Origin of the sequence: Paucihalobacter sp. (assembly GCF_036825875.1) — a bacterium.
GTDB lineage: Bacteria > Bacteroidota > Bacteroidia > Flavobacteriales > Flavobacteriaceae > Paucihalobacter.
On sequence record NZ_DAISXK010000011.1, the window covers coordinates 1 to 57671 of the forward strand.

Consider the following 57671-nt stretch of genomic DNA (forward strand, 5'->3'; position numbering starts at 1 on the left):
CCTAGTTGTTGGTATAGTTCCAATTCGCGATGGTAAAAAAACGATCCTCCTAAATCCGTGCCTGGTACTATAAAAATGCCTTTGTCTTTCATCATTTTTAAGGTTTCCACAATTTTATCATAGCCTGCACGATAATCCCTATCGTCTTCATGCGAGGCAATTTCGGCCATAGCAACTTTATAACCACGCTGTGTGTTGGGTGGCATATGATTTATAAAATCTTTAGTGCCTTCCCTAACTTCACCGTTCCTTGATGTCATGAGCGCTTCGTGAATGGCCAAAGTTGGATCGATAGCGGTTTTATTCTCTAAAAATAAATCTATAGTTTCCTCTACTTTGGCACTATTCAAATCTATTTGTGGCAATCTTTTTAACGCCGTTAACCTAAGTAATGTTCTGGTGTCTTCTTTTGGTTCTAAAACCCAACCTAGCATGGTTTGATTGATGTGGGTCATTTCGTCAAAACCTGCAAGCAACATAGCATTGGCATTAGAAAATGCAGGTACATGGCCGCAAACAAACATGTTGTATTCCTTAGCTTTTTTAACGATGGTTGGCGCCCAATCCCCATTCATAGAATTGTAGAGTTTCACACCGTAAAAGCCTTGATCGCGATAAGTATCTACCGCTGCTAAGGCTTCTGCTTCACTAGCTACAACAATGCCGCCATTAGCACTGTATTCACTTTTGCCTTCTATAAAACCCAAACGGTGAATACGTGGTCCAGCCAAAACACCCGAATTGATTTTTGCAATTAATTCATCCAACACCTCATTATTGTTACCCATATCGCGAAACGAAGTCACGCCTGCTAAAACATTTAACAAGGCATCTTCATCTCCAGTATGGGCATGCATTTCGTACATACCGGCTACTAAGGTGCCACCTGTGCCGTCAATTATTACCTCATCTTCACCTACCACGTCGGGTGCACTAATTCCTATAATACGATCACCTTCTACCAGTACTGACGATAGTTCTGTAAGTGACAACGTATTGGGATCAAATATTTTTACGTTGGCAATACGGACTTTTTTACCGTAGTTGTGGGCATATTCCTTTTGAAGGGCTTCAAATCGTTGGGTTGAATATTTTTCGGCATAAGCACGGAGTTCCTTTTCTTTAGACTCAAAACCTTTCCTAACCGTCACTGACGATGGACTAATAAAGGCAAACAGGCGTTGATCGCTATCCGCTATAAAATAACTAGGATTTAAATCGGCACCAGAAATCGCATAAGTAGTAAGATTTACGGTAGTTGAATCGACTGTAATGCTGGTTTTTTCCATTTCGGTTAATTTTAGTGTTCCCGCTGGAAGTACAGCTGCCGAATTATCGACTGCTTTTAACAGACTACGCGCCGTGAGAATAGCCGAATATGGACTCCCCGACTGGTTTACATACCACAATGGCACTTCTACACTGGTGCTGTCGCTGCCAGTCGCATCCGTCCAAGAAGCCATGCTGCCATCAAAGGTGTAATGTTCATCTACAGCATTTCCAAAAGTAGTATTGCCAGTAATGTGCCATTCCACGGGGAAACCAGCAGCGTTTAAAACCAAGGTTTCTTTCATGGTAGGTCCACGACCGTTGTTTTTATAGTCGAAATCTATGTTAATGGTGTCACCGGAGATTTGGGTGTTAAGATGCCCAACAACGGTGCTTCCAAATATAACCGAATAGTTTTCTTCGCCTTGATAATTGATTAATGAGGATACCTCAGCTGTTTCTTGTTTGCATGAATTGAGCAATACTAAAATTATGAATAGATAAAGAAATGGTGTTTTCATAGTGGGTTGGTTTGTAATTATGTCTAAATATAGTAATTTAACGGGTTGGATCCATGCTTATAGGTAAGCCATTTTTAAATGAGTGCTTATTATAATAAATAAATACAAGAATCGGTTTGGGAGTATGGTTGATAAGACCAGTTTAACCACAGTATCTTACAATTGCTACAAATCCACCATAACCTCATCGGCCTTTTTATAAGCCAGATTAACGGAACGTTTCATCAATAAGGACACCACAAAAGCAATTAAAAACATGCCAGAAAACACTCTTAAGGTAATATCTAAAGAACCAGTAGCTTTTAACACCACATCATAAATGGTTGGCCCAACAACTCCAGCCAAAGCCCAACCAGCAAGTACCATACCGTGAATGGCACCCAATTGCTTGGTTCCGAATAAATCGCCCAAAAAGGCTGGTAAAGTGGCAAAGCCGCCGCCATACATGGTAATCACCGTAAATAAAACGATTAAGAATGTTAATTCAACCGTAATTTGAGGAAGAAAATAAAAAGCCAGTATTTGAAAGGCGAAAAATAGCACATAGGTATTAGAACGCCCCAAATAATCGGAAAGACTGGACCAAAACAAACGTCCGAGTCCGTTAAACACCCCAATTAAGCCCACCACCGTGGCCGCCTGCATGGGTGTGTAGTTCAATTTTTCTTGCACCATGGGGCTGGCCGCTGCAATAATGGCAATGCCGCAAGTGATATTGATAAACATCATGATCCAGATATAATAAAAGCGTATGGAACTTAGCGCTTCTTTAGAAGTCATATTAGAAATATCGGCTTTGATGTTGCCCGATGCTTCTTGACTAAAACCAGTTGGACTGTAGCCTACTGGCGGTCGTTCAATATAAAGCGCCGAAACGATTATTAAAACCATATAAATGATGCCTAAAATATAGAAAGCATTTGATATACCCACCGTTTCAAAAAGCGACTGCATCATTGGGCCAAATATTAAAGCTGAAAAACCAAAACCCATGATGGCCATGCCTGTTGCCAGTCCGCGTTTGTCTGGAAACCATTTAACCAAAGTGCTCACTGGTGTGATGTAACCGAGCCCGAGTCCGATACCACCAATAACTCCATAACATAGGTAAAATAAGGCAAGTGATTCTAAATATACCGCCAAACCTGAACCTAATATTCCGATACCGTAAAACAAACCAGCCGTAATCCCGCTTACTCTAGGGCCTACTTTTTCAACCCAAGGTCCTAAAAAGGCCGCTGAAATACCTAAAAATAAAATGGCCAATTTAAACGCCCATTTTATGGTGCTACCTTCCACATCAAAAATGTCTTTTACAGGGTTTGTTATAACCGAATAGGCATACACCGACCCTATAGAAATGTGAATACCAATGGCAGATAAAGCGATTAACCAGCGATTTTTAATGTTAGGATGTATCATACTTTGCGTTTTATCCATAACGGATTTAATTAATACTAATATTTTCAAATGAGGGTTGCAACAGGGCTTTGGCCTCTAAAAGTTCGGTTGCTGTATTTTCGCGGGCATCTTTGAGTTGGTATTCCCAACCCAAGGATTCCCACTTATGCACGCCTAATTTATGATAGGGCAAAATTTCAAGTTTCTCAATTGTGGTAAAGTCCTTAAAATAAGTTCCCAAGGCTTGCAACAGTTCAGGTTTATTGGTTAAACCCGGAACGAGGACGTAACGCAGCCACATAGCTTTACCTGTCTTTTCGCGGTGTTGTGCAAAATTAAAAGTGGTTTGGTGGTTTTTCATACCAGTTAGGTATTGATAGCCTTCCTCAGTCATATGCTTGATATCTAGCAGCACCAAATCGGTATAGTCGTCTAATAATTCTCTTACAAAATGATTCAAGATACGACCGTTGGTGTCTATGGCGGTATGAATGCCTTCAGCCTTCAAAAGTTTAAAAAAGGGTATCAATGCTTTGGCTTGCAGCAATGGTTCGCCACCAGAGACGGTTACACCGCCATACTTTCCGAAGTAAGGTTTGGCCTTCATCACCATATCAAAGAGTGCTTTTATGGTATGAGGTTCACCACCTTCCATTGCTATGGTATCGGGATTGTGACAGTATAAACACTTAAGCTTACACCCTTGCAAAAAAATCACAAACCTAATACCGGGACCGTCGTGGGTGCCAAAGCTTTCGATAGAATGAACGTTTAGTATAGTGTCTGGTAAAATAGTCATAGTCTTACTTTAAAAAAAGCACCTTATTAAATGTAGGCCATTCAAACAGGTGCTTTAAATAGTACATATTACATCGACTCGTGGAATGATCTTGAAATCACTTCCATTTGCTGCTCACGGGTGAGTCGAACAAAATTAACTGCATAACCCGATACCCTGATGGTAAGTTGCGGGTAAGCTTCTGGATGTTCCATGGCATCTAATAAGGTGTCCTTGTCTAACACATTGATATTGATATGTTGGGCCTTGTTAGAAAAATACCCATCTAAAATAGATATCAGATTTTGAACGCGCGTTTCAACATCGGCACCTAATGATTTTGGAACCACCGAAAAGGTATTGGAAATGCCGTCTTGTGCATCTTCATATCTAATTTTTGCAACCGAATTTAGAGAGGCAATAGCGCCCATTTCATCACGACCATGCATAGGATTCGCGCCGGGTGCAAAAGGAACACCCAAAGCTCTGCCATCCGGAGTAGCGCCTGTTTTTTTACCATACACCACGTTAGAGGTAATTGTTAACACCGATAAGGTTGGTGTGGCATTTTTATAGATTATAAACTGCTTCAACTCATTGTTGAAGTCGGATACCGCTTGCACTGCCAAAGCATCTACCCTATCGTCGTCATTACCGTATTTAGGAAACGCACCTTCAATGCTGAAATCTACTATTAAGCCGTCTTCATTTCTTATGGGTTTTACCTTCGCATATTTTATGGCCGACAACGAATCCGCAACGATTGATAGTCCGGCAATACCGTAAGCAATATCAATATGCGGATTGGTATCTATAAGTGCCATCTGTGCTTTTTCGTAATAATACTTATCGTGCATGTAGTGAATAATATTCATGGTATCGCAATACACACGTGCTACTTCTTGCATGGCTACTTTAAAGTTAATCATCACCTTATTAAAATCAAGGTATTCATCTTTATCGATAGGAACACCTTCAAGCACTTGTTCACCCGTTAACTCGCATCTACCGCCATTAATAGCCAATAGTAAGGTTTTGGCAAGATTGGTACGGGCTCCAAAAAACTGAATGGATTTGCCTAAATCCTGGTGCGATACGCAGCAGGCAATACCGTAATCGTCCGAACCTCTACTGTCGCGCATCAGTGCATCGTTTTCAAACTGTAATGAAGAGGTTTCAATCGCTACTTTTGCACAAAATTCTTTAAAGTTTTCGGGTAAATCTTCAGACCAAAGCACGGTCATATTAGGTTCGGGTGAAGCACCCAAATTATAGAGTGTATTTAAAAAACGGAAAGATGTTTTGGTAACTTTTGTGCGACCATCATGAAACATTCCGCCTATAGCTTCGGTAACCCAAGTAGGATCGCCTGCAAAAATTTCGTCGTATGCCTGCATTCGCAAGTGGCGTACCACTCTTAATTTCATGACAAACTGGTCTATGTATTCTTGTGCTTCTGCTTCGGTAATTAAACCTTGCTGCAAATCGTTTTCAATATAGATATCAAGAAAGGTTGATACATTGCCTAGCGACATGGCAGCACCATCTTGCTCTTTTACTGCAGCCAGATAAGCCATGTAAGTCCATTGCACTGCTTCGCGCGCATTTGTAGCGGGTTTTGATAAATCTATTGAATATGAATTACCTAGAGTTTTCATGGCATTTAAAGCCTTGATTTGCTCCGATACTTCTTCTCTCAATCTAATGACATCCTCGGTCATTGGACCAGTAATACTGGCTAAATCCTTGATTTTGGATTCAATTAAAAAATCAATTCCGTAAAGGGCAATACGTCTGTAGTCACCAATAATTCTACCTCTGGCATAATTATCAGGTAAGCCTGTTAAAATACCGAGTGAACGGTAGTTTCTAATCTCGTCGTTGTAGGCATCAAAAACACCATCGTTGTGGGTTTTAACGTATTTTGAAAACAGCTCTGTTAGTTTTTCGTTTGGTACCTTGCCATGTTCGGATAAAGCCTTTTCAACCACTTTAAAACCTCCGAAAGGTTTCATGGCACGCTTTAAAAGTGCATCGGTTTGTAAGCCAACAATAATTTCATTGTCTTTATCTATATAGCCGGGTCCAAAGGCGTCTATAGTTGAAATGGTTTCTGTATCCACACTTCTAACGCCGTTATTAGCGCGTTCTTCGGCCATAGCTTGGGTACAAATATCCCACAGCTTTAGTGTGCGCTTGGTCGGACCTTCTAAAAAAGCACTGGTTCCGTGATAGGGTGTGATATTATTAAACACAAAATCCCGAACGTTTACAGTTTTTGTCCAGGAACCACTAATAAATTTTGTTACTTCCATAATGTGAATCTTATAAGTAATGTTAGGTTTTTACCTAGCACAAAATTAGATTCAAACAGATTGTTTTTTGATGATATTCGTCATGTTTGTATGCTTGGAATCCTTTTAAAATATTGAAATAGTGAACGAAAACGTTTGAAGTTTGGGCATTCGAAATGTGTTAAATTTTAAAACATTTTGGTTTAAAATTAATATAGTGTGAATTGTTGCTGAAGTCTTCAAAAAAATGTTGAGATGTGACAGTTTTTCCATGAATCTGAACTAAATCTTGTAGGTGGTTAAACACCTGTAATAACCCTCACATAAGCCATGAATCCAAGGTATGCCGTGGATTTAAACAAGATCAATAAGGCCTATAATTATCAATTACTATTAAAATGACACTGAGATATTTACAAACATCTTTAAGTTATATGTAAGGAATATGAGTCCCATTTTGGATAGATTTACCAAAAGGTATAAAGCAACTAAAATAATCAAAAACAAACACAGATGGATCTAAAAAACAAAGTAGTAATGATTACAGGTGCCTCCAGCGGCATTGGGAAAGCAACGGCTATGAAATTAGCCAAAGAAGGCGCCTCAGTAGTTTTATGTGCCCGAAGTGAAGACGAACTAAACACCTTAAAAGATAAGATTGTTAAAAATGGTGGAAAGGCGATCGTGGTAAAAACGGATGTAACCAAATCCGCCGACCTAAAAGAAGCAGTGTCGCAGACTATTAAAGAATATGGTAGTGTTGATGTGTTGGTAAATAATGCCGGACTGATGCCACTCTCTCTCATCGAAAAGCTAAAAACCGATGAATGGGAAAAAATGGTAGATGTTAACATCAAAGGCGTACTCAACGGCGTAGCCGCGGTATTACCGACCATGAAAAAAAACAAAAGCGGACATATCATCAACATGTCGTCTTCGGCAGCACACAATTATTTTCCCGGCGGTGCTGTGTATTGCGCCACCAAGGTCGCAGTTAAAATGTTTTCCGAAGGCTTACGAAAAGAGTTAGCGCCTCAATATGGTATCAACATTACCTCTATCGAACCAGGTGCGGTAGACACTAGTCTGTTTGAAACCATTACCGATGCCGATATAAAAGAGAAACTAAAAGACATGAAAGAAATGACCAAACTAGAAGCTGAGGATATAGCCAACGCTATTTTCTATGCCTTAAATCAGCCCACTAGAGTTAATATTAACGACGTCTACATAATGCCAACAGAACAAGGCTAATCAAACTTAAAATAATACCATTATGAGTAAAGAAAAAACAATAGCAACCATCAACCCCACAAACGGTAAAATTCTGAATCGTTATAAATACATAACGGACAAAGCATTACAAGATGCCATTACAAAATGTCATAAAGCTTTTATGATATGGAGAGAAGTAAGTCCTGAAAATCGTGCAAAAGTTATTAAGGCCATCGGAAAAGAATTGATGAAGTCCAAAGAAGAATTGTCACAATTAATGACCGATGAAATGGGAAAAACTTTAGAGCATAGCAGGCAAGAAATAGATTTATGCGCTGCCATTTGTAATTATACCGCTAAAATCGGACCCAAAGAACTAAAAACAGAAGAACGCGATATGCTAAACGGCAACAAAGGACGTGTGTCTTATGCACCGATTGGCGTGGTGTATGGTATCCAGCCTTGGAACTATCCAAGCTATCAAGTAGTGCGCTATTCCATTGCAAGTCTTATGGGCGGCAATGGTGTATTGTTGAAGCACGCCTCAAATGTCACCGGTTCCGGCAAACTGCTGGAGCAAATTTACCAAAGGACCGACATACCAGACGGTTTGTTTACCATATTGATTATAAACCACGATCAATCCGATAGCGTAATAACCAATAAGCTGGTGCGTGGTGTTACCCTTACCGGAAGTCCAGAGGCAGGCAAGAAAATTGGACAGAAAGCTACGGCGGCCTTAAAAAAATCTGTTTTGGAATTGGGCAGCAACGATGCCTATCTGGTTTTTGAAGATGCCGATATAGACCTTGCCGTTAAAGCTTCCGTAACAGGACGTATATATAACAATGGCGAAACTTGCATTGCTGCAAAGCGATTTATTGTAGTAGAAAAGGTTTATGATGAGTTTCGGGAGAAATTTGTAAAAGCCATGAGTAAGGTCAAAACAGGAAATCCTAATATTAAAAGTACCCAATTGGGTCCCATAGCACGTGAAGATCTCCGTGATGAACTGCACGAACAAGTGTTAGCAAGTGTAAAGAAAGGCGCCAAGATAGCCTGTGGAGGAAAAATTCCGAATGGAGAAGGCTTTTTCTATCCCGCTACAGTTTTAGAAAATGTGAAGCCCGGACAGCCAGCCTACGAGGATGAATTTTTTGGACCCGTAGCTTCACTAATCAAAGCCAAGAACAATAAAGATGCCATGCGCATTGCTAACGACAGTCGTTATGGACTTGGCGGTGGAATCTTCTCAAAAAACGAAGCCGCCGCCTTTGAAATAGCCGAGAAATACTTTGACACGGGTATGGTCTTTATCAATTCATTTGGTTTAGCTGATCCGGCCATGCCATTTGGTGGTGTTAAAGAATCGGGTTACGGTCGTGAACACGGTGGCTTTGGACTTAAAGAATTTGTAAATGTTAAAAGTGTAATGAAAAGGTAAAAGATGGATATCAACACAATAGCCTCAATTAAGTTGACAAAAGCTTCTAATACCTTTTTTTTGAGCCATACAACAACACATGAATTCTTGCGCGCAGATGTATTAGATGGTTTTAACTATATTTTACTAATAAAGGGACTTTGATGAAATAGGGCGAGCGTTCATTAGCAGCGTGAAGAGACGCCGCGCTAAAGTTTGAGCGCTTTAATTTAACATAAAAACTTAGATATTAAAAGCCGAAACAACTCATCTTTCAAAATTTATTCTCCAGTTAATCAACGAACATCGCCTAATCGCTGAACACTAAACTATCTGTTCTAACCTCTTACTTGTCTTTGAATGTTAAAGTAATTTTAAATAACCTTGTTTATTCAATAATTAATGGTATAATACAAAGGAAGTCGATTGAATAAAAAATATAACAATTTTTTTAATGCGACAATTATAAATTAATAACACAAATAAACACAAACACATTATGGGAAGAGAAAGTAGTACACTTTTAGGAATTTTAGCAGGAACAGCCATTGGCGCAACTTTAGGAATATTGTTTGCACCAGATAAAGGCTCTAATACAAGACAGCGCATAGCAGACGAAGCGCAAGCTGCTAAAGATAAGATTCAGGAAAGTGCGCTCCATATGAAAGATCGCGTTGTTGAAACCGTATCTCATAAAAAAGAATCTTTAGATGAACAAGTGGAATCTATCGTTTCGGATATGAGTCACAAAACTGAAGATGTCATCACAACACTTGAAAAGAAATTAGCTGAGCTTAAGTCTAAAAACAAGAAATTTCAAAAAGCATAAGCATGAATATTTTTGAATCTGTAAATGATGCAACTGGCAAAATGTCGGATGCAGGGGAAACTTATATTAAAAAAACACAAGAATATTTTACATTAAAAGTTTTTCAGCAATTAACAATTTCAATTAGTCTAGTTGCAAAAGCTATAATTATTGGTGGCATGTTATTCATAGCACTAATTTTCTTAGCTTTTGCGGCCGCTATGGCTATCGGCAATTGGCTACAAGATGGCGCTCTAGGCTTCGTTATAGTGGCTGGCATATTTTTAATAGCGACATCAATCGTTTATTTTAGCCGACATCACATCAACAACAAAATCATTAAAACATTTTCCTCTAAATTCTTCGACTAACAACTATGAAACAATATCAATCTTTTGAAGATATTCAATATAATTTATCACGTCTCAAGCTTGAACGCAGCATTGCATTAGAAAAAATGAAATTAGCTAAAAGCGAATTTACAGACAATCTAAGACCAGCTAATTGGGTAATGACCATAGCTAACGTGGCTAGTAAATATGGATTCTATGTGCTTTTGAAGCGGTTATTTAGATAGACAAGCAAATTTAATTATCTTTTAAGCAACCGCTAACTTCAGAATAGGTTGTACTATTTTGCATCGTTAACTTTAATTAATTAACATCCCAGTATCAGGATATCAATTACTTACAGATAAACAAAGGTTTATTTACTTCAAATATTTTACTCACAAACAATTAGTACCTATTAGCAGGGTACTCCATAGATACTCCCACCTTACTCCATAGCAAAGCCATAGCAAAGCCCACCCTTGGCTTTTTTAGAATGAGTCTCAATAAAAGAAATTGTAGAGCGTTTTAGAATATGGCGCTATCTTTTTTTAAAAAATTTGGTTTCTAACATTCGAATTTATCTAATATGACTCCCCGCATTCACATCAATGGTCGCTCCTGTAGCATGATCCATTAATCCACTACACATTAATCCAACCAAGGGCGCTATATCTTGTGGTGTGGTAAGTTCGTTTAAAGCTATTTCACTTAGGATGCGTTCTTCGCCATAAGTGTCAATAAATGCTTCAGCCATTTGCGTTCGGGTAAATCCCGGTGCAACCACAAAAGCCTTAATATTATCTTTACCGAAGGATCGCGCAACACTGCGCGCCAAAGAAGTTAAACCACCTTTAGAAGCCGCATAGGCTAAATATTCTTGTGTTTCACCTCTTAAAGCAGCACGACTGCCAATATAAATAAAACGGCCTCCAGAGGCTTGAGATTTGAAGTAATCAATTCCCAATTTAGTGAGTAATCCCACCGCATCCAGATTAATAGCCAAGGTGCGTTTCCATACCTCAAACCAATCATCAATATGTTCTGAAATAGGATGCGCTAAAAATACACCAGCATTTAAAACTATGCTGTCCAGCCTTCCAAAAGCTGTGATTATATCTTGAAATAATGTTTTAACAGATTCTTTCTGACTCAAATCCGCTTGAAAGCATCTCGAGCGTGTATTTGGATACTTTGATATCAATTGTCGTGCAGCGTCTTGACCACTATTAAAATGTACGGCTACACAAGCACCTTGCAACATGAGGTAATCAGCAATGGCATATCCAATGCCTTTGGAAGCGCCAGTTACAAGAATGTTATTGTTTATTAAATCTTTATCGGCCACGATTTAAGGCAAAGGATTAGGAAATAAAAATACACATTTTTTTAAAGTAACTGAAGTATTAAAATCTTAAATAAGTTTTTATTCCTAGGGTGTGGGATAGGCAAATCTCAACTTAAGCTATAGCTCAATTATTACGTAATTATCTCAAATTTAATGCTTAAATTTTTTTATACCAAATGTATATTATAGATTTGGAGTCTAAGTTTAAACCAACTAAAATCTTTTATCATGAAAAAAATCTTTATCCTTTTACCAATCGTAACTTTAATCATTTTTACATCTTGCAGTAGCGATGACGATAATGGTGGAAACCAAGCTAGCATAATAGGTGCCTGGGAGTATTCTCAAGAAGGAACCATTATTGGTGGCCAAGAAGTCCTTGAGCCCTACGATCACGAAGCCCCTGAATGTGGCAATGATTTTATAGAGTTTAGTGCTAATGGTACAGCCGTTGAGACCTATTTTTTCTTAAACATGGATAGTCAATGTGAAACCGAAGCTTTTACATTTTCTTATGAAGTAAATGGTCAACAAATAACCATTAATGACGATGATGAGGTTATCACCGCCGAAATCTTGACACTCAGCAACACAACTTTAAAAGTGAGAACCACCGAGGAATTTGGAGGTGAAACTTTTGTTTATATAGTCCTGCTTACAAGAATTTAAATTAAATTCCAAAAAATACTGATTAGAGAGCTATTTAAAAATAGATCTCCCTTTTTTGCATACAATATACTTAGCGCTACTTACAATAAACCTTTTATCCAGCCACCATCAACAGCAAGCGATGTTCCTGTGATATAACTAGCCCTAGCACTCGCTAAAAAGGTAACAGCTGCCGCAAATTCTTCGGGGTCGCCAAAGCGTTTTAGTGGAATCTCATTAACAGCGTTTTTAAAATCGGGATTCGTTTCAATTAAAGTCAAAAGTCTGTTGGTTTTAGTATAACCGGGCATCACGTTGTTAACAGTGATATTATAAACACCCAACTCATTAGCAAGGCTTTTAGTTAATCCCACCACCGAAGCTCGCACTGAATTAGATAAAATTAAATTATCAACTGGCTGCTTTACTGCCTGAGAGGTAATTGAAATAATGCGTCCATAAGGCTGCTGTTTCATACCAGGAAGTACAGCTTGTATCAAAGCTACCGCACTTTCTAATAATAAATTATAGGTCTGTTGCCATTGCTTAAGCGACAAATCTTCAAACTTGCCAGCCGGTGGACCACCAGTGTTAGTTACCAAAATATCAATATGATTAAACTGTTTAAAAATAGTCTGTAATACTTGGTCCCTTTCGGAAGCATTTGATAAATCGCCTGCAACTGCTAGCACTGTAGTGTTGTACTCAGTTTCAATCAGCTGTTGGGTTGCTTTTAAACGGTCTTCATTTCTGCCATTTATAATGACGGTCGCCCCTTCTTTGGCAAGCTCCATTGCGACAGCCTTACCTAATCCCTCACTGGAAGCAGCTATAAACACTACTTTGTCTTTTAATCCTAAATCCACAGCCTACTTTCTTAAATAATCATCGGTGCCATCCAGCCAATCGGCGCGAATGGGCGACCAGGTATCGACTTCTTCAACATCGCCAATCATCAAGGCTTCATGAGGCACATGAGACGGAATCACAACAGAATCACCAGGTCCTAAATCCATGGTTTGCGCCTTATCTGCACCAAACCAAAAACGGATGGTGCCAGAAACTACTTGGGTTACCTGTTCGTTTTCATGCTGGTGAAGCGGCACTAAAAAACCATCCTTAAACTTCATTTTAGCCACCATGACTTTGTCGCCATAAATCATTTGTCGTTGCATTTTATCGTTTACTTGCTCTACTGGTACATCGGCCCAGTTAATTTTCTTTACCATATTACTATTCTTTATCTATTAATTCGTATCCTTGATTAACACCCTTTTCAATAGCAGGCACGCCACTTTCCATCCAAACAGGTTTAGGAGCAGCTTTTAAATAATGGTCGAAAAATTGCGCCATTCTGATATTAAAGTCTTTGCGATTCTGCATTTTTAAAGGCCAATGTGGTTCGCCATTGTAGTTAAGCATCCAGGAAGGTTTACCCAAACGACGCAAACTTGTGAAAAACTCAATGCCTTGGTACCATGGTACATGTCCATCGGCATCGTTATGCATGATGAGCAAAGGTGTGTTAATTTTATCGATATTGAAAATGGGTGAATTCTCCACATAACGCTGTGGATAATCCCAAGGCGTACCTCCTATTCTACTTTGGGTATGTTCGTATTGAAACTGCCTACTCAGGCCTGTTTGCCATCTGATACCGCCGTAGGCACTTATCATGTTAGCAACCGGCGCACCTGATTCGGCTGCTTTAAAAATGTCAGTTTTGGTGACCATGTATGCAATTTGATAACCACCCCAACTATGGCCTTGGGTGCCAATATTGTCTTTATCAACAAAACCTTTTTCTATCAAAGAAGTGATACCAGGCATCACGCAACTAAAAGCACTTTCGCCTGGGTAACCGATGCGGTAATGAATATCAGGATTGAAAATAAGATAACCACGGCTGGCATAAAAACTGTAATTGATAGACGAACGCTCAGCTCTGGGAATACGATGGTTGTGCAATCCGTCGGAACTCCTTTCATAAAAATTAACAAGTAAAGGGTATTTTTTATTAGGGTCGAAGTTTTCTGGTTTGATAAGCATCCCGGTTAACGGAATTCCATCTAAAGATGTCCATTCCACCAATTCCGCAGTGCCCCAATTGTAATTAGCTTGTTGCGGATTGGCATTACTAATTACCGTTGATTTTTTAAAACTTAAATCAGATAATCGAATGTTAGGAAACTCCTGAAACGACTGACGACTAAAAATAACAGCCCCGCTTTCTCTGGCCTTTTGAGGATTTGAATAGCGGTAAGGTCCGTCTAAAAGCTGCTTACCGTTTTTGTTTTTATAATTGAATTCATAGTAACCTGAATTTTTAGTAGTTTCATTAAAAGTAGTTAACAACCATTTATCTGAAGTATCAATATAACGTTGCTCTGGATCTAAATTGACATATCGATAGCTTGTTTTGCTAGGTCGGCCATCGGTTAATTTCGTCGCAACAGCAGTTTCAGGATGGAACTCCCATAGGTCATAACGATCGTATAAAATTACGGAGGCATCATTTTTCGTCCAACCTGCAGAACCATACGAACGGGGTTCTACAGGAGAATCGTTCATCTCATCGAAAAAGGGTTTGCCTTTTGTGAGTTCGGTGTATTTACTTGTTTCTAAATTGTAGGTGTACCAAGTACTGTCAATAGGATGGTAACCGAAGGCATATTTACCGCTCGGACTCATCTGCACACTCCCATAAAATTGTTTCATGGCAGGTTTAACTTCACCCGTGTTTACATTGATAATAGCCACATCACTCGCTCTTTTGCCTGTCCATTGACTTTCCAACATATATGGCTTACTATTGCTAATGAATGCGAAATTGCCGTTACCTTCGTTGGCTGTTCGGGCATCAGGATAAGCTTTTGAAGCTATTTGGATTAGCTTTTTAGTGTTTAGATGATAGACGGTTTCAAAAGACTTTTTCTGGTCATTTTCAATCTGCATTTCTTGCACCGTGTATAGACGAGGTTCATCATAGGTCCATACTTCAACATTCACAATTTCTTCATCTAATAATGTAGTATCCTTCACTACGTGTGGCAAAGCCAATCCAAAATACAGCCTCGATTCATCTTTTGAAAAACTCAGACTACCGTCGGAAGACACGCGATAGCCTTCAGGTGCCGAAGTATTATCCACCACCAATTCAGTTTGATTATTATTAGCATTCCAAGTGTATACCTGATTAGGCCTTAAAAAGGCTTTGGTAGTATCGGCATCTACCACAAATCCCAATTGCGAACCAGAATCACTAAAAATTAATTTAGCATATTTGGTTTTGGCATGCGATTCAAAAATTTGCTTTGTAATCTTATTGTCTAAATCTAATACAAACACTCCAGCGTTATGATCGTCTTCATCACCAGTTGTGGTATAAGCCAACTTTCTGCCCTCTTTAGCAAAACAGAAGTTAGTAACAAAATGAATGGTGTCTTCTACAGAATATTTTAAGTTTTTAATAACCAAGGAATAGCCTGTTTTGTCGCTAGCAACTTTTGGTTTCTTCTTGGTTTTGGTGGTATCTTTTTGAGTTGAATCTTTAGATTTTTCAGTATTATCCGGCTTTTTCTTATCCTCCAACTGAAAAGTATAAGCCACATATCCCGACCATTTTTCGGGGAGTTGATACGATTTTATATTTCCAATTTTATGAAGCGATTTGGTCTTTAAATTAAAAATCCCGATAGAATCTTTAGGCATTTTCTCCTTTTTAACCTTACGACGCTTCATTTCAATGATGCTATCTTTCCAAGGCTTGATGGTGAAAATGGCATAATTGCCATCATAGGTAAAGCTGCCGCGTTCTGAACGTTCGTGTTCAAACACCAAGTTGGCTTTGTTATCTTTAATTCTTGTATGCTGGTCTTTTTCACCCTTTTCTAAGGAATACATTACAAAGTCACCTGCGGGTGAAATGGTTTCTCTTTGGATGGTATTCCAAATATCGTAGTCTGAATGATCTAATACTTTCTTTTGTGAAAAAAGGTTGATACTGAAACATAGAATCAAAAGATAAAGAACTGATTTCATGTGTTGTGTTTTACTATTTTTAAACTAGCAATTTCTTCGTGCAACTCTGTGGTACAACTACTACAGAAAGTTTAGCTAAGAAACATAGGTTTTTTTAAAGTTATTTTGCAATAGGAATACGTATTTGCGATGGATACGTCTTTGAATGATGCACTTTATTGGTGGCAATTACACCCACCGATTCATCATAATTATTACCGCCTGTGTTAAGGTTTCTGGCAAAACGCGGAAAATTACTGCTAGATATTTCTATACGAATACGATGTCCCTTTTTGAAGACATTACTAGTAGCCAATGGCGTGAGGTCTATTTTATAAACCTTACCTTCTTCCATAAATACTTCTTTGTCATAACCTTCACGGTAACGCACCCGCTGAATGGTTTCATCTAAATTATAGGCCGTGCCATCAGGAGCTACATCAATTAGTTTTAAGGTGAAATCCGTGTCCTTAACATCAGAAGACACATAAAGCGTGGCTTCAATAAAACCTGAAACCTCTGTATCCTCCGTTAAAATATCCGAAGAATACACCAAAATATCTTCACGTGTTTCCATATCAATTTGATCGAAGGCGCCGCCTTTCACCGCATTGCCAGTACAACACACATTGCCACCGTAAGATGGGACAGGCGCCATTGGGTCGTAAATAAAACTATCTGGTTTATCGGCAGCTGGTTTTTTAGTTGTGAGTTTACCATCGCCAAAGTGGCTATTGGCTTTTCTGTTGCTATTTAAATAAAACGTGGTCATTTTAGTGTTTTCAGGTGGCCACGTATTGGAGGATTGCCAAACATTGGTTCCCATAGTGTAATATTGCACTCTAGGTGTTGTCTCTTTAAAATCGTTCGCTTCACCTTTGAGCCATAAATCGAACCATTTGGTAATTTGCTCGTTGTAATTTAATCTGGCATCTCCAACGCTACGTTCACCAACCATAGTATTTTCTGTAGCTCTGGTGTAACCACAATGCAAGGTTGGCGCAATTACCAAGTACTGATTATCCCTTACAAAGGCATCTTTAGCCTTGTTGCGCACATGATTAAATAAACTGATGTTGGGAGTTATAGACACATCGTACCAAGATGCGAACCAAAAACTGGGTGTTGTAATTTCCATATTGTCATGGTAAAGTCCGCCTTCAAACCATTCGGGATCGTTAGGCTTTCTACGAATCATTTTATCGAATATTTCGCGCTTACCGTTTACATTTTTTAGAATATCTTGAATTGGTAAATGGCTTAAAGCCTCGGCCATATCTACTGATGGATTTTTGGGACCTAAATCGTAAAATCGAGAAATGCGAATTAAATCTTCCTGTGTTGCACCCGCTGGAATACGCGGTTTGAATTTGTCGTGTTCTACGCCATATAGCCATGCGAAAAACAACATCTGTTCTGCACCACCTCGATACCAATTGCCTTGTTCATTGATATTGCCAACCCTACCAACACCGGCACCAAAACCTTGCGGCACCATAGCGGCATGGGAAGGATGATCTAAAGCCGACACTGCCATGAGCCATTCAGCCGTAGAAGAACAACCAATAGTCCCTATTTTACCGTTAGACCACGGTTGATTTTTCATCCATTCAAAAGCATCGTAGCCATCGGTTAAAGGGACTCCGAGAATATCCCATTCACCTTCAGAAAAATACCGACCACGTTCATTTTGAACCACATAAATATAGCCTTGTTTTATATAATCTAAAGCCCGTTGTGCTTCTCTTAATCTTTGTTTACCATCCACCCATGTATTAAAGTTGTAAGGTGTTCTTGAAAAGATAATAGGATACTGGCCATCGGCTTTTGGGCGATAGATATCGGTTGCTAATCTGATGCCATCGCGCATGGGCATCATCACTTTTTCATCAACAATGGCAATGTCAGAAAGTTGCCCGAGAATATCCTCCTGAGAATGCGTGACAGTAACGGAAAATAGTAAACATGCCAGTGGCAAATAAAGTGATAGAAAGTGTTTTTTCATTTAAAATAGATTAGTTGGTTAATGCAATTTTTAAAGATATGAAAATGTATTAAGAGATATGAAACAGTAGGATTTTTTAACAATTAGTTATGTTGAATAATCTTTGTAATGATTAAATCAAGTTGCGCTAAAGAGCAAAACGATACAATACAACCTAGTGCGCTTTGTGAAAAAGTTTGAGCTTTGTGGTAAAAAAATTAACCACGAAGTGCGCAAAGAAGGCACGAAGCACGCAAAGTTTAGGCTGTTGACATTTATAAAACTTTTGTGCCCTTTGTGTAAAATCTTTGTGGTCTTTGTGGTGAAAAATAAACCACAGAGTCACGGAGAACACTAAGAAAAAACTTTGCGTGGTTTGTGGTAAAAAAATAACCAAGAAGAAGTATGCTACATATCTTAAATACTTTAAAAAATAACTTGATAAAAAAAGCCAACAACATCAAGTTATTGGCTTAAATGAATAATATATGAAGTAAGTTAATTTTTTAAACTCGCCATATCAATTACAAAACGGTATTTAACATCTGCTTTGATAACGCGTTCGTAAGCTTGGTTAATGTCTTGCATATTGATCATTTCAATATCTGAAGTGATATTGTGTTCTCCACAAAAATCTAACATTTCCTGAGTTTCTTTGATGCCGCCAATAAGCGAACCAGCAATGCGCTTTCTGCCTAAGATGATACCTCCGCCGTGAAATGGTTTTAATGGCTCTACCGCGCCTACCATCACCATAGTTGCATCGCGTTTCAGCATGGCGATATAAGGATCCATTTCGTGAGCCACAGGGACGGTGTTTAGTATAAAATCGAAACTGTTAAGGTGTTTTTGAACCTCCGCTTCATTGGTTGAAATCAAAACATCATGTGCACCTAAAGCTTTCGCATCAGCAGCTTTTGAGGGGCTTGTAGTAATCATCACCACATGTGCGCCTAAAGCGTTTGCGAACTTAACGCCCATGTGACCCAAGCCACCCAAACCAACAATACCAACCTTGTCCCCTTTTTTAACATTCCAGTGTTTTAAAGGCGACCAAGTAGTGATACCGGCACACAGTAATGGCGCCGTGCCTTTTGGGTCAATGTTTTCTGGTATTTTTAAAACAAATGATTCGTCAACAACAATAGACGTGGAATATCCACCATAAGTTGTGCCGTTTAAATGTTTATCGGGACTATTGTAAGTGCCGGTCCAGCCGTTTTCACAGTATTGCTCTAAACCGTCGTTGCATGAATGACATGTTCTGCACGAATCCACTAAACAACCAACGCCCACTAAGTCGCCAGTTTTATAGTTTTTCACTTCGTTTCCAACATTAACCACGCGACCAATAATTTCATGGCCTGGCACTACTGGATACACGGAATTTTTCCAGTCGTTTCTAGCGGTATGAATGTCGCTGTGGCAAACACCACAATATAAAATTTCGATGTGCACATCTTTGGCGCCAGCTACTCTGCGCTCAATTTGTAATAGCTCTAAATCGGCTGTTGCAGCTTTAGTGCCGAATGCTTTTATTTTGGTTGTCATATATTTTTATTTAATTATTTATATTTTTTCTTTAATTTTTTTGTCTAAAAACTGATAGTCAATATAACCCTTTTTTCCGGGAGTATAAAATGTATCTTCATTCCATTCAGCCAATGGTGCATTGGTTTTAAATCGTTCCACCAAATCAGGATTTGAAATATAGAGCTTACCAAAGGCGACCATATCAGCAAAGCCAGCTTCAATTATCGCGTTTCCCTTTTCTTGATCAAACTCGCTATTGATTATTAAGGTACCTTTATAAAGCGGACGAAAATGCTTTGCAATGTCAGTTACAGCATGAGGTACATCAGAAACATCGGTAAAAGGCTCCGATAAGTGTAAATAAGCGAGATTATAATTATTGAGTTGTTTTACAATATATTCGAAAGTTGGAATGGTTTCTTCATCTAAAGTCATTCCAAAGGCATTATGCAATGAAGGATTAAGCCTTAATCCGATACGTTCAACAGGGATTTCGTTTTTAACAGCCTCTAGCACTTCAAATAAAAACCGTGCTTTATTTTCAATACTTCCGCCGTATTGATCGGTGCGCTGATTAGAAGCATTGTTGAAAAATTGATGAAACAAATACCCATTGGAAGAATGGATTTCAACACCATCAAAACCCGCTTCTACTGCATTTTTAGCGGCTTTGGCAAAATCGGCTACAGTGGTTTGAATGTCTTCAATAGTCATGGCTTTAGGTGTTACCGTATCTTTAAAACCTGCTGGCGTGTAGGACTTGGAATTAGGATTAATGGCTGAAGGCGCTAAAGGCAGTTCGCCATTATGGAAATCGGGATGCGACATTCTACCAACATTCCACAACTGAATGAATATTTTTCCACCTTTATCATGTACTTTTTGAGTCACATGTTTCCAGCCTTCAACTTGCGCTTTAGAATGAATTCCAGGCGTATTGATATAACCAATAGCTTGTTTAGAAACTTGAGAACCTTCAGTAATTATGAGACCAGCGGAGGCGCGTTGCTCATAATACACCCCGTGTAAGGCCTCTGTAGGTGCGCGTTCATCGTTATCGGCGCGACTTCGTGTCATAGGCGCCATTACAATACGATTGTTAAGTTGAATGGTATTAGATAATATAATTGGCTCTAAAAGAGGTTGTTTTGACATAGCTGCTTTATTTTTTTAATTAATCTGAAAGGTACGACAGCTAAAACTTAAAAGAAAATGAGTTAACGAGCTTATGTGTTAACATTTGTTAATCTTTTGAAAGATGCTACTAAGAAAAATGAGACTATTTACCTTCTAAACCGAGAAAATATAACCATAGTCCTCTTGGTATTGATAAAGTAAACGCCGGTTAGCAACACCGATGCTGCAATAATCGATTGTAAGGTGATGGTTTCATTTAAAAAAAACCATCCTAAAAAAAGAGCAACGATTGGGTTTACATAGGTAGAAGTAGCCACCTTTTCTGGGGAAACAAACTTAAGCAGATAATTAAATGATGTAAAAGCTACGATACTTCCAAAAATAATTAGTAGTGCCATAGACCAATAAACCTCACTGCTCCACAATGTGATATTCAACCAAGGTTCATTAAAAGCAAGACTAGCAATGCACAGTATAAGACCACCTGAAATCATTTGATAGGCAGCTGTTACAAAATAGTTTTTTGGTAAATCGGCCTTACCAACAAACAAACTGCCATAGCCCCAACTTACCATACAGGCAAAAATCATAATCATTCCAAGTATTGAATTCTCTTGACTCAAAATAGCTTTTTGGCTTACCAATAAATAAATACCAATTACACCGAGAATCACCCCTATAATGGAACTAGATTTGATTTTTTTACCTTGAATGAAAAACATAAGAATTAATACCACCAATGGCTGAGCCGAAATCTCTAAAGCAGCAAAACCGCTATCCACGTATTTCAAAGCCCACACAATGATACCATTCCCAAAAGCCAAAAATAGGAAACCACTAATGACACAATTGCGCAATTGTGTCTTTGTTATTCTGAGTGAAATTCCTAAAACTCTGCACAATAAAAAAATGATGACTCCCGCGATGGTAAAGCGAACTGATGCAAGAAAGAAAGGTGACAACTCTTTAACAGCTATTTTATTAAGCAAATAAGTAGAGCCCCAAATAAAGTAGATAGAGAAAAATGCGCCTATAACTAATAACTTGTTTGGTGGTTGGCTCATAAGTTTAAAATAACGTGCAATATTAGGAGTATTAATTGGATTTACATATGAAGACGCTCTTAAATATGAGTTGGTCTGAAGGTCTTTTTGAAATATTTAACATTAAAACACCGACATTAGAATTAACTTTAAAACTTAATTAAAACCAACTTTCAATGAGAACAACATTTAAAACATTTATCTTAATCTTTTTAGTCTTTAATTCTATAGCATTTTCTCAAGATAAAGATGCAATTATTCAAAACATTATGGACGAAACCTACAACAACTCGCAGCTAGAACAACTCGCTTTTGAGTTAATGGACGAAATTGGTCCACGATTGGTAGGTTCACCACAAATGAAACAGGCTCATGATTGGGCCGTTGCTAAATTTAACAGTTGGGATATCAAAGCTGAAAACGAACAATACGGCGAATGGCACGCTTGGGAACGTGGCATTACACATATTGATATGGTATCACCTCGTGTGAAATCTATTGAAGGCATGCAACTTGCATGGAGTGCCGCGACACCTAAAAAAGGGATTACGGTCGAAGCGATTACCTTGCCTGAAAATATTACAGATTCTCTGAGTTTTGTGAGATGGCTACCCAATGTAAAAGGAAAATTAGTTCTCACCTCTATGCCACAGCCCACAGGCAGACCCGATTATAATTGGGAGGAATTTGCCACACCCGAATCCTTTGAAAAGATGAAGAAAGATCGAGAAGAACAAACAGCCACGTGGAATGACAATATAAATAACACTGGTTACAGTAGTCGTACTTTAGATGTGGCACTGGAAGAAGCAGGCGCAGCAGGAATAGTGCAATCTTACTGGTCTAGAGCTTTTGGTGCCAATAAAATATTTAGCTCGCGCACAAAAAATATTCCAACGGTTGATATATCCTTAGAAGATTATGGCAGCATTTACCGTTTAGCCCAAAAGGGAAAAAAACCAATGTTGCGCATTTATACTGAATCCAAAGATTTAGGTACTGCTCCTACTTTTAATACTATTGCACGAATAGAAGGCACAGAAAAGTCAGAGGAATATATCATATTATCGGCGCATTTTGATTCTTGGGATGGCGGTACTGGCGCCACAGATAATGGTACAGGAAGTATTACCATGATGGAAATTGCCAGAATTTTAAAGAAATATTATCCCAACCCAAAACGCACTATTATAGTTGGCCTTTGGGGTAGCGAAGAACAAGGCTTGAACGGTTCGCGCTCTTTTGTGCACGACCATCCCGAGATTGTCGATAATGTACAAGCTGTTTTTAACCAAGATAATGGAACTGGACGCGTGGTGAGTTTAAGTGGTCAAGGATTTTTACATTCTTACGATTATTTAAACAGATGGATGCAACCAGTTCCTGAGGATATTAAAAAACATGTTGAAACTAACTTTCCTGGAAGTCCTGCTGGTGGTGGTTCTGATTATGCCTCTTTTTTAGCAGCTGGCGCACCAGCTTTTAGTATGAGCTCTCTAAGCTGGTCTTATTGGAATTACACATGGCATACCAATTTAGATACTTACGACAAAATTGTATTTGATGATTTAAAGAACAATGTAGCCTTAATTGCTATTATGACTTATATGGCTTCTGAAGATGAAGAGCGTACTTCGAGAGAGCGAGCCGTATTGCCAATTAACCGACGTACCAATGAACAAATGGAATGGCCAAAGCCTCGCGACGGAAATCGCAAGGGTGGCCTAGATTAATAAGTTTATAAGGTTTATATTTTTTTTACCCGAACGGCATTCATGCCTTTCATACCTTTTTCAAGCTCATAGGATACTTTGTCGTTTTCGGCAATAGAATCTAAATGACCGCTAACGTGGGTGAAGTATTTCTCTTGGTTGACGTTGTCAATTATAAATCCAAAACCTTTTGAACCATCAAAGAAAGATACTTTACCTTCACGAACGGGGTTTAACGCTTCTTTGTCTTCGGCCGTTTGCTTCGGGATACCAATTTCAATACTTTCGGCATCCACCTTTACCTTCATAGTTGGGTCTGGCGGTGTATCGGTTAAATTTCCATTGTAATCTACATAAGCAATAGGAATACCTCCTGTGCCATGCTCATCTTTGTTTGATTTACGCGCTTCCATTTTTTTGCGCTTGTCTTCGCGCTTTTTTAAACGCTTTTTTTCTTTTTCAGATTTGTTAAAAGTTTGCTGTGATTTAGCCATTCAATAAAACATATATTTAATTAAAGCAGTTAAAGGGAATTCTTAAACTTAAAGGAGAGATAAAATACTGAAGGCAACTTAGATTTTAATTCCGATGAATATAATGAAACACGATAGTGCCCTTAACTACCGTTGCAAAGATAAGTTATAATTTTGATATTTGTACTATGTGTCTTTTTGATGATAAATACCATTGAAAATAACCGCTTAATCAATCCTTTTACATGGGGTGTAGTGAGATATTATAGATATTCGGAGGTTAATTCTTCCACCACAAGACCATCTTCCAAACTTTGTATGACACCTTGGGCTGCTCGTTCACCAGAAATCATAGCTGCGTTTAATGAGCCATTTAGCATATAATCACCCGCCAGATAAATGGTTGGCTTTAACTGGGTTTCAGAAGGCTCACCGTCGTAACGCAAATCTTTTAAATTAGGTAATGCTTTTTCTATTGGATAATGCTTTAGAAATACAGTGTTTTGAATATTACAAAAGGTTTTTAAATCTGAAGTAACAGCCTTAACCAGCGCTTCAGTTGATAGTTGGTGAGGTTTTACTACTGTTACGGATAATAAATGATGGGCACCGTTGTGGGTCATCTCTAAACTATCGTGAAAGAAGATGTTATTTATGAGTGCGCCTTTATCAGCCACTAAACCAATAATAGGCTTGTTTAAGTTTCGTTTTTCTACTTCAAAATAAAGAGTATCACAACGTTTCCATTTCACTTCTTGGTTATTTAAATTTGGAATTAGCGCCGAAGCCGCAGTTGCCACAATGGTAAAATGAGTGTTTAAAACCTCACCATTTTCTAACACTAAGGTAGAATCGGTTACTTCCTTCACTTTAGTATTAAAAATAAACTCTGTTGTTTTCAATTTAGATTTGAGCTGCTGAGGGATAGCTCCAATACCATCTTTTGGAAGCACCGCCAGACCTTCTCCGAACATTTTATAAACGTATTCAAACATTCGGCTGGAGGTACTTAAATTTGGCTCGAGGAAAATACCTGAGAAAAATGGTTTGAAGAATTCATCAATTACTTTAGAAGAAAATCCAAATTCCTGTAAATAGCCTAATGTGGTTTGTTCTGGTTTTTGAAAAATTTCTTCAAGACTCTGTTTTTTGAGACGTCTATTTAACTTCAATATTTTAAGCTTATCGTTAAAGGTTGCAACATTTGATACTAATGTTCCCCACAACAAACTAGGTTTTCGCAAGGCGTCACCGATAGTTTGTTGATTACCATTTTTAAAAATTACTGCTCCTGGTAAAAAGTACTGAGGTGCTAAAGCCTTGAAATTTAAATACTGTTTGGCCTTTGGATAGGCCTCGAGCAACACTTGAAAGCCTCTATCTAGTTGATAGCCCTTAATTATTTCGGTAGTTACACGTCCGCCTACCTTAGTGTTTGCATCTATTATAGTTGGATGATATCCATTTTTTTCGAGGACAACGGCCGCAATTAATCCGCTAATCCCCGCGCCAATGATGTGAATTTTATAATCTTTTTTATTCAAAATATTGTTTCTTTTTGATCTTAATCAAACTCCCAGAGTCAGTTGCAAAATATTTTTTTAAAATCTGAATGCTCTTTTTAAATTCTTCTTTAACAATTTACGGTCCTTTAAAAATTGACAATCTTAATCAAAGGTTAGTTCTAAATGTATGATTGTAAAAGATAGTGTTCAGTTTTTTAATTGCAAAATTAAAGGATGGTATCTAAATATAAACTTATAAGAATGTTAAGCTTTTGATATTCGAAAAACGACAAGTTTAAAGTTTGACCACTTTTGCATATTACTTTAAGTTTAAAATAATAAAGTTCTAAACTGTGAATATTTTCTCAATACCATATGAAACAAATAGCATCACTTACCCGAACAAACTATAGCAAGATCCCGTAACATTTTAGTCATAAGTTTTTTACGTTAAATACACGGCAAACCCACAATCAAATAGAATTAATGATGTTTAATTTAGAAACTTAATGGTTTATCAATTTTGCGTTAAACTTTCCTTTATTAGGGTGAACTAAATTAATCAAAAACATTCCAGAAGAAAGCTCGGGCAATTCAATACTTAAAAATCCGCTTAATGGTACCGTTATTTTGCTAGAATACATTGTTTGTCCAGCTATATTATAAACAGTAACCTCTACTTCATCGCCGTGAATATCCCTTGTTGAAATATAAAAAACACCATTCATAGGATTAGGAAACACTGTAAAATTATTTCCAAAATTTAAATTATTATTGCTAAGCGTATTGCTTGTCACCTCTATTGCCGATACTTTGGGTTGATCAATACCTCCATCTGTTGCCATAGCAGAAAAATCAATATTTAATTGCTCATCAAGAACTGTAACAGGAAATACCTTTATTACAGGAGTTTCAGCCCCTACTTCAGCGAAAATATCATTATTATCTAAGACCAAATCACCTTCTATAGCCACGTCAAAAATACGGCTACCTTCTCCGCCGCTGGCGTCGCCTCCGGTTGCACCCCAGTAAATCTCTGCAAAATGGAGCGTAACCGAATAATCTCCGTTTTCTAAGGGTATGTTATAACTAAAAACGCGAGAAGGCGAAGAACGCTCAGTTTTATATAGTTCAGGTACCTGAGCTGAATTATTCAAGTACATAAGTCCGTTGCTAAAATATTGATCTGCAGAGAATACTTCATCATCGTTTAATGTTAGCGGTCCACCTGCGTTAATTCTAAGATTAAATGAAGAACTATTGTCGATGATATACCATAAAAAATTCACTGTCACTGCATCCGTGCTAATATCATCACTGTCATTTACCGTTATAGTGACTGTGTAAGGCGTAGTGCTTGATGCATCTTCAGAAACGGTACCTCCTATTTGCCCATTAGTGGGTTCAATAAAAAGACCTGGAGGTAAATTTAAAGCACTATAACTTAAATTGCCTTCTCCACCTGATGCTTCCACCACCAAACTTCCATCTAACTGTTCACCGATTGCACTGAGTTGATCTGGTATCTCATTAACTACAATTGGAATGCCTTGAACTGAATTTCGCAACACCTCCAAAGCAGATAATTTAGGTTGCTCAATTCCACCCACAGAGGCCAATGAAGAAAAATCGATATTCAACTCTCCATCGGTAACATTCGCAAAAAAATCCTTGATTACTATTGTCTCGGGGCCAACATCAGCTAAGATATCATAATTATCCAAAACTAAATTACCCTCTATGCTCACATCAAAAATGCGATTCCCCTCACCGCCTTGCCCACCACCTGTGGCACCCCAGAAAATCTCTGCAAAATGTAAGTTTACAGTATATTCACCATTTTCTAAAGGAATGTTTTAACTAAATATTTTACTCGACGACGATCGTTCTGTCTTATAAAGATCAGGAACTTGTGCGTTTAAATTGGTGTACGATTGCCCTCCAGTGATGAATTGGTCTAAATCAAAGGAATCTCCGTTATATGTTAACGCAGGCCCACCACTATTAATACGAATTGATACATTGTTGTTCTCTGGTACCACATTTAAAAAGTCCCATGTTCCTTCAAGTTCAACTCCAGGAGTATTAGATGTGCCAATTAAGCCAACGATTAAATCGAATTCCGTTTGTTGTATTGCGTTTAAAATGCTGCCTTGAGCTGAAATTGTTCCTATACTAGTTCGTTCACCACCATCTATTTGATACTCCAACGATACTTGACCATTATCGGGATTCACAACAAAATGAAACAAAATGATATTTGTTGGTCTGCTTTCTACCGGTAGACTAAATAAAATTGGTGTTTGTGGCACATCATCAATTTCTTGTAATGCTAAAAAGCCATCGATTGTAACTACAAACTTAATATAATTGCTTTGGGTGCCGTCTCCTATCTGAAAGCCCAACTCACCTTCAATAGCATCTGTATTGCCATAAAGTCTTAAAGGCCCTGTAAAACCTACCATACCCCCTGTTACTGTAAAAGTTCCAGTTGCGGTGCTAACTTGAACACCGTATTGATATCCTTTATCTTGATTGTTAGAAGTACCTAGCGCAGTACCAGATGTCATATGAGAAGTCATCAAACCAGGAGCTCCGCCTAATACATCATTAGGATTTGGGTCGTTAGGATCATCGCGTCTATCTAACATATTGAGCCAGTTCGGATTTGGGGAACCATTATTCATCAGTCCAGTCATCCCCAAACCAAAAATACCTCCTAAACCTTGCTGATCATTGAAAAGATCATTATAGATTGGAAGAACGAAAGCCTGACTCCCAACTGCTAAAGGATTACCTAATTGCATAGGATCTAAAGCATCAGGAATTCCATCTCCATCATCATCCAAATCATTTAAATCCGAAACAAATGGTGGACCCAATATTTTGTCAAAATCTTGTGGCTGTGAACCTGCATTGCAAGGATCCGTGCCGTTGTCTACCTCATCTTGATTGGAATACCCGTCGCCATCATAATCGGCAGAAGGATCGTAATCTACTTCTCCTGGTTGTATACAAACTTCAAAATCTTGCGGTTCAAAGACGGTGATGGCTCCTGTAAGCGAACCAATTCAAATTGTACCCGGAAAAACCTGCGCATCATCATTGGCAGTAATTCCTAATAAAAAGCCGCCACCTGTAGACAAAAAGTTTTGCGTTAATTGCTGCGAAGTACCATCTGCATTGAGTTGCACTCGGCGAAGGTTACCACTGCTATGTGTTGCTAGTAAATTCCCCTTCATCGCCTCGCCAAAGTTGGAAGCTGTGTATTCGGTTATCCCGTTGGTATTTGTACCCCATATAACGATAGGATTGTCGTCTGGTCCATCAGGATTAGGAATACTTGGACCTCTCCAATCACCCTCAACTGGATTGGCCATTGAAAGAGGAACCGGAGGCCAATCTGCAGGAAGACCTATATTAGGATCTGTAGTAGATCCTGGGGTTGAACCATCAGGATCGTATAATTGCGTTCTCCAAATAGGGTCGCCTGTTATAACAAGGGTACCGTTTATTAAACCTCGATTGTCAGTATACAATCCAGCACCAAAAGGATTGGCGCGTATCGGATTGGGATGTCCTGCATAAAAGCTTCCGGAAGAATAGTTTTGTATGTCAGTAGTGACTAATTCTAAATGGTCTTTATTGTCCACAAGTTCGCCTCCAGAAGCTACCTGACTTCCTGGTTCTGAAGAATTATATTCATTAGTTACATTAGCTGTGCCTTCATTTTCAGGAAAACCTCCCCAACCTAAATTGGCACCATTATCCGTTACATACAAGGCTCCGTTTTGGGGGATTACTAGGTCATAAGTATTTCTGTATCCTGGTGAAAAGATCTGTACTGGACCTCCTAAAACCAACTTAGCTTGGTTCAATCCATCATTTCCTCCCCAAGGATCATTAATATCTATTCCATCATATCCAGGGGTGTCTGGGTCATCGATACCATTAACATTTGGTCTTGTAGGATCATCTAAAGTAGGAAGGTCATAAATATAACTTCTACCATTATCATTTAATATGGGTAACTGGTTAATTTGAGTAAGATTCACCGATAATACGGCGGCAGCCAAAGCATATTCTGTAATTAAAGCAAAGTTACTTGACGGCGCACCGGCATTGGTAAAACCTCCTGAAGCTACAATTAAATATTCATCACCGTTAATGGTTACAAATTCTAATCCGTTTGTTGAATGATTCTCTTCTGATCTCGGAAGTCCGCGAACAATATCAACTACCTCCCAAGTGTTAGGTTCTACCTGTGTCATTCGTGTGATTACGCCAGAGTTGGTGTCTAAACCAGCATCTTTTTGACCTGTTCCGGTTCCTCCTCCTATGCGTATATCACTAGAGGTTACATATACTATTGGATTTGTCGCTGTACCGGCAACGGTAAGACCCGTTACTTGTCTTCTATTATTAAATAATGCAGGAGCCTGTGTTCCATCATCATTATAATTAGGTATAGTAGCTAAACCTATAAGATCTTCAACTGCAGTTACTATATAACTGGAAGGACTATTACGTTGTATGGTCAATACTTTTATAACACCACTCGTGGTTGAAGAAACCTAGTAATCCGATACATATAAACGGCCATCAGGACCAAACTCCATGGCCGTGGCGCCATTGATTGTAGTGAAACCGTTCAAGTTTAAGGTGCTTTGCGAAAAATTAATTTGTGCAAACAGTGTTGTTGGCATTAAACTTAAAAGAACAACACATTTGGTAATTAGAAATTTTGAGATAAGTGGAAAGTAGTTTTTATACATGATTTCGAGGTGAGAATAATACATTAAAGGACTAAAATACAATTATTTAATTAGCCGCTCAAAATTAAATCATTTTTACGAAATTATTCACTATTTCTATCGTATTCGTCGAAGTAATGGCTTTTATCGACGAAGGACTAATATAAAATTTATTGGAATAGTGCATCTTGTTAAAAACTTAATTTCATTACTTTCGTTGTGGTATTAAACAAAACCTATACAGAACATACTTATGAAATCTAAATCGTATTTAAAACGTAAATTTTTAATCATTTCTCGCTGGGGAGAAACCCTAGACTTGGCTTTAGCCATTCAAAACGAAGGCAATGAAGTAAAATTTTTTATTGATGAAAAAGAGTATAGGGAAATTGGCGATGGTTTTGTACCCAAAATAAAAACATGGAAAACTCATGTTAAATGGGCAGATATTGTAATCTTCGATTACACCGGTTATAGTAAAGAAGCTAAAGAATTAAGAGCTAACGGAACCTTAGTTTTTGGTGGCAGTACATACACTGATAATCTTGAACTTGATCGCAATTTTGGAAATAATGAATTAAAAAAACACAAAATAAAAACCTTACCTGCTAAAGAATTTGCATCTTTTGAAGATGCGATAACCTATGTTAAGGCGCATCCCGATGCTTACGTGATAAAACCTTCTGGAGAAACACAAGAATTAAAACAATTATTATTTGTAGGAAACGACGATGAAGGACTCGATGTAATTCGTGTTTTAGGTGCCTATGAAAAGTCTTGGGGCAACACCTTCGGAAACTTTCAATTACAAAAAAAAGTAAAAGGCGTTGAGATTTCAGTTTCTGCTTTTTTTAATGGTACCGAATTTTTGAAACCATTAAATATTACTTTCGAACATAAAAAGTTATTTCCAAAGGAGTTGGGCGTTTCTACTGGCGAAATGGGCACTAGCATGTTTTGGGTAAACGACTCCCCTATTTTTGACGCCACTTTAAAGAAATTTGAAGCAACTTTTGCCAAATCGAATTTCATTGGTCATATAGATATTAACTGTATTGTAAATGGTAATGGTATTTACCCTCTAGAATTCACATCGCGCTTCGGTTATCCACAAATTTTGATTCAACGCGCCGGAATTACAGAACCTATTGGAAATATGTTGTATAAAATTGCAAATGGAGAAACCTTCAAAATTCAAACAAAAAAAGGATTTCAAGTTGGTGCATTTATTGTAGTTCCGCCATTTCCTTATGATGATATAAAAACTTTTGAACTGTTTTCAAAAGATGCCGTTGTGGTTTTTAAAAAGGATTTAAAAGAAGGAGTACATCCAATGCATCTAAAAAAAGTAAACGACGAATGGCTTATTACAGGCACAACAGGAATTGCGGTATTGGTTTCTGGAACAGGACTTACTATGAAAGACGCTCAAAAGATGATGTATAACAGAATAAGTAACGTAATTATCAATAACGGATACTACCGAACCGATATTGGCGATAGATGGTTTGAGGACTCTGATAAACTGTGGTCGTGGGGATTATTGTAAATAGCATTTTTAAAATAATTCTGCTTAAATTGCATCTGTAATTTGCTTTTTCATCTCAAAAAATAGTTCTTTTATCGAAAATATTGAGTTACATATTGCTCGCGTACAATATTTTATACATTTGTCATGCAACCAAACTACCAACGATTATGAAAAAAATTACTTTATTGATCACGTTTTCATTGTCCTGCTCTTTTTTTTATGGACAACATTCAGTAGCTCGAGAATGGAACGAACAATTACTCTTAGCTATTAGAACCGACACACCACGACCAACAGTACACTCGCGAAATTTATTTCACACCTCATTAGCAATGTACGATGCTTGGGCTGTATTTGACAATCAAGCAGAAACAGTTTTATTAGGAAAAAATTATCGTGGATTTAATTCAGTATTTAATGGTATTGCCCAGCCCGGAAATGTTCAAGCTGCTAGAAATGAAGCTATAAGTTATGCGGCCTATAGATTATTATCTCACAGGTTCGCAATTTCACCAAATGCAAGCTTGACACAGCAAAATTTAGATGCCAAGTTTGCGGATCTAGGATACGACAAAAACTTCACTTCTATGGATTATAGTTATGGAAGTTATGCTGCCCTTGGTAATTATATCGCAAATGAAGTTATTGTATTTGGATTTCAAGACTTGTCAAACGAACAAAATAATTTTCAAAATGAACATTATCAGCCAGTAAATCCACCACTTATCATGTCGCTTTATCAAGATAATGGTCATATAGATCCAAATCGTTGGCAACCCTTGACATTTGGTTACACTGTAGACGAAGATGACAATACTATTCCAAATAATCCAAGAGCATTCTTAAGTCCTGAATGGGGACAAGTGACTCCTTTCTGTTTAAAAAGTGAAGAACTTGATATATTTGATTTTAACGGCTTTGATAATTACGTTTACAATAATCCTGGAGGGCCTGTTTATATCCAAAATTCTAATGAAGACGGAATTGATGATCCTTACAAATGGAATTTTGCTTTGGTAATTGCTTGGTCTGCTCATTTAGACCCGAACGAATCAACCTTAATAGACATATCCCCGGCGGCATCCGGAAATGTGAATTTTGAAACTTTTCCTGAAACTTTTGAAGAATACAAATCTTTCTACAATTTTACCGATGGTAATGTAAACAGTCCAGGCCATTCTGTTAATCCTTATACTAATTTACCCTATGCGCCACAAATGGTTAAGCGCGGAGATTATGGACGTATTCTTGCGGAGTTTTGGGCAGATGGTCCAAATTCAGAAACACCTCCAGGACACTGGTTTTCAATATTTAATGAAGTGAGTGATCATCCATTATTAGAGAAAAGATTAGGTGGTCAAGGCTCAATCTTAGATGATTTAGAATGGGACGTTAAAAGTTATTTAACCCTTGGTGGCGCAGTACATGACGTTGCCGTAAATATTTGGGGTGTAAAAAGCTATTACGATTTTATCAGACCAATTTCTGCCATCCGTTATATGGCGAGTAAAGGACAAAGTTCTAATGCTGCTCTACCGAGTTACGATCCGCACGGATTACCGTTAATTGAAGGTTTAATTGAAGTTATAGAATCAGGCGACCCACCTGTTGGAACCGAAAATGAAAACCTCGGTAAAATTAAAATCTATTCCTGGAAAGGCCCTGATTTTATTGGAGATCCAAATAACGACGTGGCTGGCGTAGATTGGATTTTAGGCACACATTGGTGGCCATACCAATTGCCTTCTTTTGTAACGCCACCTTTTGCTGGTTATCTTTCAGGACACTCAACGTTTTCGCGCGCTGCTGCCGATGTGATTACTCAACTTACAGGAAGTCCTTATTTTCCTGGAGGACTCGGATCTTACGTAATACCCCAAAATGATTTCTTGCTTTTTGAAAATGGACCTTCTGAAAATATTGTGCTTGAATGGGCAACTTACCAAGATGCTTCCGACCAAGCCAGTTTATCAAGAATTTGGGGTGGCATTCATCCACCCATAGACGATATTAGAGGTAGATTAATAGGAAGAAAAATAGCATTAGATAGTTATAATCTTGCCTTAGATTATTTTAATGGCACTCTATCGACTGGTAATTTTGAAATTGCCGAAAACACAACAATTTATCCAATGCCATTTAACAGTAACCTAAACATTAATAGTAGTTATTTAGGTGATGTGAATATTTCCATTTATTCTATTGATGGTAAAATGGTTGAAAGAATTCAACTTCAAAAAACTTCTAACATTTTAAGTCTTAATACGGAATCACTTGCGGCTGGTTTCTATGTTATTAATGTTGTTAACGCTTCTAACGAGGTTCTACTAACAAAGAAAATTATAAAGTCTTAAGTTAAATGAAAGACTGTTTAATTTGATATCTTTAGGGTGTATTTTTCATCAATTAGATTCAAATGAAACAGTCTTTACTTTTATTAAATCATCATCACGAACCATTCTTTAATATACTTCCTGAAGACTGGCAAGAGGCAATTGTACCACACTGGAATCACTATCAAAACGACTCCAAAATATACGTTCTTAAAGACGCAAACAAAATTGTTGCAGGAGGCATTGTTTTTAGCACCTGCCCGCCAGATATGATAAATCATAAGGAAGAAGCTGAATGGTGGTTTGAAAATGGCTATTTATACATTGGATTTTTATTCGTGGCAGAATCTCATAGAAATCAAAAACTAGGTTCACAATGGATAGAGGCATTAAAGGACAGCACGCCTAACCGAGGTTTTTGGCTTGTTATAGAAGAAGACGGTTTGGGCAATTTTTACGAGAAGCATCAATTTAAAATGGAAAAAATTATTCAGTCTAGCACTACTACTGAATGGCTTTATGCCTTTAAACCAGACGTCTCAGATTAACGTTTATTAATAATTAATTTACGTAGCCATCTTCCTAAGTAAAGAAATTTGACCTAAATGATAATACCCATGTTCTATTACGCCTTCAATATTTCTGTGATAGGTGCCGTATTTTTCATCAAAAAAGTAACTATTTAAAATTTTATCATCCATATGCTCAACAGCACGTGCGAAACTTTCTGCATTGGCCAAAAAGTTATCCACGAGACTATTCCATTCCTCTTCAGATTTGACTAGTGGCATGTCAAAACTATATTGATCTTTAATTTCAAGTTTACCACTGTTTAAAGCTTCTAAAATACCATTTAAGTAATAATTGACGTGAAATGTCAAAGCCGCGATACTATTTAAGTTTGCTGTTTTTTGCAAGGCTTGCTGCCATGGTATTTGTTGTAACTGGCGCTTATAATTGGTGTTTGCGATCCAGTAGCCATCCAAAAAAACTTCTCTTAGTCTTTTTGCTAAAAATTGATTAGAATTCATAAACTTAAAAATTAAAAATATTCTCCAAATTTAGTAAACTAGTTTATACTAAATCCACTGGATTAAATCCTGATAATTACTGTTTACTCTATAGTATAAGCCTTATTTTTGCAATTAATTTTAGCGTGAAAGTGTTATGATTTCAGTATTTCGAATTATTGCCTTACTAGAAGGGCTATCTTACATACTCTTATTGTTTGTTGCGGTCCCTGTTAAATATTTATTAGAAGATCCTAGTTATGTAAAAATATTGGGCATGCCACATGGTATTTTATTTGTGGCCTATATAGCCTTGGCCTTTCTTGTAAAACCAGAACTAAAATGGTCCGGCAAAACTTTTAGCTTTGTACTATTGGCATCACTCATACCATTTGCCACTTTTTATGTAGATTTAAAATACTTAAAACCTAACAGAAAATGAGCGAATTAAACCATTATATCTATGATTATTTAATTGAAGCAGGTCAATCTGAATTATTGGCAAAATACCTTAATATGCTGGTGCTATTAATTCTATTTACCATTATTTTATTTGTAGTAGATTTTATACTTAGAAAAATCATTGTTCAGCTTATCACTAAAATGTCGGTAAAAACTACCACAAAGTTTGACGATTATTTAGTTATTCATAAAACACCCCGAAATTTAGCGCATATTATTCCTTTAATAATTGCCTTCAAACTGTTACCAGTAGTGTTCGTAGATTTCCCCAGGTTTGAATCTGGAATGGAATTACTTCTAAAACTATATGGTGTTTTTGTAACGGTTTGGATTATTCGTAGCGTGTTGCACACATTCCGTAGCTTTTTTAAAGATCTTGACAACTTAAAAGACAAGCCAATTGACAGTTACATTCAAGTTGCAATGTTATTTGTCTGGGTTATAGGAATTGCTTTCTTTTTTGTTTTATTGACAGGTGTTGAACTTATTAAATTTTTCACCACACTTGGTGCAGCATCCGCTATTTTACTCTTAATTTTTAAAGATACCATTCTCGGATTTGTAGCGAGTATCCAGGTAGCCATTAACGACACGGTAAGAATTGGCGACTGGATTACAATGGAAAAATATGGAGCCGATGGCGATGTTGTTGAAATAAACTTGGCAGCCGTAAAAGTCCAAAACTGGGATAAAACCATTACCACTATTCCGACGTACGCACTTATTTCCGATTCGTTCAAAAACTGGCGTGGTATGAGCGATTCAGGTGGACGACGTATTAAACGTTCGGTGATTATAAAACCGTCGAGTATTAAGTTTTTAGCACCAGAAGAAGTAGAAAGCCTTAAATCAATTCAGCGTGTAACCGACTATTTAAACCAGAGGCAAGCTGAAATTGACACCTTTAATAAAGAAAACAACAGAGACAAAAGTATTTTACTCAATGGTAGAAACCTCACCAATTTTGGTGTTTTAAGAAAATATATTGAAACGTTTATAGAAGGGCATCCAGATATTAAAAAAGACATGACTATCATGACCAGGCAGTTAGAGCCTACAGTTTACGGATTTCCTTTAGAAATTTATGCTTTTAGTAGCGATCAAAGATGGAAAAATTATGAGTCTATAATGGCCGACATTTTTGATCATGTGATTGCTGCTGTTCCTTATTTTGGACTTGAAATTATGGAAGTTACAACATTAGATGTAAAATCTACTTAAGACAAACGGTTTTTTACATATTCAACTTTCGTTTTGCCGTGAGGTGTTGGCTTACCATTTTCATCCAGGTTAACCAAAACGATATTATCAACTGTTATAATGGTTTCACGCGTCATTTTGTTGCGTACTTCACAATTAAGAACCAATGAGGTTTTTCCGAATTTTACGACCTCAATACCAATCTCAATAATATCACCAGTTTTTGCTGAGCTTGTAAAATTGATTTCAGACATATATTTGGTTACAACCTTATTGTTTTCTAATTGGATAACAGCATACAAAGCTGCTTCTTCGTCAATCCATGATAATAATTGTCCGCCAAACAGCGTACCATTTGGATTTAAATCTTCAGGCTTTACCCATTTTCTGGTATGAAATCTCATAAAAGTTCTTTATGGCAAAGGTATATATTTTTTGACTCCTTAATTTAAATAATGTGCATTGTTAATAACGCAGTTAACAAGAATTAAAGCATTCGCACATAGAGCAAATCAGAATGCATATTTTTAATAAAAATCTTACATCATGACTACACGCTCCACCGATTTAATCAAATTAAGACCGTTGATTTCCACTGCAAAAATTTACGACAATATGAGCAGCGAAGAACATTTTCAAAATGCAACCTTACGGCCTGTTATTAAAAGTCAGAATGATTTGTTAATTGTGGTTTTTCGGAATTATATAGCAAAACACAAAAATGTGTTTTATGCCTTATCTACACAAAAGCAGCTAGATTATATTGAGAATGCCATTCAAAAAGACATGAAGTTTAGAAATTCCGTTAAGGGTATGATTATTGGCTTGTTTACTGTTGAAGAATACGAACTTTATATCACCAACTCCTCAGCACTTAACAAACGTATGATGAATTTGGTAAAGGAAAGACTGGTAAGTCAAATACAACTATTTCAAAAAGCGGAAATATTACGTGCCATTTAGATTAAAGGTTCACCATTAAGATTGGTTGTAAGCACATCGCTCATCAAATCAAAAAACGGTCTTATTGCTTTAAAACTTTGATTTACCGTGTGAATAAAATCTTCATGCATCACTTCTTGATCTGTGAATGTTTTAGTAAAAATGAATTGTTTCATTCTAATTAATTCTATATCTGGGTGCTCTTTATCAAAATCTCTCGGTGCTGTTTTTAAAGATTCACCTTCTAGATTACCCCAAAGCTTTTTTAATTCTGTTTGGTGTATAATCGACTTAAACTCCGAAGCGTCCATTTCAAGCTCTTTGCGTATTCGAAATAAATCATCCTTATTCGGATCCCAAAACCCAACTGCAATAAACGATTCATTATTAGGTGCTAAATGCACATAATAACCACCGCGAAGTTGAGGTTTGCGTCTGTGTAAAGCCGCACTCATATGTGTTTTGTAAGGCAATTTATTTTTTGAAAATCTTACATCGCGATAAATTCTGAATATTTTTAAATTCTCAATGTCATCGTGAACCTTCATTTGAGTTAATAACTGATTAAACACAATTTTAAACTGCCCTTGTATTTTTTGAAACTTGGTTTTATTATCGTTAAACCAGTCCCGATTGTTGTTTTCATTCAATTCGGTTAAAAATTGAAATAGAGATTTGTCTATGTTTGAATTCATTTCAAAAATTTAAAATAAAAAAAGGACCTCATATGTTGAAGTCCTTTTATTAGTAATAATAATCATTAGTTTGTTTGAGCCCGTGCGTCTTCAATCATTTGTTGATTTGCTGTAACTGCAATTTCTACACGTCTATTTTTTGATCTACCTTCCACAGTATTGTTATCAAAGCGTGGCATGGATTCACCCAATCCTTCCATGGATAATCTGTTAGCTGCCACTCCATTTGATTTTAAATATGCTACAACAGAGTTGGCTCTTTTTTTAGAAAGCTCCATATTGTAAGCGTCGCTTCCTGTGCTATCGGTATGACCTTGAACTAAAAGATTAGTGTCAGGGAATTCTAAAAACACCTTAATAACTTTATCAAGATTTTGCTTAGAAGCTGCCGTTAAATCGGCCTTATTGGTTGCAAAAGTAACACCGCTATTTTCATCAAAATTAATAAGAATACCTTCTCCAACGCGCTCTACTTCGGCACCAGGCACTGCTGTTTCTATCTTTTGGGCTTGTTTATCCATCACATTACCAATCACGGCACCAGACGCACCTCCGATGGCTGCGCCAATTAAAGCGCCTTTTAAGTTTCCACCAATGAGTCCGCCAATAAGCGCACCACCAGCAGCACCAACAACGGCACCTTTTTGTGTTTTATTGGAATTTCGCACTGCCGAGCATCCTACTATTGCAAAGGATAGTGCAAAAATTGTAATATATTTTACTACAGTATTTTTCATGATTTATAAATTTAAGTTATCAGATTTCTTGTTGAATTTCATGACCACGTTAAAAGATTTACCTTCAAAAGTAGATGGCACTGTGATGGTCATGTTTGTCTTTGCTAGTTCATTGATGGTGGCTCGGTAACCACTCTTATCCTTGCTTTGTGGCCGATTTCTTTCATCGGCATATTTAAATTGAAAGGATTTAACATTGTCACTTTCAAAAAAAGACCAAATGATGCGATAATTTACTATACTACAAGATGAATTACTAACATTTGTTGTAAAGCGCCCACTGGCATTATTAGGTATAAAAACCCATTCGCTTCCTTTAAAACAGGCTGAGTCGGCCGCGTCAAACAAAAACGCTTTATAAATTCCTTCGGCACCAATAAAACTAATATTTGTCACTTCCCAAGTGCCTTTTAAAGCACGCTTACCCGGCAATTCTGAACCTGATTTAGATGCACCGCAACTAAAAAGGCAAAACACTATAAGAATACTTGCTATTTTTTTCATTCAAAATGATTTGGTTATTGAAGTAGGTTGTTATTTATTAAAAATAATGTAGATAAATATACAACAATTAACCACAAAAACTTTACACATTTATTTGTATAGGCATAAATAAAGTTAATGACTGATTAATAATTAATATTTTGAATGTTTAAACGCAACATGAATCTAAAGTGGAAATAATGCACCAAAATTAGAAACACTTAATTCTCTGTTAAAAGTCTTATACTTTCTTGTTAATTGTTAAAATAATACGTATCATGCCTAACTTTTTAAATTAAATAAAACTCCATGGGTAGACCAGCGACAAAACCGAAGAAATTAAAAGACGGTTATTACATTGAAATCAGAAATAAAGGTGCAAAGTCTGGAATAAAATTATACAGCAGTACGGAAGATCAGATGAATAGGACGATTAAGACTTACGAACGTTCGAAAGAAGTTGTAATTCTTGGCGAATCAAAAAATGGAAAATTTGTAAACAGTGAAGAATTTCATGTGGTAGATTAATTTTCCTAAACGATTATTATTTGAAGGTATGAACTTTTTGTTCATACCTTTTTTATTTGCTTATAAAGTTTAGTTTTGTAATCATCAACCCACAACTTTATGGCGCTTCAAAATTTAGATTGGTTTATCATAATTTTCTTTTTAGTACTATTTGCACTTATTGGCATTTACGCTTCTAAAAAAGCAGGTAAAAGCAGTAAGGAGTTTTTTCTTTCTGGTCAGAATATGCCGTGGTGGCTTTTAGGCGTAAGTATGGTAGCGACCACGTTTGCCGCCGATACGCCTGGCTTAGTCACAGAATTGGTGAGAAATGATGGTGTTTCGGGTAATTGGGTTTGGTGGGCCTTACTTCTAACCGGAATGCTTACCGTTTTTTTTTACGCCAAACTATGGAGAAAAAGTGGCATCACCACCGATTTAGAATTTTATGAATTGCGCTACAGCGGAAAGTCTGCGGCCTTTTTAAGAGGCTTTAGAGCTATTTATTTGGGAGTTATTTTCAATGTGATTACCATGGCTGGTGTATGTTTGGCCGGTGCCAAAATTGCAAATATCCTTTTAGGATTATCACAAGCTGAAACCCTTATTTACGCATCAGTGATTGTGGTTTTTTATGCCTCTTTAGGTGGGCTTAAAGGTGTTTTACTTACCGATTTTATACAATTTGCCTTGGCAATGGTAGGCAGTATTTGGGCCACAATTTATATCGTGAATATGCCTGAAATTGGCGGTATTCAGAATCTTATTTCACATTCAAGTGTTAGCGATAAACTTAATTTTTTGCCAGATTTTAATGACACAGAAGCTTTAATAACCTTGCTTATTATTCCCTTGGCGGTACAATGGTGGAGCACATGGTACCCCGGCGCAGAACCTGGTGGCGGTGGCTATATTGCACAACGAATGCTAGCTGCTAAAGATGAAAATCACGCCACGTGGGCAACCCTCTTTTTTAATTTTGCACATTACGCTATTAGACCTTGGCCATGGATTCTAGTGGGATTGGCATCTTTAATTATTTATCCCGATTTGGGAAGTTTGAACAATACTTTTCCGAATCTTACTGCAGAAATGCAAGGCGATGATGTGGCTTATGCAGCCATGATGACTTATTTACCTGTGGGATTGATTGGGATTGTACTGACTTCTTTGATGGCCGCTTTTATGAGTACCATTTCTACGCAGCTCAATTGGGGAAGCTCCTATATTGTGAACGATTTTTATGCGCGTTTTATTAAACAAGATGCAACAGAAAAACAAAAGGTTCTAATTGGACGACTTTCTACCGTGGCCTTGATGGTGATGGCTGGATTGTTTTCGTTTTATTTACAATCGGCTAAAGATGTTTTTAATTTGTTGCTTCAAATTGGCGCTGGCACTGGTTTGTTATTCATTTTAAGATGGTTTTGGTCGCGCATCAATCCTTATAGTGAAATTGCGGCCATGGTAATCTCCTTCGTTATTGCTATTTTCTTTTTTATAAATGGGAAACTGGAAACGCCTATCGTTTCAAATATCGCTTCTCACTGGCAATTGGTGATTGGTGTTTTCGTAACCACCTTTGGTTGGATTGCCACTACGTTACTTACACAGACCACCGATGCCAATACCTTAGAAAAATTCAATAACGTTGTATTTGGAAACGAGTCTAAGTTTAAAGGATTCGGTAAAAAGATTGCTGCCTTTGTTGCCGGAACTATTGGTGTTTATGCAACTTTGTTTGGGATTGGTAGTTTTATTTACGGCAACACGACTAAAGGAATGCTTTTGGTGGTCTTGGCGTTGGTTTGTTGTGTGATAATTTATATTGCAATGAAAAAGCCAAGAAGATAACTATTCAAAATCGACACTGTGCAGAATTAATCCTGAAGCGGGTGCGATGTAATCCATAACATCAGTAGATTCGGGTTTTAAAGAGTTTTCAATATGCTGAAGATCTATGTCGCCTCTTCCCAATTTTATTAGTTCTCCAAACATTAATCGTATTTGGTTCCGCATAAAACCTTTACCTTTTACTTTAAACACATACGATTTGGAAGGAAAAAAATTAGCCACATAAATATCATTATCGATAATCTCACTGTCTAAAATTGTTCGGATATATTGGCCATTATCTGTGGCCCTAAAACAATAACCTTTAAAATTGTGCTCTCCTTTAAAAAGTAATGCGCCTTGCTTCATTAAGTCCACATTTAAGGGCTCTAAAATAGTGGTTAAAATTGGTGCACAAAACGGATGGTTTTTCTGGCCTTCAGAAAACACATAATGATACTCCTTTACTTTCGGGTTTTGAATCACGTTGAAATTTTCATCAACTTCATTTATTCCAAGCGCACGAATATCTTGTGGTAAGTTAAAATTGAACAAATTTAGAAAGACCTCTAAATCTTCAATTTCGTGATAGGTGAAAAGCTCTAAAGCAGTTTCGTTCGCAGATACCATCGCATCGGTACGGCCAGCGCCAAGTGTTTTAAAAGTCTTTCCTTCAAAAATAAATTTCAAGGTACGATCAATCATAAATTGAACCGTTTTTAATTTCGGTTGTTTTTGCCAACCGTGAAAACGATATCCTAAATATTGAATTTTTATGAGATAGAAAAAGCGTTTTTGAAGCATTTATTTAAGCGTATTCTTTTGAAGATGGTATAATTAAAGTTGTCTCGATTTTAAAACATCTACAATGTCATTCAATTTGAAACCCTTGGCCTGCAATAAAATTAAATAATGAAACAACAGATCTGCACTTTCGTTTAAAAACAGTTCATCATTATTGTCTTTTGCTTCAATAACCACTTCAACGGCTTCCTCTCCTACTTTTTGAGCGATTTTATTGATGCCTTTTTTAAATAAGGATGCCACATAGGAACTTTCACCATTGGCTGAATTCTTGCGTTCTTCAATAATATTTTCTAAAGACGACAAAAACCCGAAAGTAGCCCTATTTGCTTCAGCCCAACAAGTGTCGGTGCCTTTGTGGCAGGTTGGTCCTTCGGGATTTACAGAAATGAGCAAAGTGTCGTTATCACAGTCTAGTTTATAATCCACTAAATGCAAGACATTGCCACTTTCTTCACCTTTGGTCCACAATCTGTTTTTGGTTCTGCTGAAGAATGTAACCTTTTTAGTTGCAATCGTTATATCGAATGCTTCTTGATTCATGTAACCTAGCATCAAAACGTTTTTTGTGATTTCGTCTTGGATAATGGCTGGTACTAAACCGTCTTTATTTTTATTAAAATCTATATTCATATTTCACTAATTCCTGCGAAAGCAGGAATCTCATAATTTAAAATTCAAATTTTTCTTCTGTTCGTTAACAAATTTTAGATGCGTTATGTTAAGAGCTTTTAATTGCTTCTCGATACAATTCTTATTCTATCAAAATCAAATGATGCTTCACTTCGTTCTGAATGACAATTATATCCTCACATTAACCCCTTGTTTTTTCAATTCTTCTTTCAATTCCAAAATTGGTATCTCACCAAAATGAAATACACTCGCTGCCAAGGCAGCATCTGCTTTACCATTAATAAAGGTATCAGCAAAATGCTGCATGGTTCCTGCGCCACCCGATGCAATAATAGGAATATTCACTAAACCTGACAAAGTTGCTAGTGCTTCATTGGCAAATCCGTTTTTGGTGCCGTCGTGGTTCATAGAGGTGAACAAAATTTCCCCAGCACCGCGCTGTTCTACTTCTTTTGCCCAATCAAACAATTTAATGTCCGTCTGAATGGTGCCGCCGGCTAAATGCACAAACCATTCGCCATCAACTTGTTTGGCATCTATGGCAACCACCACACACTGACTTCCAAATTTACTGGATAATTCGTTTATGAGTTCTGGTCTTTTGACTGCCGACGAATTAATAGAAACCTTATCCGCACCACAATGCAGTAAATCGTCAACATCCTCTACCGATGAAATTCCGCCACCAACCGTAAATGGAATATTCACCTGTTCAGCAACCCTCAACACCATATTGTGCATGGTTTTTCGACCTTCTAAAGTAGCCGAAATGTCTAAAAACACCAATTCGTCGGCACCAAGATCAGCGTATTGTTTTGCCAAGACCACAGGGTCGCCTGCGTCACGTAAATCGACAAAATTGACACCCTTGACGGTGCGTCCATTTTTGATGTCGAGACACGGTATGATTCTTTTTGTTAGCATTTACTTATATTAGATTTACGAAGTACGAAGTACGATGTACGATGTATTAATTATTGATTTTGATTCTTTGAATTTTACTTATTTTGATTTTTTCTTGTTGTATTAATTGATGCAAAAATGCCAACAATCAATTGCAAATTGTTTTGTTCTTCTCAACATTTCATTTTTCATCTCAACTAAAATTTAATTACATATATCGTATATCTAATATTGTATATCGTATATCGTATATCTTATATCTTAAATCGTATATTTAAAAATATCTAGCTAAATCTTTTAAGCTAATTCTATTTTCATAAATTGCTTTTCCGATGATAGCGCCTTCGCAACCAATCTCTTGTAATTTGTCTAAATCATCAACAGAGGTAATCCCACCCGAAGCAATCAATTTTATAGATTGAGCGCTGCTGCTATTTGAGCAAATTTGAATGATATTATTGTACAAATCTATTGACGGACCTTCTAGCATTCCATCTTTTGAAATGTCAGTACAAATTACATACTTGATGTTTTTCTTCTGATAGTCCTTTATAAACTGAATGACTTCCAAATTAGATTGTTCTTTCCAACCGCTCACAGCAATTTTTTGGTCTTTACAATCGGCTCCCAAAATGATTTTTTGACTGCCGTATTTGTCGATCCAACTTTCAAACACCTCCAGACTTTTAACTGCGATGCTACCACCAGTAATTTGCTGTGCTCCAGAATTAAAGGCAATATGCAAGTCTTCGTTAGATTTGAGTCCGCCACCAAAATCAATTTTTAAATTGGTTTTTGAGGTGATGCTTTCTAAAACTCTAAAATTAACGATGTGCTGCGCTTTGGCACCGTCTAAATCTACCAGATGCAAGTACTCGATTCCTGCATCTTCAAAAGCCTTAGCGACCTCCAGCGGATTTTCGTTGTATATTTTTTTGGTATCATAGTCGCCTTTGGTAAGTCGCACACATTTACCGTCTATGATGTCGATGGCTGGGATGATTCTCATATCTATTTCCTGCGAACGCAGGAATCTTATTTTTAATTATTAATGATTTTAAAAATTCTAAACACAATTTTAGAATCAAACTACAATTCAATAAAGTTCTTCAACAAACGCTCGCCCACTTTACCGCTTTTCTCTGGATGGAATTGTACTCCAAAAAAATTGTCATTTTCCAAAGCTGAGGCATATTCTAATTCGTAATTGGTGGTGGCGATGGCTTCTGAACAATTTTCAGCATAATAACTGTGTACAAGATACATGTAATCATCTTCTTTAATGCCTTTAAATATTTCAGATTTTAAATTGTGAATGGTATTCCATCCCATCTGCGGAACCTTTACAACATTTGAAAATCGTTTCACATTCACATTCAAAATGCCCAAACCTTTTGTGTCACCTTCTTCGGAATGATTGCACATAAGTTGCATACCCAAACAAATCCCTAAAACGGGTTGTTTTAGCTGTGGAATTAAAGTATCTAATCCGCTTTGTTTTAATTTTGCCATGGCCGAACTAGCTTCGCCAACACCAGGAAATATTACCTTATCAGCACTTAAAATGTCGTCTGGATTATTTGATAACACCACATTATAACCCAAACGTTGAAAAGCAAATTGAATGCTTTTAATGTTACCGGCGCCGTAATTAAGAATTATAATTTTCAAAATATGTTTCTTTTATTGGATGCTATTTTGGACAATGAAAAATAATATTTCAAAATTCCAAAATTCAAATTCCAGAGACCAACTTAAGGTCTTTTGGAATTTGGGATTTTTTATTTGTTATTTATAAAACCCCTTTCGTACTAGGTAATATCATTTTCTCAACGTCACGTTTTACAGCTACTTTAATGGCTTTAGCGAAAGCTTTAAAAATAGCTTCTATTTTATGATGTTCGTTGGTGCCTTCTGCTTTGATGTTAAGATTGCATTTGGCACCATCGGTAAAGGATTTAAAAAAATGATAAAACATCTCTGTTGGCATTTGGCCAATCATTTCACGTTTAAATTCTGCTTCCCAAACCAACCAGTTTCTGCCTCCAAAATCGATGGCGATTTGCGCCAAACAATCGTCCATTGGCAAACAAAAACCGTAGCGTTCAATGCCTAATTTATTGCCTAATGTTTTTGCAAATACTTCACCTAAGGCAATGGCAGTATCTTCAATAGTGTGGTGCTCATCTACCTCTAAATCACCATCAACTTTGATAATTAAATCCATTTGGCCATGTCGTGCAATTTGGTCTAACATGTGGTCGAAAAAAGCGATTCCTGTATCGATATTACTTTTTCCGGTGCCATCTAAATTTAAATCAATTTTTATCTTGGTTTCATTGGTGTTGCGCTCAATACTTCCAAGTCGCTGACTAACTTTTAAAAAATTGTAGATATCTTCCCATGAAGAGGTTTGCAAGGCTATGACTTCTTTAAACTTAGTAATAGAATCCTCATTTGGCTTTTCTTGACCTTCAACATTGATTAAAATGCCTTTTGCGCCAAGGTTTTTGGCTAGCTCTATATCAGTGAGTCGGTCTCCAATTACGAAAGAATTTTCTAAATCATAACCATCTTTTAAATAATGAGTCAACAAGCCAATTCTAGGTTTTCTGGTTGGTGCATTTTCATGCTCAAAAGTTCGGTCGATAATTTGCTCCTCAAATTCAACGCCTTCGTTTTTGAAAGATTGAATTAAAAAATTATGAACTGGCCAAAATGTATCTTCTGGAAAAGCATCAGTACCCAATCCATCTTGATTGGTAACCATAACTATTTTGAAATTTAATTCTTTGGCTATTTTTCCTAAATACTGAAAAACACCTGGGAAAAATTCAAGTTTATTAAAACTATCCAACTGAAAATCAATTGGTGGTTCTATGGCCAATGTGCCGTCTCTATCTATAAATAATACTTGTTTCATATCATTTTTCCCACGAAAGTGGGAATCTCTTATTTAAACTCCTGCGAAAGCAGGAATCTCATTATTTAAACTTTCAAATTTTAATCTTATATGACGATAATTATAAACCCTTTAATACCTCAATCAATTCATCATTTTCTTCCCCAGTACCAACCGTAATTCGCAAACAATTTTCGCATAATGGTTGCGTGGTTCTGTTTCTAACTACAATACCCTGCTTAATCAATTGGTCGTATCTTAAATTGGCATCATCAACTTTTACCAAAATAAAATTGGCGTCAGACTCATAAATGGTGCTTACAAAGTTAATATTTTGTAATTCGGATTTAAGTTTTTTGCGTTCGGTTAAAATTTGAGATACTTCATTTTTCACCACTTTCAAATCATTTACCCTTTTTAAAGCCTCACTTTGTGTAAGTTGATTAATATTATATGGTGGTTTAATTTTGTTAAGAATTGTTATTATTTCTTCGGAAGCATAACAAATACCCAGTCTAATTCCCGCCAAACCATAAGCCTTAGACAGCGTTTGAGAGATAATTAAATTTGGAAATTCGTTCAACCTACTCAACCAACTGTCATCTTTTGAAAAATCGATATAGGCTTCGTCAATGACGACGATTCCGTTAAACTCATTGAGGAGATTTTCAATCAAATTGGCATTAATACTGTTGGCTGTTGGGTTATTCGGTGAGCATAAAAACAATAATTTTGTTTGACTATTGACTGTTTTCAAAATAGCGTCTACTTGAGGCTGAAAGTTGGTATCTAATTCAATCTCCATATTTTTCACGGCGTTTAAACCAGCCAAAACCGAATACATGCCATATGTTGGCGGCAAGGTGATGATGTTATCTTGATTGGGCTCGCAAAAAGCTCTGAAAATTAAGTCTAAGACTTCATCACTTCCGTTGCCTAACAAAATTTGATTTACAGGAATATTTTTGATTTCTGATAACCGTTGCTTTAACTCACGTTGTTGCGGATCTGGATACCGATTGAGTCCGTTGTTAAAAGGATTTTCATTGGCATCAACAAATACCATATCGTCTGGAATTCCTTGAAATTCATCTCTTGCTGATGAATAGGGTTTGATGGACATGATGACTGGTCTAACTAAGCTATTTAAATTGAATGTTTTCATTTGAAAGATTTCTCGACTGCGCTCGAAATGACATTTAATTCGTTAAATCATTTAATCGTAAAGTAACCGCATTTTTATGGGCTTGCAAACCTTCTGCTCCGGCCATCAATTCAATAGCTAGACCGATGTTTTTAATACCTTCCTCGCTTATCTTTTGGAAGGTGATACTTTTATTGAAACTATCCAGATTCACACCAGAATAGGCTCTGCTAAACCCATTGGTTGGCAAAGTATGATTAGTGCCAGATGCATAATCGCCAGCACTTTCTGGCGTGTAATTACCGATAAACACAGAACCGGCATTGATGGTGCCGTTTACATAAAAATCTTCGTTCTCACAACAGATAATAAAATGTTCTGGTGCGTATGCGTTGATAAGCTGTAAGGCTGTTGCATCATCTTCAACATAAATTAAACGCGAATTGTCGATGGCTTTTTCTGCGATGGCTTTTCTTGGCAAGACTGAAATTTGTTTGTTGATTTCAACTTCTACAGCCTCAATTAAAGTTTTAGAAGTGGAAACTAAAATCACCTGACTATCAACACCGTGCTCGGCTTGACTCAACAAATCGGATGCAACATAAACCGCATTGGCAGAATCATCAGCAACCACTAACAATTCACTTGGTCCGGCAGGCATATCGATGGCGACGCCAAATTTGGTGGCCAATTGCTTAGCAACCGTTACAAACTGATTTCCAGGTCCAAATATTTTATATACCTGAGGAATGGTTTCAGTTCCAAATGTTAATCCTGCAATGGCTTGAATACCGCCAACTTTAATAACATTAGTTACACCACAAATCTGTGCTGTATACAATATTTCATCGGCTAATTGACCTTGCTTATTTGGTGGTGAACACAACACAATATCTTCGCATCCGGCAATTTGAGCAGGAATTGCCAACATTAATACAGAGGAAAATAAAGGTGCTGTTCCGCCGGGAATATACAAACCCACTTTTTGAATAGGTCTTTTTTCTTGCCAGCATTGAACACCTTTTACCGTTTCAACTTCTACTCTATCTGTTTTTTGAGCTTGGTGAAAAGCTTCAATGTTATTTTTAGCTACTTGAATGGCTCGCTTTAAATTTTCAGGTACTCGGGAAGCTGCTGACTCAATTTCCGATTTACTTACTGCCAGATTTTTTAACTCAACTCCATCAAACATTGAAGTATATTTACTGATGGCTTTATCGCCTTGACGCTGTACATCCTTAAAAATTTGATTGACTGTCTTTTCAATATTTTCTACTGTTTGCGTTGGTCGTTGTAATAACTGATTCCAGCTTTCTCTCTCTGGATTTATAATTTTCTTCATAGCTTACTTTTAAAATACCATATTTTCAATTGGACAAACTAAAATACTTTCGGCTCCGTTTGCTTTCAATTCATCAATGATTTCCCAAAACTCATTTTTATTTATTACGGAATGTAATGAGCTCCAGCCAGTCTCGGCTAATGGCAAAACAGTTGGGCTTTTCATGCCAGGTAAAATATTGATGATTTTTTCAAGTTTGTCGTTAGGGGCATTTAGTAAAATATAACGCGATTGTCTGGCTTTTAAAACCGATTGTAATCTAAATTGAAGTTTATCTAAAATGGCTTGTTGTTCATCCCCAATTTTAGGAGAAGCTGCTAAAACAGCTTGAGATTTCAATAGGACCTCAACCTCTTTTAAGTTGTTTTTGAACAATGTACTGCCACTAGAAACGATATCTACAATAGCATCTGCAAGTCCGATGTTTGGTGCGATTTCTACTGAACCATTTATAATGTGGAGCTGAGCCGATATATTGTTTTCTTTTAAAAAATGATTAACTGTGTTGGGATACGATGTAGCAATTCGCTTGTTGTTCAAGTCTTGTATACCATTATACCTTACTGACTTTGGAATTGCCACAGACACACGGCAAGTTGAAAAACCTAGTTCCTCAACTGTTTTTATACTATTGCCTTTTTCAACCAAAACATTTTCCCCGATAATGGCAGCATCTACAACCCCATCTAATAGATACTGCGGTATATCCCCATTTCGAAGATAAAAAACCTCTAAAGGAAAGTTACGTGTCGAAGCTTTGAGTTGGTCTTTTCCGTTGTCTATTGAAATGCCTATATCTTTTAGGATTTGCATAGAATCGTCATGTAATCTACCCGATTTTTGGACTGCAATTTTTAATTTACTCATTTTTAATAGCCGTTGATACGGTTGATTTTAAAATTAAACTTCAAATTTTGTTTGAGTTAGGATTTCAAGGTTCTTCTTCCGCACAAATGAAAAAACCCCGAAAGATTGACTCAAACGGGGTTTCTTTATAATATATCTCAATACATCACTACCTCGCCTGAATGCCAGTATGAAAATGGTGATGATGTAATTGAGTATTTTTCATGTTTTCAAAATTGTGAACAAAGATTCAGAAAAACTAAAGCTAAATCCAAATTTTAGATCGTTAAATTTATACTAAGACTATTGATTTCCTAAAATTATCGGCATTCCGTCTTTACCAGAACCAATTACAACTACCTTCGCGTTAGGAGATTTAGCCAATTCTAAAGTTGCTTGAATTCCCTTTTCTTGTAATATTTTATCGGTAAGTGAGGCACTTAAAATCTGGTTAGCACGTGCTTTACCTTCGGCGTCAATTCTTTGTCTTTCGGCTTCTTGTTCTGCTTTTTGTAATCTAAACTCATATTCTAAAGCTTCTTGCTCTTGGCTTAATTTACGTTCAATTGCTTCTTTAATTGTTGGTGGCAAAGTAACATCTCTTACAAGCACTTCATTAAGTTGAATAAATTGACCTTCTAATAGTTTATTAGTTTCAGTATAAATTTCTGTTTGTATTGCGTCACGTTTACTTGAGTATAATTGTTCTGGTGTATATCTACCAACAACACTTCTTGAAGCAGAGCGAATGGCAGGTATTAAAACACGCTGTACGTAGGCTTCGCCTTTGTCTTGATGTAATTTTCCTAAATTTTCAAATTGTGGTTGAAACCAAATGGAAGTATCAATTTTAATGTCCAAACCATTTGAAGATAACGCTCTAATAGGCTCAGATAATTCTTGCTGTCTTACTTCATAAATAAAAACTTTATTCCAAGGCGCAACGATATGAAATCCTTCGCCCATTGGTGCTTCCTCAGTAACCACACCATCACTAAAAGTTTTAAATAAAACACCTGCCTGACCCGAACCGATGTTAACAGCCGATTTTGCAAGGACAATAATTAGGACAATGATTGCAATAATGCCCGGTAATGCTATTTTAGGTAATCTTTCCATAATTGTTATTTAAATTAATCCGTTATATTTTCTGATAAACCACTCTAAACCTAATGCCAACGCTAGCAAAGCCAACAAAAATTTAAAGTCCAGCAAAGGTACAATATTTTTACTGCTTTTCTGCACTGTTTTATAACGAGAATCGCTAAGTAAATCAAAAATCAAGGCATCAACAGTGTCAATAAAATAAGATTTACCACCACTTTGCTGCGCTATCGATTGTAGTTTTGAAAAATTAGGATTTAAGAGTTGTGCTTCCACATTGTAATCCAATATCTTGATACTACCAGATTTTGAAATATTCTCATTAGATTCAGTAATGGTAAAGTCGAAATCGCCCGAAGGCAAACTGTTTAAATCTACTTCATATTTATTGCCATTCAGCAATAACGGATAGTTTATTTCTTCGCCGGTTTCTTGATTTTTAAGCGAAATATTTAATTGTGCATTACTTTCAAACTCATAATTTTTATTAAAGAATTGTACCGTGATGATGATATTGTCACTTCCATTATAGAATGTCTGAAAATCAATATTTAGCCTTGTTCGTTGCTTATTTGAACTGAGATATTGAACGAGTTTACCCACGAAATTGTCAAATTCAACAAACGATTGTTGATCTAAATAACTTTGCGCACGCCACTTCCAAATATCTTCGCCTAATAACACTGCTGCCCGCTTAGTGTTGATTTCTAAAGTTGCGAGTAAAGCTTCCTCTGTTTCAAAACCATTAATTACCTTGTAAAGTAAAACATCGTGTGGGACATTAAATACACATTCGCCAAACTCCGACTGCAGCGGTGGAAATGCATTAAAATCTAAATCGTCAACTATAAAATTTCCATAACCAGGGTTGAGTGTCGTTTGATAATTTTCATATTGATTAGTAATAGTTTGTGTGAAATAGTTTTGTAAACTATTCAAGGCGCGCCAATCGGTTTGCTTTCCACCAATAATAAACATGTTTTGATCTAGCCGACTTAAAATTTCGAATAACGGCTTAAAACTATTGTTAGGCTGATATAGAATAAACAATTGAAATTCATCTATTTTAGTAATCGCATCTTGATTATTTAAAATTGTGGCTGAACGCTGTTCATTCGTTTCAATACTTTTTTTGAGCATTCCTAAATCTGGGTGCACTATTTCGGAAACGATGGCCACATTAGATTTTTCGTCAACCACTTCAACAGCAAAATTTTTGACATTGTTAGTTATATTTTTCTCTTCTACCATTGGCACCACTTCAACCTTGTAAGTCTTGAGTCCGACCGTTTCGGCAAGCATGGTGGTATTGATTACTTTCGAACTATTTTCTGGGCTAAATTGCACATTTTCAGAAAATATAGTTGCATTACCTGAAGTGATTTTTATTTGGGAATTAACAGTTTCTTTTCCTTCGTACACGGCAATGACTTCAACCGGAAATCTATTTTTTAAAAAAGCGTAACGGTTGACGTTTAACTGCTGAATTTTTAAATCGTTGTATTGAATGGTATCACCCAATACAATCGGATAAATAGGTTGCTTTTTAATGGCTGAAATATACTGATAATCTGTTCCGTAGGTCTGATTCCCATCAGTTAAAAAAACGAAAGCAGCGTTGCTCTCGCGATAGATATCATGAAGATTTCCTATAGCTTTCGAAATATTTGATTGTCCGCTCGAAAAATTCAGACTATCTAGTTTAATTAATTCGGCATCGAACTGAAATGTTTCAATATTGAATCGTTTATTTAATTCGGTATTACTTTTTAAAGTATTAAGCGTTTGTTGCGCTTTATCAGTTTGGTTTAAAAACGCTATCGATTCTGAATTATCGACAGCAATTACCAAATTCGGCTTCTCGTAATAATAGTTAAGATTTTCGAATTTAGGATTGATGAGTAATAGCAATAAGGTAAATACTGTTACGAATCTCAAAACAGCCAATGTAGTGCTGAGATTTTTGTTTAGTTTTGACCCAAGTTTATATTGAAAAAGCGCTATCAATAGCGCTAATACAATTGATAGTATAATATAAACTACGGTGAGGTTTGTCATATAAAACTGAAGTATACTTTTTGTGAAAAATTAGGTCAACATGCCGCCATCAACATTAAGTGTTTGTCCTGTAACATAAGCACTCATGTCGCTAGCTAAAAACACACAAGCATTGGCAATATCTTCCGGGGTGCCACCTCGTTTTAATGGAATGGCATCTCTCCAACTTTTCACAGTGTTTTCGTCTAATTTAGCAGTCATTTCGGTTTCGATAAACCCCGGCGCAATCACGTTACTTCTTATGTTTCTTGAACCTAGTTCTAAAGCTACCGATTTTGAAAACCCAATAATTCCAGCTTTTGATGCAGCATAATTGGTTTGGCCAGCATTTCCTTTAACACCAACCACCGAACTCATATTGATGATGGAACCTTTGCGTTGCTTTAGCATCGCACGTTGCACGGCTTTGGTCATATTAAATACCGATTTTAAATTGACTTCAATTACTTTGTCGAAGTCTTCCTCGCCCATTCGCATGAGCAGGTTATCTTTTGTAATACCAGCGTTGTTAACTAAAATATCGATGCTGCCAAACTCAGCCAAAACATCCTCAGCGAGTTGTTGTGATTCGGTAAAATTGGAAGCATCACTTTTATAACCTTTAGCTTTAACACCTAAAGCAGTTAATTCCTTTTCTAACTCTAAAGCAGCTTCTGATGATGAACTATAAGTAAACGCAACATTGGCGCCATGTTGAGCAAAAACTTGTGCGATACCTTTACCAATTCCACGACTTGCTCCCGTGATGATGGCGTTTTTTCCTTCAAGTAATTTCATGAAAATAGATTGTTATTTATTATTTGATTTGTGATACGCTTGTATTTTACAAAGTAAAGGCTTGTAAAGCGTAAATATAATTAAACCTTCAAAGTTATTGAATTAAAAACCTCACAAAATTACCAGAATTGATGGTAAAAGTGTGAGGTTTTAGAACACTAGAATTAAATTACCCCATTACTTGGGCCACTTTTTTTCCTATTTCTGCTGGAGAATCCACTACATGAATTCCGCAATCACGCATAATTTTTTTCTTTGCCTGAGCTGTGTCATCGCTTCCACCAACAATAGCACCTGCATGCCCCATGGTACGACCTGCCGGCGCAGTTTCACCAGCAATAAAACCAACGATAGGTTTTTTACTACCACTTTCTTTATACCAACGTGCTGCATCGGCTTCTAACTGACCGCCGATTTCACCGATCATTACAACGCATTCGGTTTCCGGATCGTTGATTAACAATTCAACCGCTTCTTTGGTAGTAGTTCCGATAATTGGGTCACCACCAATACCAATAGCCGTGGTAATTCCTAGTCCTTGTTTTACAACTTGGTCAGCAGCTTCGTAGGTTAAAGTTCCGGATTTTGAAACAATTCCAACAGTTCCTTTTTTGAAAACAAAACCTGGCATGATACCAACCTTAGCTTCTTCAGGGGTGATCACTCCTGGACAATTCGGTCCGATTAAGCGGCAATTTTTATTTTTTATATAATTAGATGCTGTTATCATATCCGCAACGGGGATACCTTCGGTAATAGTAATAATAACTTTTATTCCGGCATCGGCAGCTTCCATAATGGCATCGGCCGCAAATGCTGGTGGCACAAAAATAATAGTAGTATCGGCACCAACTTCGTTTACAGCGTCTAAAACCGTATTGAAAACTGGTTTGTCTAAATGAGTTTGACCGCCTTTTCCAGGCGTTACGCCACCAACAACATTGGTTCCGTACTCTATCATTTGGCTGGCGTGAAAGGTACCTTCACTGCCTGTAAAGCCTTGTACAATTATTTTTGAATCTTTATTTACTAAAACGCTCATCGATTATAATTTTTATAAGTTTAAAAACTGTTGCAAAAGTAAGCCTTACAAGCTAAAATTTAAAATGTAAGTCGTACTTTTATTAAGAAATTATGAATGTTACTCGGTCTTATTTTTTAAGTGTTCTAAAATTTTCGGAATTTGTTTGATGGATGCCAATTGTTTAAGCTTGGCTCTTGATTCTTCCGCTGGATTTCCGTAGTAGGTTTTTCCTCCTTCAACAGATTTGCTAACACCAGATTGCCCCAAAATAACTGCCTTTGCACCTATGGTTATACCACTCGTAAAACCAGCTTGTCCCCAAATTGTAACTTCATCTTCAACTATTACACAACCTGCAATTCCAGTTTGTGATGCAATCAAGCATTTTTTACCAATAATGGTATCATGGCCTACTTGAATTTGATTGTCTAATTTACTACCTTCTTTAATGGTTGTACTCGCCGTTACACCGCGGTCTATAGTACAACAAGCGCCAATATCAACATGATTTTCGATCACCACATTTCCACCTGACTTAAGCTGATCATAGCCTTCTGGACGCTTTTTGTAGTAGAATGCGTTTGCGCCTAAAACAGTTCCTGCATGAATGGTAACATAATCGCCGATAATGGTGTCGTCGTAAATACTTACATTGGAATGAATAAGGCAGTGTTTACCAATTTGAACATTATTACCAATAAAACAATTAGGTTGAATTACAGTATGCTCGCCTATTTTAGCTGATGCTGAAATGGCCGAAGTTGCAGCAACGAAAGGCTTAAAATACTGGGTGAGTTTATTGAAATCTCTGAAAGGATCATCGCTAATTAATAATGCTTTCCCTTTTGGACATTCAACTTTTTTATTTATTAAAACTATAGTCGCCGCTGATTGCAAGGCTTTATCGTAATACTTTGGATGGTCCACAAATACGATATCGCCTGGTTGAACCACATGAATTTCGTTCATCCCTAAAACAGGAAAATCTTCAGGACCAACGAATGGACATTCGATAATTTGGGCAATTTGTTTTAGAGCATATGGCTGTGGAAACTTCATTACTCTTTAACGCGCTCTTTATAAGTTCCTTTTTCTGTTTCTACCTTAATCTTATCCCCTTCGTTAATAAAAAGCGGGACATTAACAATGGCGCCCGTTTCTACAGTTGCTGGTTTTGTGGCATTGGTTGCCGTATTCCCTTTAACTCCAGGTTCGGTGTGGGTTACTTCTAAAACTACACTTGAGGGCATATCAACCGATAACGGTGCACCACCATCTTCAGCGTTTATTAAAACCGTAACTACTTCTCCTTCTTTAAGTAAATCAGGTGAATCTAAAGTAGATTTTTGAAGGGTAATCTGGTTGTAATCATCAGTATTCATAAAATGAAAAGTCTCACCTTCAGCATACAAAAACTGATAACTATGCGTTTCTACTCTTACTTCTTCAATTTTATGTCCAGCAGAAAAGGTATTATCAATTACCTTTCCGGTGGTGACACTCTTTAATTTTGTACGAACAAATGCCGGACCTTTCCCAGGTTTTACGTGTAAAAATTCTATTACTTTAAAAATATCATGATTGTATCGTATACACAATCCGTTTCTTATATCTGAAGTACTTGTTGCCATTAGGTTTTTATTAAAATTTATAAAATGATTTATGTTTATTAATTTGATTTGAAATAGCCTTTCATAATCCCGCGGTGAGAGTTTTTAATGAATTGTAAAATTTCATCGCGTTCTGGTGTGGCTTCCATTTCGGCTTCAATGATTTCGGCCGCCTGGGTATTGTTGTAATTCTTTTGATAAAGTATTCTGTATATATTTTGAATTTCTTTGATTTTATCAGCCGAAAAACCACGTCTTCGCAATCCAACCGAATTAATTCCAACATAAGAAAGCGGCTCCCGTGCTGCCTTTACAAACGGTGGCACATCTTTTCTAACCAGTGAACCACCTGTTACAAAAGCATGATTACCGATAGCACAAAACTGATGTACGGCAGTCATACCAGCCAAAACAACGTAATCGCCAATCGTTATATGACCAGCGAGCGTACTGTTATTTGAAAATATACAATTGTTGCCAACTATGCAATCGTGCGCAATGTGACAATAAGCCATAATTAAACAATTATCCCCTACAACGGTTTTCATTTTATCGGTAGTGCCACGATTAATAGTAACACACTCGCGTATGGTTAC

At 37.0% G+C, this 57671-nt stretch carries 54 protein-coding genes and 1 pseudogene (1 of these 55 running past the window's edge); 15 read left to right on the plus strand and 40 right to left on the minus strand.

Features of this window, described 5'->3' with window-relative positions; all coding sequences use genetic code 11:
• The 4 genes from V7Z48_RS04920 to pflB all read right to left on the minus strand — a co-directional run.
• On the minus strand, positions 1 to 1790 hold a 1790-nt coding region (locus V7Z48_RS04920), incomplete at its 3' end, for an amidohydrolase family protein (protein ID WP_334112286.1).
• Positions 1791 to 1955: 165 nt separating this feature from the next.
• Positions 1956 to 3230, minus strand: coding sequence for an L-lactate MFS transporter (locus V7Z48_RS04925; protein ID WP_334112287.1), 1275 nt, complete (start codon positions 3228 to 3230; stop codon positions 1956 to 1958).
• 7 nt (positions 3231 to 3237) lie between these two features.
• Positions 3238 to 3990: a pyruvate formate-lyase-activating protein gene (gene pflA, locus V7Z48_RS04930; protein WP_334112288.1), complete on the minus strand. Its 753-nt coding sequence runs from the start codon at positions 3988 to 3990 to the stop codon at positions 3238 to 3240.
• Between the two features lie 68 nt (positions 3991 to 4058).
• Entirely contained in the window at positions 4059 to 6284 is a 2226-nt protein-coding gene (gene pflB / locus V7Z48_RS04935) for a formate C-acetyltransferase (RefSeq protein ID WP_334112289.1), read from the minus strand.
• Between the two features lie 492 nt (positions 6285 to 6776).
• On the opposite strand from pflB, the gene V7Z48_RS04940 reads away from it, so the two are divergent.
• The 5 genes from V7Z48_RS04940 to V7Z48_RS04960 all read left to right on the plus strand — a co-directional run bounded on the left by V7Z48_RS04940 (position 6777) and on the right by V7Z48_RS04960 (position 10286).
• Positions 6777 to 7517 carry an SDR family oxidoreductase gene (locus V7Z48_RS04940; RefSeq protein ID WP_334112290.1) on the plus strand — a complete coding sequence of 247 codons (741 nt, stop codon included), beginning with the start codon at positions 6777 to 6779 and terminating at the stop codon, positions 7515 to 7517.
• A 22-nt stretch (positions 7518 to 7539) separates the two neighbouring features.
• The gene (locus V7Z48_RS04945) at positions 7540 to 8922 is read left to right on the plus strand and encodes an NAD-dependent succinate-semialdehyde dehydrogenase (RefSeq protein ID WP_334112291.1); all 1383 of its coding nucleotides are present in this window, start codon (positions 7540 to 7542) and stop codon (positions 8920 to 8922) included.
• 478 nt (positions 8923 to 9400) lie between these two features.
• Positions 9401 to 9730: a YtxH domain-containing protein gene (locus V7Z48_RS04950; RefSeq protein ID WP_334112292.1), complete on the plus strand. Its 330-nt coding sequence runs from the start codon at positions 9401 to 9403 to the stop codon at positions 9728 to 9730.
• Positions 9731 to 9732: 2 nt separating this feature from the next.
• A complete protein-coding gene (locus tag V7Z48_RS04955; RefSeq protein WP_334112293.1) occupies positions 9733 to 10080 on the plus strand; it encodes a hypothetical protein in 348 nt (115 codons plus the stop codon).
• Positions 10081 to 10085: 5 nt separating this feature from the next.
• Positions 10086 to 10286, plus strand: coding sequence for a DUF6327 family protein (locus V7Z48_RS04960; protein ID WP_334112294.1), 201 nt, complete (start codon positions 10086 to 10088; stop codon positions 10284 to 10286).
• A 332-nt stretch (positions 10287 to 10618) separates the two neighbouring features.
• Here the strand turns inward: V7Z48_RS04960 and V7Z48_RS04965 are convergent, their stop codons facing one another.
• A complete protein-coding gene (locus V7Z48_RS04965) occupies positions 10619 to 11386 on the minus strand; it encodes an SDR family NAD(P)-dependent oxidoreductase (protein ID WP_334112295.1) in 768 nt (255 codons plus the stop codon).
• 228 nt (positions 11387 to 11614) lie between these two features.
• Between V7Z48_RS04965 and V7Z48_RS04970 the strand changes: the two genes are divergently transcribed.
• Entirely contained in the window at positions 11615 to 12055 is a 441-nt protein-coding gene (locus V7Z48_RS04970) for a lipocalin family protein (protein WP_334112296.1), read from the plus strand.
• A gap of 80 nt (positions 12056 to 12135) precedes the next feature.
• Here V7Z48_RS04970 and V7Z48_RS04975 read toward each other — a convergent pair whose 3' ends face one another.
• The 7 genes from V7Z48_RS04975 to V7Z48_RS05005 form a co-directional block, all read right to left on the minus strand.
• The gene (locus tag V7Z48_RS04975) at positions 12136 to 12900 is read right to left on the minus strand and encodes an SDR family oxidoreductase (protein ID WP_334112297.1); all 765 of its coding nucleotides are present in this window, start codon (positions 12898 to 12900) and stop codon (positions 12136 to 12138) included.
• Between the two features lie 3 nt (positions 12901 to 12903).
• Positions 12904 to 13263: a cupin domain-containing protein gene (locus tag V7Z48_RS04980; protein WP_334112298.1), complete on the minus strand. Its 360-nt coding sequence runs from the start codon at positions 13261 to 13263 to the stop codon at positions 12904 to 12906.
• Between the two features lie 4 nt (positions 13264 to 13267).
• Positions 13268 to 16075: an alpha/beta hydrolase family protein gene (locus V7Z48_RS04985; RefSeq protein ID WP_334112299.1), complete on the minus strand. Its 2808-nt coding sequence runs from the start codon at positions 16073 to 16075 to the stop codon at positions 13268 to 13270.
• Positions 16076 to 16175: 100 nt separating this feature from the next.
• A complete protein-coding gene (locus V7Z48_RS04990) occupies positions 16176 to 18059 on the minus strand; it encodes a CocE/NonD family hydrolase (protein WP_334112300.1) in 1884 nt (627 codons plus the stop codon).
• Between the two features lie 477 nt (positions 18060 to 18536).
• A complete protein-coding gene (locus V7Z48_RS04995) occupies positions 18537 to 19589 on the minus strand; it encodes an NAD(P)-dependent alcohol dehydrogenase (protein ID WP_334112301.1) in 1053 nt (350 codons plus the stop codon).
• An 18-nt stretch (positions 19590 to 19607) separates the two neighbouring features.
• On the minus strand, positions 19608 to 20726 hold the full coding sequence (locus V7Z48_RS05000; protein ID WP_334112302.1) for an alkene reductase: 1119 nt from the start codon (positions 20724 to 20726) through the stop codon (positions 19608 to 19610).
• Between the two features lie 128 nt (positions 20727 to 20854).
• Positions 20855 to 21772: an EamA family transporter gene (locus V7Z48_RS05005; protein WP_334112303.1), complete on the minus strand. Its 918-nt coding sequence runs from the start codon at positions 21770 to 21772 to the stop codon at positions 20855 to 20857.
• Between the two features lie 155 nt (positions 21773 to 21927).
• Here V7Z48_RS05005 and V7Z48_RS05010 point away from each other — a divergent pair, with 155 nt between their 5' ends.
• Positions 21928 to 23484, plus strand: a complete 1557-nt coding sequence (locus V7Z48_RS05010; RefSeq protein ID WP_334112304.1) for a M20/M25/M40 family metallo-hydrolase — start codon at positions 21928 to 21930, stop codon at positions 23482 to 23484.
• Between the two features lie 14 nt (positions 23485 to 23498).
• On the opposite strand, the gene V7Z48_RS05015 is transcribed toward V7Z48_RS05010, so the two are convergent.
• The 7 genes and pseudogenes from V7Z48_RS05015 to V7Z48_RS05045 all read right to left on the minus strand — a co-directional run bounded on the left by V7Z48_RS05015 (position 23499) and on the right by V7Z48_RS05045 (position 30216).
• On the minus strand, positions 23499 to 23957 hold the full coding sequence (locus V7Z48_RS05015; protein ID WP_334112305.1) for a cold-shock protein: 459 nt from the start codon (positions 23955 to 23957) through the stop codon (positions 23499 to 23501).
• A 242-nt stretch (positions 23958 to 24199) separates the two neighbouring features.
• On the minus strand, positions 24200 to 25480 hold the full coding sequence (locus V7Z48_RS05020) for an NAD(P)/FAD-dependent oxidoreductase (protein WP_334112306.1): 1281 nt from the start codon (positions 25478 to 25480) through the stop codon (positions 24200 to 24202).
• Between the two features lie 467 nt (positions 25481 to 25947).
• Positions 25948 to 27294, minus strand: coding sequence for a malectin domain-containing carbohydrate-binding protein (locus V7Z48_RS05025; RefSeq protein WP_334112346.1), 1347 nt, complete (start codon positions 27292 to 27294; stop codon positions 25948 to 25950).
• A 3-nt stretch (positions 27295 to 27297) separates the two neighbouring features.
• Complete coding sequence (locus V7Z48_RS05030) at positions 27298 to 28323, minus strand: hypothetical protein (RefSeq protein ID WP_334112307.1); 1026 nt, start codon at positions 28321 to 28323, stop codon at positions 27298 to 27300.
• Positions 28324 to 28359: 36 nt separating this feature from the next.
• Positions 28360 to 28512: pseudogene (locus tag V7Z48_RS05035) on the minus strand (hypothetical protein); the annotation flags it as partial.
• Positions 28513 to 29982, minus strand: coding sequence for a hypothetical protein (locus V7Z48_RS05040; RefSeq protein ID WP_334112308.1), 1470 nt, complete (start codon positions 29980 to 29982; stop codon positions 28513 to 28515).
• 33 nt (positions 29983 to 30015) lie between these two features.
• A complete protein-coding gene (locus V7Z48_RS05045; RefSeq protein ID WP_334112309.1) occupies positions 30016 to 30216 on the minus strand; it encodes a hypothetical protein in 201 nt (66 codons plus the stop codon).
• A gap of 232 nt (positions 30217 to 30448) precedes the next feature.
• On the opposite strand from V7Z48_RS05045, the gene V7Z48_RS05050 reads away from it, so the two are divergent.
• The 3 genes from V7Z48_RS05050 to V7Z48_RS05060 all read left to right on the plus strand — a co-directional run bounded on the left by V7Z48_RS05050 (position 30449) and on the right by V7Z48_RS05060 (position 34607).
• Entirely contained in the window at positions 30449 to 31744 is a 1296-nt protein-coding gene (locus tag V7Z48_RS05050) for a phosphoribosylamine--glycine ligase (protein WP_334112310.1), read from the plus strand.
• 149 nt (positions 31745 to 31893) lie between these two features.
• A complete protein-coding gene (locus V7Z48_RS05055) occupies positions 31894 to 34080 on the plus strand; it encodes a T9SS type A sorting domain-containing protein (RefSeq protein WP_334112311.1) in 2187 nt (728 codons plus the stop codon).
• 62 nt (positions 34081 to 34142) lie between these two features.
• On the plus strand, positions 34143 to 34607 hold the full coding sequence (locus V7Z48_RS05060; RefSeq protein ID WP_334112312.1) for a GNAT family N-acetyltransferase: 465 nt from the start codon (positions 34143 to 34145) through the stop codon (positions 34605 to 34607).
• Between the two features lie 18 nt (positions 34608 to 34625).
• Here V7Z48_RS05060 and V7Z48_RS05065 read toward each other — a convergent pair whose 3' ends face one another.
• Positions 34626 to 35090 carry a DUF1572 domain-containing protein gene (locus tag V7Z48_RS05065; RefSeq protein ID WP_334112313.1) on the minus strand — a complete coding sequence of 155 codons (465 nt, stop codon included), beginning with the start codon at positions 35088 to 35090 and terminating at the stop codon, positions 34626 to 34628.
• A 136-nt stretch (positions 35091 to 35226) separates the two neighbouring features.
• Here V7Z48_RS05065 and V7Z48_RS05070 point away from each other — a divergent pair, with 136 nt between their 5' ends.
• Positions 35227 to 35511, plus strand: a complete 285-nt coding sequence (locus tag V7Z48_RS05070; RefSeq protein WP_334112314.1) for a DUF3817 domain-containing protein — start codon at positions 35227 to 35229, stop codon at positions 35509 to 35511.
• Entirely contained in the window at positions 35508 to 36752 is a 1245-nt protein-coding gene (locus V7Z48_RS05075) for a mechanosensitive ion channel family protein (RefSeq protein WP_334112315.1), read from the plus strand. The genes V7Z48_RS05070 and V7Z48_RS05075 overlap by 4 nt, the downstream gene beginning before the upstream one ends.
• On the opposite strand, the gene V7Z48_RS05080 is transcribed toward V7Z48_RS05075, so the two are convergent.
• A complete protein-coding gene (locus V7Z48_RS05080; protein ID WP_334112316.1) occupies positions 36749 to 37135 on the minus strand; it encodes an acyl-CoA thioesterase in 387 nt (128 codons plus the stop codon). The genes V7Z48_RS05075 and V7Z48_RS05080 overlap by 4 nt on opposite strands.
• A 142-nt stretch (positions 37136 to 37277) precedes the next feature.
• Here V7Z48_RS05080 and V7Z48_RS05085 point away from each other — a divergent pair, with 142 nt between their 5' ends.
• Positions 37278 to 37694, plus strand: coding sequence for a glyoxalase (locus V7Z48_RS05085; protein ID WP_334112317.1), 417 nt, complete (start codon positions 37278 to 37280; stop codon positions 37692 to 37694).
• On the opposite strand, the gene V7Z48_RS05090 is transcribed toward V7Z48_RS05085, so the two are convergent.
• The 3 genes from V7Z48_RS05090 to V7Z48_RS05100 form a co-directional block, all read right to left on the minus strand.
• Complete coding sequence (locus V7Z48_RS05090) at positions 37691 to 38368, minus strand: DUF2461 domain-containing protein (protein WP_334112318.1); 678 nt, start codon at positions 38366 to 38368, stop codon at positions 37691 to 37693. The two genes, V7Z48_RS05085 and V7Z48_RS05090, sit on opposite strands and share 4 nt — an antisense overlap.
• Positions 38369 to 38433: 65 nt before the next feature.
• Positions 38434 to 39105, minus strand: a complete 672-nt coding sequence (locus V7Z48_RS05095) for an OmpA family protein (RefSeq protein WP_334112319.1) — start codon at positions 39103 to 39105, stop codon at positions 38434 to 38436.
• Between the two features lie 3 nt (positions 39106 to 39108).
• Positions 39109 to 39609, minus strand: coding sequence for a hypothetical protein (locus V7Z48_RS05100; RefSeq protein WP_334112320.1), 501 nt, complete (start codon positions 39607 to 39609; stop codon positions 39109 to 39111).
• Between the two features lie 288 nt (positions 39610 to 39897).
• On the opposite strand from V7Z48_RS05100, the gene V7Z48_RS05105 reads away from it, so the two are divergent.
• Both V7Z48_RS05105 and V7Z48_RS05110 read left to right on the plus strand, forming a co-directional pair.
• Positions 39898 to 40116, plus strand: a complete 219-nt coding sequence (locus V7Z48_RS05105) for a hypothetical protein (protein WP_334112321.1) — start codon at positions 39898 to 39900, stop codon at positions 40114 to 40116.
• A 99-nt stretch (positions 40117 to 40215) separates the two neighbouring features.
• Positions 40216 to 41949 carry a sodium:solute symporter family protein gene (locus V7Z48_RS05110; protein ID WP_334112322.1) on the plus strand — a complete coding sequence of 578 codons (1734 nt, stop codon included), beginning with the start codon at positions 40216 to 40218 and terminating at the stop codon, positions 41947 to 41949.
• Here the strand turns inward: V7Z48_RS05110 and V7Z48_RS05115 are convergent, their stop codons facing one another.
• The 16 genes from V7Z48_RS05115 to lpxA all read right to left on the minus strand — a co-directional run.
• Positions 41950 to 42732 carry a tRNA pseudouridine synthase A gene (locus tag V7Z48_RS05115; RefSeq protein ID WP_334112323.1) on the minus strand — a complete coding sequence of 261 codons (783 nt, stop codon included), beginning with the start codon at positions 42730 to 42732 and terminating at the stop codon, positions 41950 to 41952. It abuts the gene before it with no gap.
• 33 nt (positions 42733 to 42765) lie between these two features.
• Positions 42766 to 43365, minus strand: a complete 600-nt coding sequence (gene hisIE, locus V7Z48_RS05120) for a bifunctional phosphoribosyl-AMP cyclohydrolase/phosphoribosyl-ATP diphosphatase HisIE (protein WP_334112324.1) — start codon at positions 43363 to 43365, stop codon at positions 42766 to 42768.
• Positions 43366 to 43533: 168 nt separating this feature from the next.
• Complete coding sequence (hisF, locus tag V7Z48_RS05125) at positions 43534 to 44289, minus strand: imidazole glycerol phosphate synthase subunit HisF (protein WP_334112325.1); 756 nt, start codon at positions 44287 to 44289, stop codon at positions 43534 to 43536.
• Between the two features lie 253 nt (positions 44290 to 44542).
• Entirely contained in the window at positions 44543 to 45277 is a 735-nt protein-coding gene (gene hisA / locus V7Z48_RS05130) for a 1-(5-phosphoribosyl)-5-[(5-phosphoribosylamino)methylideneamino]imidazole-4-carboxamide isomerase (protein WP_334112326.1), read from the minus strand.
• A gap of 80 nt (positions 45278 to 45357) precedes the next feature.
• Positions 45358 to 45939: an imidazole glycerol phosphate synthase subunit HisH gene (hisH, locus tag V7Z48_RS05135; protein ID WP_334112327.1), complete on the minus strand. Its 582-nt coding sequence runs from the start codon at positions 45937 to 45939 to the stop codon at positions 45358 to 45360.
• A gap of 121 nt (positions 45940 to 46060) precedes the next feature.
• Positions 46061 to 47191: a bifunctional histidinol-phosphatase/imidazoleglycerol-phosphate dehydratase HisB gene (hisB, locus tag V7Z48_RS05140; protein ID WP_334112328.1), complete on the minus strand. Its 1131-nt coding sequence runs from the start codon at positions 47189 to 47191 to the stop codon at positions 46061 to 46063.
• Between the two features lie 100 nt (positions 47192 to 47291).
• On the minus strand, positions 47292 to 48335 hold the full coding sequence (gene hisC, locus V7Z48_RS05145; protein ID WP_334112329.1) for a histidinol-phosphate transaminase: 1044 nt from the start codon (positions 48333 to 48335) through the stop codon (positions 47292 to 47294).
• 34 nt (positions 48336 to 48369) lie between these two features.
• On the minus strand, positions 48370 to 49656 hold the full coding sequence (gene hisD, locus V7Z48_RS05150; protein ID WP_334112330.1) for a histidinol dehydrogenase: 1287 nt from the start codon (positions 49654 to 49656) through the stop codon (positions 48370 to 48372).
• 9 nt (positions 49657 to 49665) lie between these two features.
• On the minus strand, positions 49666 to 50523 hold the full coding sequence (hisG, locus tag V7Z48_RS05155) for an ATP phosphoribosyltransferase (RefSeq protein WP_334112331.1): 858 nt from the start codon (positions 50521 to 50523) through the stop codon (positions 49666 to 49668).
• A 282-nt stretch (positions 50524 to 50805) separates the two neighbouring features.
• Positions 50806 to 51621, minus strand: coding sequence for a prohibitin family protein (locus tag V7Z48_RS05160; RefSeq protein ID WP_334112332.1), 816 nt, complete (start codon positions 51619 to 51621; stop codon positions 50806 to 50808).
• Positions 51622 to 51630: 9 nt separating this feature from the next.
• Positions 51631 to 53664: a vWA domain-containing protein gene (locus V7Z48_RS05165; protein WP_334112333.1), complete on the minus strand. Its 2034-nt coding sequence runs from the start codon at positions 53662 to 53664 to the stop codon at positions 51631 to 51633.
• A gap of 30 nt (positions 53665 to 53694) precedes the next feature.
• Complete coding sequence (fabG, locus tag V7Z48_RS05170) at positions 53695 to 54441, minus strand: 3-oxoacyl-[acyl-carrier-protein] reductase (RefSeq protein WP_334112334.1); 747 nt, start codon at positions 54439 to 54441, stop codon at positions 53695 to 53697.
• Between the two features lie 169 nt (positions 54442 to 54610).
• Positions 54611 to 55483, minus strand: coding sequence for a succinate--CoA ligase subunit alpha (gene sucD, locus V7Z48_RS05175; RefSeq protein WP_334112335.1), 873 nt, complete (start codon positions 55481 to 55483; stop codon positions 54611 to 54613).
• A gap of 99 nt (positions 55484 to 55582) precedes the next feature.
• A complete protein-coding gene (locus V7Z48_RS05180) occupies positions 55583 to 56524 on the minus strand; it encodes a UDP-3-O-(3-hydroxymyristoyl)glucosamine N-acyltransferase (RefSeq protein ID WP_334112336.1) in 942 nt (313 codons plus the stop codon).
• Entirely contained in the window at positions 56524 to 57096 is a 573-nt protein-coding gene (efp, locus tag V7Z48_RS05185; RefSeq protein WP_334112337.1) for an elongation factor P, read from the minus strand. The genes V7Z48_RS05180 and efp overlap by 1 nt, the downstream gene beginning before the upstream one ends.
• Before the next feature lie 38 nt (positions 57097 to 57134).
• Positions 57135 to 57671: the 3' portion of an acyl-ACP--UDP-N-acetylglucosamine O-acyltransferase gene (lpxA, locus tag V7Z48_RS05190; RefSeq protein ID WP_334112338.1), read on the minus strand. Its footprint extends 249 nt past the window's final position; 537 of the gene's 786 nt are visible here — the last part of the coding sequence; its start codon lies off the right edge, out of view; its stop codon occupies positions 57135 to 57137.

Coding starts and splice junctions, on each gene's coding strand:
- V7Z48_RS05095 (WP_334112319.1), bottom strand. CDS start 39,105: ATGAAAAATACTGTAGTAAAATATATTACAATTTTTGCACTATCCTTT.
- V7Z48_RS05000 (WP_334112302.1), bottom strand. CDS start 20,726: ATGTCAAAACAACCTCTTTTAGAGCCAATTATATTATCTAATACCATT.
- fabG (WP_334112334.1), bottom strand. CDS start 54,441: ATGAAATTACTTGAAGGAAAAAACGCCATCATCACGGGAGCAAGTCGT.
- V7Z48_RS04925 (WP_334112287.1), bottom strand. CDS start 3,230: ATGGATAAAACGCAAAGTATGATACATCCTAACATTAAAAATCGCTGG.
- hisF (WP_334112325.1), bottom strand. CDS start 44,289: ATGCTAACAAAAAGAATCATACCGTGTCTCGACATCAAAAATGGACGC.
- V7Z48_RS04945 (WP_334112291.1), top strand. CDS start 7,540: ATGAGTAAAGAAAAAACAATAGCAACCATCAACCCCACAAACGGTAAA.
- V7Z48_RS05060 (WP_334112312.1), top strand. CDS start 34,143: ATGAAACAGTCTTTACTTTTATTAAATCATCATCACGAACCATTCTTT.
- hisG (WP_334112331.1), bottom strand. CDS start 50,523: ATGAGTAAATTAAAAATTGCAGTCCAAAAATCGGGTAGATTACATGAC.
- V7Z48_RS04995 (WP_334112301.1), bottom strand. CDS start 19,589: ATGACAACCAAAATAAAAGCATTCGGCACTAAAGCTGCAACAGCCGAT.
- V7Z48_RS04950 (WP_334112292.1), top strand. CDS start 9,401: ATGGGAAGAGAAAGTAGTACACTTTTAGGAATTTTAGCAGGAACAGCC.
- hisC (WP_334112329.1), bottom strand. CDS start 48,335: ATGAAAACATTCAATTTAAATAGCTTAGTTAGACCAGTCATCATGTCC.
- V7Z48_RS05110 (WP_334112322.1), top strand. CDS start 40,216: ATGGCGCTTCAAAATTTAGATTGGTTTATCATAATTTTCTTTTTAGTA.
- efp (WP_334112337.1), bottom strand. CDS start 57,096: ATGGCAACAAGTACTTCAGATATAAGAAACGGATTGTGTATACGATAC.
- V7Z48_RS05165 (WP_334112333.1), bottom strand. CDS start 53,664: ATGACAAACCTCACCGTAGTTTATATTATACTATCAATTGTATTAGCG.
- V7Z48_RS05090 (WP_334112318.1), bottom strand. CDS start 38,368: ATGAATTCAAACATAGACAAATCTCTATTTCAATTTTTAACCGAATTG.
- V7Z48_RS04955 (WP_334112293.1), top strand. CDS start 9,733: ATGAATATTTTTGAATCTGTAAATGATGCAACTGGCAAAATGTCGGAT.
- V7Z48_RS05160 (WP_334112332.1), bottom strand. CDS start 51,621: ATGGAAAGATTACCTAAAATAGCATTACCGGGCATTATTGCAATCATT.
- V7Z48_RS05085 (WP_334112317.1), top strand. CDS start 37,278: ATGACTACACGCTCCACCGATTTAATCAAATTAAGACCGTTGATTTCC.
- V7Z48_RS05050 (WP_334112310.1), top strand. CDS start 30,449: ATGAAATCTAAATCGTATTTAAAACGTAAATTTTTAATCATTTCTCGC.
- V7Z48_RS04990 (WP_334112300.1), bottom strand. CDS start 18,059: ATGAAAAAACACTTTCTATCACTTTATTTGCCACTGGCATGTTTACTA.
- V7Z48_RS05065 (WP_334112313.1), bottom strand. CDS start 35,090: ATGAATTCTAATCAATTTTTAGCAAAAAGACTAAGAGAAGTTTTTTTG.
- V7Z48_RS05075 (WP_334112315.1), top strand. CDS start 35,508: ATGAGCGAATTAAACCATTATATCTATGATTATTTAATTGAAGCAGGT.
- V7Z48_RS04970 (WP_334112296.1), top strand. CDS start 11,615: ATGAAAAAAATCTTTATCCTTTTACCAATCGTAACTTTAATCATTTTT.
- V7Z48_RS05070 (WP_334112314.1), top strand. CDS start 35,227: ATGATTTCAGTATTTCGAATTATTGCCTTACTAGAAGGGCTATCTTAC.
- V7Z48_RS05180 (WP_334112336.1), bottom strand. CDS start 56,524: ATGAAGTTTCCACAGCCATATGCTCTAAAACAAATTGCCCAAATTATC.
- V7Z48_RS05080 (WP_334112316.1), bottom strand. CDS start 37,135: ATGAGATTTCATACCAGAAAATGGGTAAAGCCTGAAGATTTAAATCCA.
- V7Z48_RS04980 (WP_334112298.1), bottom strand. CDS start 13,263: ATGGTAAAGAAAATTAACTGGGCCGATGTACCAGTAGAGCAAGTAAAC.
- V7Z48_RS05045 (WP_334112309.1), bottom strand. CDS start 30,216: ATGTATAAAAACTACTTTCCACTTATCTCAAAATTTCTAATTACCAAA.
- pflA (WP_334112288.1), bottom strand. CDS start 3,990: ATGACTATTTTACCAGACACTATACTAAACGTTCATTCTATCGAAAGC.
- hisA (WP_334112326.1), bottom strand. CDS start 45,277: ATGAGAATCATCCCAGCCATCGACATCATAGACGGTAAATGTGTGCGA.
- V7Z48_RS05015 (WP_334112305.1), bottom strand. CDS start 23,957: ATGGCTAAATCACAGCAAACTTTTAACAAATCTGAAAAAGAAAAAAAG.
- V7Z48_RS05105 (WP_334112321.1), top strand. CDS start 39,898: ATGGGTAGACCAGCGACAAAACCGAAGAAATTAAAAGACGGTTATTAC.
- V7Z48_RS04960 (WP_334112294.1), top strand. CDS start 10,086: ATGAAACAATATCAATCTTTTGAAGATATTCAATATAATTTATCACGT.
- hisIE (WP_334112324.1), bottom strand. CDS start 43,365: ATGAATATAGATTTTAATAAAAATAAAGACGGTTTAGTACCAGCCATT.
- V7Z48_RS05100 (WP_334112320.1), bottom strand. CDS start 39,609: ATGAAAAAAATAGCAAGTATTCTTATAGTGTTTTGCCTTTTTAGTTGC.
- hisD (WP_334112330.1), bottom strand. CDS start 49,656: ATGAAGAAAATTATAAATCCAGAGAGAGAAAGCTGGAATCAGTTATTA.
- V7Z48_RS05055 (WP_334112311.1), top strand. CDS start 31,894: ATGAAAAAAATTACTTTATTGATCACGTTTTCATTGTCCTGCTCTTTT.
- V7Z48_RS05010 (WP_334112304.1), top strand. CDS start 21,928: ATGAGAACAACATTTAAAACATTTATCTTAATCTTTTTAGTCTTTAAT.
- sucD (WP_334112335.1), bottom strand. CDS start 55,483: ATGAGCGTTTTAGTAAATAAAGATTCAAAAATAATTGTACAAGGCTTT.
- V7Z48_RS05115 (WP_334112323.1), bottom strand. CDS start 42,732: ATGCTTCAAAAACGCTTTTTCTATCTCATAAAAATTCAATATTTAGGA.
- hisB (WP_334112328.1), bottom strand. CDS start 47,191: ATGAAACAAGTATTATTTATAGATAGAGACGGCACATTGGCCATAGAA.
- V7Z48_RS04940 (WP_334112290.1), top strand. CDS start 6,777: ATGGATCTAAAAAACAAAGTAGTAATGATTACAGGTGCCTCCAGCGGC.
- pflB (WP_334112289.1), bottom strand. CDS start 6,284: ATGGAAGTAACAAAATTTATTAGTGGTTCCTGGACAAAAACTGTAAAC.
- V7Z48_RS05005 (WP_334112303.1), bottom strand. CDS start 21,772: ATGAGCCAACCACCAAACAAGTTATTAGTTATAGGCGCATTTTTCTCT.
- V7Z48_RS04985 (WP_334112299.1), bottom strand. CDS start 16,075: ATGAAATCAGTTCTTTATCTTTTGATTCTATGTTTCAGTATCAACCTT.